This window comes from Chlorogloeopsis fritschii PCC 6912 (genome assembly GCF_000317285.1).
GTDB classification, from domain to species: domain Bacteria; phylum Cyanobacteriota; class Cyanobacteriia; order Cyanobacteriales; family Nostocaceae; genus Chlorogloeopsis; species Chlorogloeopsis fritschii.
Window position 1 is genome coordinate 1 of record NZ_AJLN01000125.1, and the last position, 53,420, is coordinate 53,420.

Below are 53,420 nucleotides of genomic sequence, written 5' to 3' on the forward strand. Positions count from 1 at the left end.
CAGTTGCGATTAACCCAATTGCGAGAAATATTTCCCACAGCAGTTTGCTAAGTTTCCAACTTTGGGAAATTTTAAGGGTGTCTTTTTCTTCCCACAGATAAAGGAAATTGAGTATACAGATGAGGAGGATTGCAAATACTTTTGGCTGAGTCCAGATTTCCCCGCGCATTGTACCGAATGGGTTGATGAGAATGATGCTGAGGGAAAACAAGAGAGTGTAGAGGTGGTTCACTGCTGTTTGTTGGATCTAATTTTCAGCGCTTTTATAAAGCCCCATGCGCCGAGCGTCAAGAGTCCAAATACAGAGGAGGATTCGGGTACAGATTGAGGAGAGCTTTCCTTAGAAATTGGACGCATTTTGAAACTACCTATACGGTCATTAAATGCCAGTTGAATCGGGAAAGCTGTTTCTTCGGTTGAACCAAATAGTGAATCGATGTCAGTTATTTTAAAGTTGGAAATACCATGACCAAATAAGGAAACGAAGTCTAAGCTCTCTCCGGGACTGAATTCACCAACAATAGTATCTCCTACTGAAACGGTAAATCGATTGTCGTCTCCAATCGGGAAGTCAAGAATTTCAGTAAATAGTGTGTCATCTAGTGCTTGGAATTCAAAACCATAGGTAGTGTGTGGGTCGTACCAACGGCAGCCAGGAACGTTGCGAAATACTTGCCAGTTTCCATCTCTTGCATTGGGGAGGATTGGATTGTGTTGAGTTCCTCCTGGCCGTTCTCTGCTGACACCACCACCTCCGCTATTAGCTCCAATCACATATGGAAAATCATTTTCATCTTCAAACACTTGGACAGCAAGCTCGTATTTGCCTCCATCTTTGCCACGAATATGATTGCCGCCACCGCCATATGCACCTACAGTTAGGTTGATAGTTCCATCACTTGAAACGTTACCCGTTAATGCAGAAGCAAAGCCATCTCCTACAGAGCTACTATCATTGTCAGAACGCAAAGTTTCACTGTTATGTCTTGCTTCCAAATATGTATTTGGATTGCATATATTTCCAGATATATCGTTATTTATCTCGGCATGAAATTTTGCTCCTGGGGTAAGTTTTGTCAATTGGAATGTATCTGTTTCTCCACTGGAGTAAAGACTATCGACAAAAGTTTTCTTGGGTGTATATATATTTTCCCAACCCCATCTTACTCCGCTGTAAATTTCTACCTTCCTTTTTACTACCCCTGTTTGAGGATCTTTAGTTCCTCCAGGAACCTCGTTAACTAGATAGGTTTCAGCATAGAAGTAATGGTTTTTACGCGTGAAGGAGCCTGCGACATAGGGTAAGTCAAAGAAGAGAGTTGGATTTGATCCAGATATAGGATATGATTCATCATAGTAAGGGCTTCCTGCGTTAGGAACAATATCAATTTTGTCATTAGGAATCTGGTCATTTATAACCTGTCCATTTTCTATGTCAAAGTTAAGAAGTATCCGCTGAATCCAATGAACTGTACTACCAGTAGGATCGCCTCTCTCAACATCGGGAATATAATTTAATTTGAAATAAGCTCCAACTCCTTGTGGCCCATAGCGTCCATCGATACACGGGAAGTCTGCGTTGCAAGCGTAATAGTTCTGGATATTGAAACTACCTGCTAAATTGCCTTTCGGCACAAACTCCCAGAAGTTTCCAAATCTTTGATTTAGCAAATATAGCAAACCATCAGTTCCACCTGGTCTGATCTCAACCACTTGTCCTTTGTTTAGTTCTCGCCGTGGATCTGGTGGAAAAGGTTTTCCTGGACTGAAATCAGGCCACGCATCTAATCTTGTAACGCCCTGACGAAAGTCGTAATATTCCTCGTATTTATAAGTTCTATCACTGTCCTTGATTGGTTGTGTTTGGTCTGGTGTAATACTGAATGCAAAACTAGATTTCCCAGTGAGCGTGACTAGCACAGCTGTTGTTAAAAAAACCAAAAAGTATTTTTGTGACGGCATTTTTCGTAGGTACCTTAAGATTTAAATTTGAAAAAGCAGAAGGAAACTCCAAGAATAAATTTGAGGGATTCAAGAAGGAAAATTCTTATTTATCTACAAATAAAATTAAGGACTTGTATCCTTTGTCGGAAGGCAGACGAACAGAACCTTCAGATTTGTCTCAATAAAAAAGCTTCTGCTTGTGTCCTCTGTCTTCCAACGAAGTCGATCAAAGAAATAACAGTCCTTGCTTAAAATTGAGACATAAATGACAATTATTAATGCAACGTTACTTCAAGGTTGAACTAGGCAAAATTCCACAAAGGGCGTATGCACCATACCTCTCCAAAAATCTTCAAACGAACCTATATCTAATGGATTTGTTAGCGATCTGTATGTCAACCGAACCTGATAACTACCCAACTCCAAACTATTAAACGACCAATAACCTCTACCTGTACCACGAACTATCAAGCTCAATAGCCCATCAGTTTGTCTCTCAATGTGTGCGCTAACAAAGAACGTCACACTTTTTCCAGGCTCAACCAAATGATAATCAGATTCCCTAGCACCAATCCATCCAGTGCTACCAGCACCTAGATTCTGCCCTAAGATTAAACCATTTGCTCCCATAAGTTCTGGGATCAAGGTGGTAAATGAGCAGAAGCGCTGAGAGATTGAGGTGTTGTTTGTGATGCGAATCCCAATCTGTACAGAGGAACTGGCATCGGATAGCTGAGAGTGTGAAATAGTCCATATTTGCTCTGGCACTACAGTTTCAAAACTAATGCCATCAACTTCTACAGCATTTTTGTTAGATTCCATAGGTTCGAGGAATCGAATATTCACAGGTTGTGTTATCAATGGCTTTACTAAAGAGCATTCGAGTCGAAATTCGTCCCCTGTCGAGACATCCAAGACTGTGAACTCTCCACTAGGGCTATTGTAGATAAATCGAATTTGATACGTTCCCAATTGGAAAGTATCAAAAAACCAGGTATGGACAGGATTACTAGAGATTTGGAAATGGGTAGAGATATTCCATTGAATTTGACATAAGCCATTTTGCCAAGAGAAATAAGCAATTAAATAGCAAAGCAAAGTCTTTTGAGATGGAATAGCAATGCGGTCATATAGACTTGGAGTAATTTGCCTGCTTATGCGTTTTTGTGGATGTAGTACTTGCCCATTAGTGGATAAGAGTTCTAAAGTCAGAATTTCGTAAAAGAAGGGAAAATATGTTGGTGTGTTGTTAGTGATACCAGTGACAATTTGTAAACAGGTATTAGTATTTCTTTGATCGGGAATAGGCAAAACTATGAGGTTTGGCTCCGAAATTTCCATCTGGATACCATCGGCTTCACAAGTGTTGCTGCTATTTGATTCAAAAGATGTCATTTGACTACCCTCTTTATTTACAGGTTTTCATGCATCCTTAAACGTATGAACACATGGTTTAATATCATTGTCCTGAAAAAGAGCGATGAATTGTTTCAGACTTAGGTGTAGATTATTCAAAAAGTTTTTCTAATTCTTTGTTCATCATCGAGGCAACAACATCACTATTCTTTCTAAATACAGGGCAGTCACTCTTTCTAAGAGCTTTACGCAAATTTTATATTCTTTCTGTTGATGGTTCAGAAATACTTTAACTCTATGGCTCGTAGATGCATAAATTAAAGGTTGATTTCATGCAAAACTTTTGGTGCTGTATTTTCATGTTATATTTGATTGCTTCAAAACTATTAAGATAAATCTAGGCTGTTTTTCAATATGTGATAACCCAAGATTTACCGAATTGTTAGAACTAGTATCTACTGTATTAATAAATGAAAATTTATTAGAGCTTTCTAAATTAAATCTAAAGTAAATATTCTTCAAAAAAGAAAGGTTAATTGTTAAAATAATACAAAGATAAAATCAAGAAAAGAGATAGCCAAACATTAAGAATATATAAAACTGAAGCAATATATTTATTTAGGTGATGTAGTTGCTACTGTACTCAAAGAGCGATCGCTCTTATCAATAGCTTGCTGTCAGTCAGTTGAGTACTCGCACAGTCGTTTAAACTACTTTGGATATAGCCGCCAGGTAAAAATGGCGGGCGATCGCTTTTTTAAATCGAGAAAATGATATTATTTATATATAAGTCTTCTTCTCAATTGCACAAGAGGGGATGAGGTGGCGATGGGGAGAAGATTATAGGCAAAAACTGCTTTTAGCAAGTAGAAGCATTATTTGCAGGTGTGGCTGTAGTGCGATCGCTAGCTGAAATCAGTTTGAACTTACCAAAATTGCAGGGCTTTTGAGCAAGCGCTTCCTTTAGGAGTATTTTTGTTTGCTATCAAATCTTTGCCGAGAAAAGTTATTGGTTGTAGAGCCTTTGGTTTTATAGCTTAACTCCCGCTAGGTAAGGCAAAAATTTACATAGCGTGACATCCCTCCCTGAAAAGACTTAGATAGTTCGGTTATCCGGCTACCTCAGGAAACCTCAAGAGGGGTTTTTAGCGTCACTATATATATAGTGAATATTGAGAGGAATTTTAGCTATTTTTTTTGGCCAGTTATCTATTTTGAACTATAATGGAAAGTTTTGTCTAAACTACTTTACTCTTGGTTAAATTTATCGTAATATTAAATAAGTAGAACTCATACTGACTTCGGATTGTCAGCGTCGTAGCCAGCGACTAAGGAAAAAAAAGAATTCTTTAAGACAACGAATGCCTGCCTATAGAGATTCCAAAATCTAGGGAGGGTAGGGGAACCTATCCAAGGAACTAACCGTCGTAACAGGTTCTAAAAACCGAGAAACTCGACCTTTGGTGGTAGTTCCAAAATGACTGATGATATATGCACTACCTTTCCTAATCCGCCATAACTTAAGTATTCTTTGTGTTTGGAGAAGAGGAAAACGCACCAATGCCCACTGTTAACACTGAACTTGAAAATACTAACGCCAAATTCACGGCTGATATGGTGCGAACCTATCTGCGCGAGATTGGTCGTGTACCCCTGCTTACCCGTGAGCAAGAAATTGTCTACGGCAAACAGGTACAACAAATGATGACACTGCTGGAGGCAAAAGAAGCTCTAGCCAAGAAACTGCGCCGCGAACCGAACTTGGAAGAGTGGGCTGCTCACGTGAAAAAGTCTGAGACAGAAGTGAATCAGACTGTGTTGCAGGGTAAGCGGGCAAAGCAGAAGATGATTGAAGCGAATTTGCGCTTAGTAGTTGCGATCGCCAAAAAGTATCAGAAGCGGAACATGGAGTTTCTGGATCTGATTCAAGAAGGAACACTAGGATTAGAGCGTGGTGTCGAAAAATTTGATCCGACACGGGGTTATAAGTTTTCGACTTACGCTTACTGGTGGATTCGCCAAGCGATTACTCGTGCGATCGCCCAACAAGGGCGTACCATTCGCTTACCTATCCACATTACCGAGAAACTGAACAAAATCAAAAAAGTGCAGCGGGAACTTGCTCAAACCTTGGGGCGATCGCCATCTCCCGCGGAAATTGCTAAAGAACTTGAACTAGAGCCAGCACAGATCCGTGAGTATCTGAATATGGCGCGTCAGCCAGTTTCTTTGGATGTTAAGGTTGGCGATAACCAAGATACTGAGTTGCAAGAAATGTTGGAAGATGAAGGCCCATCGCCAGAATCTTACATGACTCAAGAGTTCTTGCGCCAAGATCTTAACAATATGCTTGCAGAACTAACCCCCCAACAGCGAGAAGTATTAGCTCTGCGCTTTGGGTTAGTAGATGGCAATGAAATGTCTCTAGCTAAAGTTGGTGAGCGTTTAAATCTCAGTCGTGAGCGCGTCCGCCAGTTAGAGCATCAAGCCCTGGCGCATCTGCGTCGCCGTCGCGCCAACGTCAAAGAGTACGTTGCTAGCTAGCTATATGCTTATTGCCGTTGGCGGCGCGCCTCCTGAATTCAGGGGGCGATTTTTTTATTCAGCCTACCAACTATTTCAAACAGCAATTTGTCAAAATTTCTAGATAAAATCCGGAATTAAAAGATTTTATTGTGTAGTTTCAGATAGATGTGCAAAAACTTAGGAGTTTTTCTGTCAAACAGCAACAATTCTTCAGAAAAATGCTAACAATCAAGCTAAACAGTTGAAGTTTTAATTTTCTTGACAATCACCCTATTGGATTAGTCACATAGGTGAAAGCTTTATAGCTCAACCAATGGTAGTCTAAAATTATCGTCCATAATCAATCAAGAATTTATTTTTTACAAAGTTTTTTCAGACAAAATCAACCTTTTGATAGAAGCTTTACTCATAAATACATCTGGTTCGATTGAAGTAATAGGCGCAGGATAGTTTATTTTTTAAAAGGAGAAATAGGGTGCTTGATTATATTAATAAGTTGCTTCCCCCTCGTCATTTGAGAATACCCTTAATAGGCTTGCTTCTTGTTCTTGGTGTCGTTGGCGAGAGGGCTACACCTGTGTTAAGTAACCAGATTGCCAGATTGCATATCCCTGCTCCTCAAGAATTTGAAAATGAACTCGCTAATAGGCATACTGAGTTACAGCGTAATTCTATATCAGCATCTCAAGCTGCACAAAAGGAAGCTCGCCTACGCAGGGCGTTAGCCAAGTCGGGTTCTGTTAGCAGTAAAATTACCCAAGATTCTGAGGTAGCATCAGCAAAAGCCCTAGAGAATCAAGCACCCACCTACACTTGGTTACAGCGTCATTCTGAGCTGGAATTTGAATCATCAGAACCTGAATTAGGAGTAGCTCCTACAATCAAAACCCAAAAAAGTGCATCGAAACTGTCTACACAACCAGCACTCAAGGAACAACAAGCAAAGTTTCCGAGGCGAGATGGCGTATACCTTTATGGACAGTCGCCTAAGGCAGGACAATTTGGGTATGGGTATATCGTTTTTGAGAAGCGTCAGAGTAAAGTCATGGGTGCAATGTATATGCCCAGTTCTGAGTTTAGTTGTTTTGAAGGTACGCTAGCATCATCAGGAGATTTGGCGATGACTGTTAAGGGCTACCCTGGTGACATCAGCCCACTACAGGTGGCAACAAAAGATAGACTACCTCGAACAAGTAACGATGAGCCAGTCATCTACGGTCATTCGTTAACACTAGAAGATTATTATCGGTTAAAGTCCGTTAGTGCTAGCGATCGCCAATTTCTGCAAACGTGTAAAGCCAGCTTGCAAAGCTAGTTGATGATTTGGCAAAGTCAAAAACATCACTTATTACTTTTAAAATTCAATCCCTGGCTGTGCTTTCACACTTTGATCGCGTAAAGGATGTTTAACTAGAGCCATTTCTGTCACTAAGTCAGCGCGTTCAATTAAGCCAGGGGGAGCGCCTCTTCCTGTGAGAATAACGTGGCTTTGGGCAGGCTTTTGATTCAAGCCTGCTAAAATTTCTTCGACACGCAAATAGCCAAGCTTAATAGCAATATTGATTTCATCCAATAGTACTAGCTTGAAATCGGGATTGCGAATGTATTCTAATCCCTTTTGCCAAGCCGCTAATGCTTTTTCAATGTCGCGATCGCGATCTTGGGTTTCCCAGGTAAAACCTTCGCCCATAGCATGAAATTCTAACTGGTCTTGCCAAAGGCTGAAAACCCTTTTTTCCGAGGGTTCCCAAGCTCCTTTGATAAATTGGACAATCGCTACTTTATAACCATGACCAAGCGATCGCAATACCATCCCCAATGCCGCAGTGGTTTTTCCCTTGCCATTGCCAGTGTGAACAATGATTAACCCTTTTTCCTGCGCAGCTTGAGCAATTCTTTGGTCTTGTACTTGCTTGCGTCGCTGCATCTTTTTACGATACTGCTCTTCAGTAAGGGATGGAGATGGTGCTTCCTCCATCAAACTTTGTGCTTCTAAGTCTAAGTGAGATTCTGTTGTTTTATTGGTGTTCATCAACTTTTCTGGGAAGGACAGCTATAAAAGAATCTTATAACTTCCTGTGATGAACTAGGGATCGGCGATCGGAGATTGGGTACTGGGTATCAGGGATTGGGGATCGGGGATCGGGAAAAAGAGGACACGGGGAGTATTTTTGATAGATTCTCCGCGTCTTCCCCTCTCCGCGTCTGCTAGTCCCTAGCCCCTAGCCCCTAGTCCCTAATTAATTACTGCCAAACCAACACCTTGGCTTCGTATGGCCCAATATCAATCATGATGCCATCATCGCCAGCTTCTACATCATAATCTCCTGTCCATTCGTGCCATGTGCCAGCACTAGGGAAATTAGGAACGTGATAACCAGCCAAGAAGTTTTCAGAAAAATTAACTACAACCACTACACGCGAACCTTCATCGTTCCAGCGACTGTAAGCTAGCACTTTAGCTTCTGGATTTTCGTGGATGAAGTCAATATTTTCTGTGTAGAGAGCATGATTTTGCTTGCGCAAGTTTATCAAGCCTTTGTAGTGTTCAAATAAACTGCGATTCAAATCATTACCTAAAAGCTGCCAGTCAATTTTAGCTGACTCTGGAGTTTTTGGTTTGTACTCGCCAAACTCTTCACCCATCCAAACTAACGGCACGCCAACGGCTGTCATCAAAATCGCTACGCCTAACTTTGCTCGCTTAAAAGCTTCTTCATCAAGAATACTGCGGTTTCCTAATTCCACCATTAAGCGATCGTGATCGTGATTTGTTAAGTAATTCACGACATTTGTTGCACCTAAAAAGCCTTGACGCTTGCAATCAATGACATCTTTGAGGCGTTCTATATCAAATGTGTCACCACAGATATGTTCTATGACGCAGTGATAGAAACTATCATGCCAGCAACCATCCATAGGCCCGTCTACGTTGGTGATGCTGGGAGTTTCAGGAATATGTTCGGCAATGTTATAAAAAGGTTTAGATCCGGCAGTGTTTTTTGCCTCTTGTACAATCCAATGCATGAAGTCGTAATTGGCAATTTGCCGTGCCGCATCGTAGCGAATACCATCGAGATGATATTCTTGAATCCAAAAACGAACTGTATCACCAATAAATCGACGAGCAGGATAAGTCTCTAGATTCTCGTCATAGTGTTCGTAATTAAATTCTGGCCCCCAGTTATTATCTGGATCGCGAGGTGAATGATGATACCAATAATCGTGGTCAATTTGTGTTAGAGGACTAGATGCTTCTGAGTGATTGTAAATACCATCAAGAATGACGCGAATTCCTCTAGCATGGCACTCATCAATTAAGTTTTTCAATTCAGCTGTAGAGCCATAACTTGATTCAGTCGCAAAAAAATAGCGAGGATTGTAACCCCAGCTATAATCGCCTGGATATTCTTTAACTGGCATCAATTCAATGGCATTAATTCCTAGTTCACATAAATAGTCTAACTTTTCAATAACGTGCTTGTATTTTCCTCGCGCATAAGGGTCATCTTCACCACCAGAAAAATCACCGACGTGCAGTTCATAAATTACTAATTCATGGTCAGCAGGCAAAGGTTTGTCGTCATGCTTCCAAACATAAGTATCGACTATTCTTTGCCCATCTTTGATTCTTGCTATACCGTTATCTTTTCCTCCATATTCATCTATATCAGTAGCATAGGGATCTGTAACTTCAACCCATTGATCTGGTTCAAAAAACCACGATTTTGACTGGACGCGAAATTTATATTGATATTCTCCGTCTTCTAATTCAACTGTTGTCCGAAAATAACCATCTTCACCTTTTTCCATTGGTATTTCTTTCCAATCAGAAAAAGAACCAATTAAAGCTGCTCCTTCGTTATAGGGAGCAAATAATTTAAATTCAATGGGCTTTGGCATAGCAATATTTTGATAGTAAATAGTGGCATAAGTATTTTCTTATTTTCAAAAAAAATAGCCAATCATTCCGTAGAAATAAATATTTGATAATTTCGTCTATCTACTGGTACATTTTTTGATATATTTTTGTAGAAAAGATAAAAATTAAATATTTTCAGGTAGAGCGATCGCCTTCTACAAAATTCACTCGTGAGTTACAAAAGCTAGTTTTATCATCTTGGCAAAACCTAAATAGTCAAAACACGCTTTTCCTGAATCCATCGGCTGCATATATGGATGGATTAGATTGGAAAAGCAATAGCGATCGCTATTATTTATATCGTGAGAGGTTAAATTCAGATAAACAAAAGGTTTTCAACAGGTTGTGGAATACAAAATTGCTTTGTTTAACACTGATTGCAATATCAAAATATTGCTGCTACGATTTTTGGCAACACCATTAATTCTGTAAAAACACTTACACTCCCCTTAACCGCTCAAGGGGAGATTTTATATTCAAAAGGTAAATGCTTGCGGCGATCGCTACATAGAATCAAAATTGCTAGTATTTTTTTGCATATAACTTAATAGCCAATTAGCTGCCGTTGCCCTACGAGTTTGCCGAGGGCCAAATTCTCCTATTTTGTAACCTTTAAATCCTAGCTTTTCTTTGAGTAGTTGCTTGTTCTCTGGAGGGATGGAACGAGTCAGCTTAACTGTAGCGGGACGACTTTCAATAAAGTCTGGTGGTTGTGGATACTCATCTCGCCAATCAGCCGACACCTGTTGATTCTCCCAATTTTCGGTTGTAGAGTCGTAGCGATAGCCTAAGCAGTGCCACACCAATTGGTTCACTGTGGCATCATCTATTTCTTCTTTGAGAATTGCCCAAATAGTCTCTGTATTGAGTTGTGGCAAATTGGACATAAAGAGAATAGGGGACAGGGGACAGGGGACAGGGGACAGGGGACAGGGAACAGGAAACAGGGGACAGGGGACAGGGGACAGGGGACAGGGAACAGGGGATAGGGAACAGGGGCTAGGAGCTAGGGACTAGGAAAGAAGTACCAGGAGCACCAGGAGCTTCAGGAGCAGTACCCAATCACCAATCCCCGTACTCTACGAGAAGCCGCTTGCGCGTCTACGCGTAGCGTCTCCGTCAGGAGAATCCCCAATACCCAGAGAGACTTGCAGTTAAACTAACTTGATACTGAATTAGCTGCCTCGGATGCTGTTGCAGCTGGTGCTGCACCACCCATGCGAATTTCAGAAGTAAAAGAAGCCATGCTAAAACCGCCAAAGCGCTTCAAAACGCTAACCCGCATCCGTAAATTGGGGCTAGCAAACCACAAGCGCTCTTCAGACCACATAGTTTCATATTCTGTAGTGAGTGTCAAAGCACCGTCGCTGCCCATTTTATAGCTGCCGGCAACTGGCATTTTCTCGGCATAGCCCATTTCTCGCAGCAACTTACCCTCATGGGGGTTATCTTCATCAGGCACTGTTACTAAGACTGTGGAACCAACGTGCTTTTGTTCATCCCATTCCATTGTGCCGTTCCAACTGACCCTAGCACCACAGGAAGCCCGATTAGGATCGATTGCATACTGTTCGCAGAGTTTGATCACTTCTGGATGATCTGCTGCCAACATTTCAATTGTGATGTCTGACTTACCGGATTCGGATTGTTTAAAAGCTAAATGGTGACTGGTACGATGGGAAAACCATTTACCAGCACTCAACTGAAAAAACTCTTCAACATTATTCATGAATTAAATTACCTTGCATCAAAATCTTTACGATCCCACTTATTACAAGGTAGCAGGAGGAGTTGCTTTATAAATGGGTGGGTTAAGAGCTAATGGCTGTTAACTATTAGCTATTAACTATTAGCTATTAACTATTAAACATTAGTCATTCCTGCTTCTTCAAGCCTCTTGAGAGAAACCCTTGCTGCCTCAGCAACGTGGGGATGTCCGTCTTTTTCCAGATATTTTAGAGCTGACAAACTTTTGGGTGTAGGAAGATGTCCCAAAGCTTCTGCTAGACGTTGGCGTACCAGCCAATCCTCTGCTTGGGCAAAGCGCAGTATCCGATCTACTGCATTGATATCTTTAATTTCTCCCAATGCCGCGATCGCTGCTTGTTGGATGACAACTTCTTCACTTTCTAATGCTTTGTAGAGTATTTCACGGGCACGAGAGTCTTTAATATTACCTAATGATACAGCAGCACTAAAGCGTACCAGCCAATCTGTATCTTCGTAAAAAGCTCGCGATAGCGCTTCAAAAGCCCTAGTGTCACCCAAGTAACCTAAAGCACCAGCCGCATCAGCGCGAATGCCATAATCTGGGTCAGTTTCCAGAATTTTGACTAGAATAGGATAGCACTCTGGAGTTGGTTTAACTCCCAAGGCAAATATTGCCATTGACCGTAATTGGAGAGAATCATCATCCAAAACCTTTTTAATCAAAGGTACGGCGTCTTCTGCTGGTACATCCCGCAAAGAAGCGAGGGCAACCATGCGATCGCGCAAATTCGGACTTTCTAATTGAGTGGAAATTTCCTCTATGCTTGGAGTTGGCATCTGGTTTAATGCACTATTGCTACTTACATCCATACAAGTATCATTACCGATCCAGCTATAGATTACTAGGAGGATAACCGCTCAAAAATTTCACATTCGGCAGAAGGAATGGGAGACACCCAGACGCAGGGATGCGGAGAAAGATTTCCCCCCCCCTCCTCCCCCTCCCCCCTTCCTCTTCCTAATCCCTAGCCCCTAGTCTCTAGTCCCTATTACCTGTAACCTTTTAAAAAGCGATATATTTACGGTTATTACTAATTCTAATTTTTATTAATTAAATTTATGGCTTCCGAAAAGGGTAAATCTTCAGGCGATCGCTTTGTCTACCAAGAATTTGGGCAAGACAACCCAGCAGCCTTGGAAAGAGCTATTCAAGAACTAACCCCCCAGAAACAAAACTTGCGCGTACAAGCTACTCGTGCTGGGCGTAAGGGTAAAACTGTAACTGTGATTAGCGGTTTTCAAACCAAACCAGAAACCTTACAAGCCTTATTAAAGCAGTTAAAAACCCAGTGCGGTACAGGTGGTACTGTCAAAGACAATGAAATAGAAATTCAGGGCGATCACAAGCAGAAAATACTGGAAATTTTAACCAAACTTGGTTACAAAGCCAAAATCAGTGGTGGTTAAAGAGGGCAAGGGGAGGCACTTGCGCGAGCAGGTTCCCCGCGTTGTAGCGACTGGGGTGCAGTGCCTTGGGAGCGCCCTGGAGATGGGGAGAGCAACTAACCACTAACTACTAACCACTAACTACTAACTATTTTTGAATGCGAAGAGCAGGAGCGGCGGCAGCGTTCAGTCGTTGAAGAATCATAGTCTATCGAGGGATATGGTGGGCTGCTTGCCCACCATGGTGTTAGCTAAAGTACGTTAGCGTGGTTTTTGCTGTGGTTGTTGTGGTTGCTGACGCTGCAAATTATTCTGGTATTCTTGTATTTTTTTCTTTTGATCGGGAGTTAGCACAGCTTCCATACGTTGTTGTGAAGACATCATGATTTTCCGCAATTCAGTTTGCTGCTGCGGGGTAAATTTTAGAGCAGCAAAAGCCTGTTGGGGAGGAGTACCTTGATTCATCGCAGTTTGAATCTGACTGCGTTGCTCTTTTGTGAGAACATTCTCAATTTGTTTACGGACATCAGCACGAATTTTTTTAATTTGATCTTGTTGTTGAGCCGATAGTTGTAAACGCAGTGGTTGCTGCTGCTGTTGTTGTATCTGTTGCTGTGGTTGTTGGTTTGTTTGTGCTTGAGTTGAGCGTAGGGGGACTGCTGTTAAACTCAGGGCGATAGCTCCGGCTATCAGTGTCAGATTTTTGAGCTTCATTTATTGCCTCGCGGATTTCTCCCGTTTAATTTCACCATTATAGAAACTGATTACCCAATACCACGACTGGGGAATTTACGAATGTACCTATTTAGTACTGTAGTAAGGTTTTTGCTACCTATCCCGCTTGATTGAGCCTATCTATATGCTTGGCTTGCGATTTAAATCAAGGTTTGCTCAGATGCTAAACAAATAACCGCTGTACAACTCCCCTGATTTCTCTAAGTTCAGAATTACAAATCATTGTGAATATTAGTGTTAATATTTCTAATACTACACATATTACTGAGCCATATCATTTTTACGTGGAAGTAGTCTCAAAAATCATCCATTACTTTCAGCGAGGAAAAGGTTAAAGGTTAAAGGGGAAGGAATTTAACCAAAATGTACTCTCTTACCCTTTATCCTTTACCTATTTTCTGCAAGAAGCTTTAGGATTTGGAACGGATATTATTCAATACAGATATCTATTCCAATTACATTGTTTCATTAATTTTAGAAACCCTTGGCGTGAAGCGATTAGGGATTAGAATTATTCATTTGTTGGCGGCGCGATCGCACATTTTGTCTATTTTGCCGGAATTCCTCTAATCTTTGCCTTTGCTCAGAAGTTAGAATAGCTTCCATCTTCGATTTTTGTGTCTGCATGATCTGCCGCATTTGGTTTCTCTGTGCGTCGGTGAGATTTAGCTCTCGCCATACTTGACGCTTGCCTTGACGGTTTTGTCTAGCAGTTTGTAGCTGTTCTCGCTGTTGTGGGGTGAGAATTGCTTCCATTTGAGCCTTAGTCTCGCGGCGAATTTCTGACATTTGAGCTTTTTGTGCATCTGTTAGCCCCAAGCGATTAAATTTACCCTCACCTTTTCGTGGAGCTTGTGTTGGGGTTTGTGCTAATTGGATGGGTGAGGAAGAAATTGTTTCTGCTTTGACTGCAAAAGGCATGGCAGTTAAACTCAAGGCAAAAGCACCAGCAATTAGTGATAATTTTTGAAGTTGCATTTAGGTTCCCCTGTGTTTTTAATTCTTTTCTCTCCATCCTAGAGATAGATGCATACCACGCACATGAGTATAAAGTCATGTCTGCATCTATGACTGAAGTCATGGTTTCAATATGAGGCTTGTAAACTTTTTTAAGCTAATTTAAATTTGGAATTATAACAGTGAAAAAATTTGATAATCAGTGTAATTTTAAGATATCAATAAGTTAATAATTAGGTACATTTCTGTGAGTCGTCCTATTTCAATCCACAATCATCCCTTTCGTTTTCTGCTTTATTTGGAGTGGATATTACTGAGTTTTGCTGCTTTGAGTGCCATAATACCACCTCCTTTCCCGCGTTCATCTATCAGATTTACAGAACTCACAATTTGTACTCTAGTTATTTTTGGTTTAATGGGTTTAAGGTTGCCTCAAAACAATCAATTTATTAAAGTAATTTACACAGCAACAGAAATATTTTTAATTGTTATTACTAGATTTTTTGGTGGAATTACATACAGAATATTTCCATTTCTATACTTAATTTTAGTGACTCGGAGTTGTCTAATTTTCCAAATGCAAGGTCGTTTGGTAATTACTGTCTTATCTTTTATTTTCTTTTTACTAACATTAAAACGAAGATTTGACCGCATTCCCATATCGCCAGCCGAACAAGAACGCTTTTTATTTTTCAGTTTTAATTTCGCCGTCATGTTCGGATTAGCTTTAATATTTGTATTGCTATTAATGAATACTGTCTTGTCTGAACGAAAAAGCCGAGAAGAACTAGCAATTGCTAATGAAAAACTGCGTCAGTATGCTTTGCGAATTGAAAGTCAGGCTACTTTAGAAGAACGTAATCGCATTGCTCGTGAAATTCATGACTCCTTGGGGCATTCTCTCACAGCTTTAAATCTGCAATTAGAAACGGCTTTAAAACTTTGGCAATCCCAACCACAAAAAGCTCAAACTTTCCTGACAAGAGCAAAAGAACTCGCTTCCAAGTCACTACAAGATGTGCGGCAGTCTGTTTCTGCTATGCGTTCTCATCCTTTGCAAGAACAATCTTTAGAACAGGCAACAGTAGGGCTTGCAGAAAATATGCAGCGTGCGATTGGAGTTTCTCCAATTTGTAAAATTGACTTAGCTGATCCCATTTCCTCTGAGATTACTACTTCTATTTACCGAATTATTCAAGAGTCTTTTACAAATATTTGTAAGCATTCCCAAGCAACAGAAGTTACACTGGAATTAACAACAACAGACACACATTTACATTTGATAATTAAAGATAATGGGAGAGGTTTTGAATTAGGACAAAATACAACTGGTTTTGGACTGAAAAGTATGCGCGATCGCACGTTAGCATTAGGAGGAAAATTTAATATCAATAGTACTCCTGAAAATGGTTGCCAAATTATAGTTGAGATTCCTTTAATGAGCAGAAGCAATGATAAAAGTACTGCTAGTAGATGATCAACATTTAATTCGTCAGGGATTAAAAACTTTACTGGAACTTGAAGCAGATTTAGAAATTGTTGGGGAAGCAGAAAATGGTGAAAGTGCTTTGAAGTTAATCGCAGAATTACATCCAGATGTAGTCTTGATGGATATTAGAATGCCTGTTATGGATGGAGTGGCAACAACACGGGAAATTCACAGGCTTTTTTCTGGTATCAAAGTTTTAGTGTTAACTACTTTTGATGATGATGAATATGTAACAGCAGCCTTACAAAATGGAGCAATGGGCTATTTGCTTAAAGATACTCCTTCAGAAGAGTTAGCTTTTGCAATCCGTGCTGTCTATAAAGGATATACTCAATTAGGGCCAGGAATAGTAAAAAAGCTTTTGACTCACTTTTCACCACATGGAGCGAATAACTCACCACCTCCACCTAGTTTGAGCGAACTCACTCCCAGGGAAAAGGAAGTTTTACGGTTAATTGCTATCGGTGCTACTAATAAAGAAATAGCTCAACAACTTTATATTTCTGAAGGAACCGTCAAAAATCACGTCACGAATATTTTAAATCGTTTAAATTTACGCGATCGCACCCAGGCAGCTATTTTTGCTAATTCGTTTTTATCCTATTTAGAAAACAGCAATTAAACTAACTATTGACTAATTTTGCCTCAATGCTGACATAACTTGTAGAGTTACATCCTTACCACCTCTGAAATTGACAAAAATAGACTGAATTGTGTAGATAATACCCCAAGGTATTCCCCACCAACCCAGAAATAATGAAATTAATGTATATTTAATACCTTTTGTCAAAGCTACTTCACCAGATTTAATAAAGTAAATACTAGAACTTCGTTTAAAAGTTAAAATTACTATAGAAAAGCAATACAGGAAAACAACAAATTTAGCACCTTTAAATAGCTCTTGATAAACCTCTTCGACGCTCATTTCGTCTAAACCAATTATTTTTGCCATTTTCCTCTCGCTTTTTTTACACCTAAGTAAATAACTTCAAGCAATCTTCTCTCAAAACTCCTTTGACAACCCTAATTTTTTTAAAGGATTTAGCAATCACCTCGTCGCAAGATATAGCAATCTGAGACTGATTAACAGAAATTAAATCTTCAATGGAAGCACCATAAACTATTTCTGATATATCTGCCCAAATACAAGCAGTCGCACACATCGGACATGGTTCGCCTGTTGTATATATTGTGTAACCTTCTAAATTGGGAGTTTTCAGTATACCTGTCAGGCTTCTAATTGCGTTGATTTCTGCATGAGCTGATGGATCGCTGTCTCGATTGACTGTATTATATGCTACCGCTACTATTTCGTCATCTTTAGCAATCACTGCACCATAAGGAGCATCTCCTTTTTTGGCTTCTTCTACAGCTAGGCGCATAAAATCTTCTGGAGTCATAATATAAAAAGATTGAAAGTGTACAAGTATTAAGATTATTGTATTTTAAATCTAATCTCTGCGAATAAATAGGTTTTAAATATGCTACTTCTCAGGGAAAAAACAGCATTTTATTTAAAAGATTTGGACACACCAGTAGGTAAAGCCATTAATTTAGCCATTGCTGGGCTAGTTTTACTGTCATCAATAATTTTTGTAGCCGAAACATATCATATTCCCGATACTGTTAGGCTTAACTTAAATGCATTAGATACGATAATTTTGATTATTTTTGCAGTAGAATATCTCCTGCGCTTGTGGAGTTCAGACAACAAAATCCAGTACATATTTAGTTTTTATGCATTAATAGACTTAATGGCGATAGTGCCATATTTTATTGGAATAATTGATATTAGTTTTATTCGCTTATTACGTTGGTTTAGAATATTACGCTTGATTAGGTTTATAGATAAGAAATTTTTGTTTGGAATCAGCAGCGAAGATGGAGTAATTTTTGCCAGGATACTATTTACTTTATTTGCAATTATCTTTGTATATTCTGGCTTGATTTATCAAGTTGAACATCCAGCTAATCCAAAAGTTTTTGTTACTTTTTTGGATGCTTTTTATTTTTCAGTTGTAACGATGACAACAGTAGGATTTGGCGATGTTACTCCTGTCTCAGAATTAGGACGTTTACTAACAGTTTTAATGATTTTGACAGGTATTGCTTTAATTCCTTGGCAAGTAGGTGATTTGATTAAGCGCTTAGTCAAGACTGCTAATCAGGTAGAAACTGTCTGCCTTGGATGCGGTTTGGCTTTCCACGATGTAGACGCCAAATTTTGCAAGATTTGCGGGACAAAGTTGAATTAGAAATGGACTGAGTGACAAAAATACCATTTTTTGGTAATGATCCTTTATGACTTTAGTGAGAGATACTGTTTGCTGATTGAGTATATGTTGGATAAGAAAAGCCAGAATTCATCTACCCGTAAAATGCACTCACTCCGTTTTCTTCTCTGTTTACTGGCTATTACCTTTATAAGTGTTAGTTGTAATTTTATACTCCGTGCAACGGCAAAGTCAGAAGATAACTTACCAAATGTTCAACCATCTACAACAGAGGTTCAGGAATTTAAGGCTTCAGAATTCGTTACTCCTAGCGTTAAATTTCCTGAGAACACATTTCCTCAAGTTAAGTTTTCAGAGATTGGATGTGAGCAAATTTACGTCCAAGAAAATAAATATTTAACAATCATCACCCTGCCAGCAGATCTTGTGTTTGACTCTGGTGAAGATAAGATTCGTCCAGAAGCAGAAAAAGCACTGCGTCAAGTTAATCAAGCAATAACTAATCGCTATCCAGACACTTGGTTACAAATTTTAGGACACACTGACTCTGTAGGCAATAAAATCGATAATCTCAAGTTGTCAGAACAGCGTGTCACAACATTACAACGGTGGCTAAGTGAAAAAGGCGGTGTCAAAATTTCTTTAATAACTAAGGAAGGTTACGGCGAAACCCAGCCGATCGCACCCAATACCAACTCTGATGGTTCCGATAACCCAAAAGGAAGGCAAAAGAACCGTCGGATAGAAATTGTGGTTCAGAAGCAAGCAAATCAGGTTTAACTGCAACAAGAGAATAGGAGCTAGAGGCTAGAGGCTAGAAAACAGAGACTTTCACAGATCCGTTATGAAATGAATGATACGGGCGTGTGTTTTTGCTACTAAAACGACGGAAAAAGCTAAATAGCAGAAATTTTTCACTAATTTAAGGAATCCTTCGCTAGTAAATAGGAGTGTTAGCGGTAGGATGTCTATGTCTTTTTTGGCAGTATAAATATGCCTGACACTATTTACGTTAATCCCGAAGTTGGCAATGATACCGCTAATGGTAGCCAACAAGCACCTTTAAAAACTATTACGCAAGCTCTTAAAAAAGCTACATCTGGTACGCAGATTCAACTAGCAGATGGTACTTACAATGCTGCTAACGGTGAAGCATTTCCTTTATCAGTTCCCAGTGGAGTCTCTATCATCGGTAATGAAGTAAACAAAGGTAGCAGTATATTAATTGAAGGTAGCGGCGAATACCTCAGCCGTACTTTCGCCCGGCAAAATGTGATATTTGTGCTTGCCAATGGTGCCCAACTCCGGGGAGTGACTGTAACAAATTCTGCTATCCGTGGTAGTGGCGTCTGGATAGAATCAACTAGTCCTACAGTTGCAAATTGTACTTTTAGGCAGTGCAAGCGAGAAGGAGTTTTTGTGACTGGTGAAGCCAATCCAGTTATCCGTGATAATCAGTTTACGGAAAACGTTGCCAATGGCATGGCGATCGCCAAAAATGCCCAAGGTGATATTAGAGGTAATACTTGCTTCAACACAGGTTTTGGTATTGCTATTAGTGATAGTGCTTCCCCGAAACTTACAGACAACAAAATTTACGAAAACCGTTCTGGAATTGTCATTTCTGGTGATGCTCGCCCGGTATTGCGAAATAATTTATGCGAAAAAAATATTCAAGACGGTTTGACAGTAATTGTAAATGCATTACCAGATATTGGTAGTACTAATAACCCAGGAGGTAATATCTTCCGTAATAACGGTCAATTTGATATTCAAAATGCTACTTCAAATAAGCTGGTTTCTGTTGGAAATCAAATAGATCCTGCCAAAGCTAAGGGTAGTATTGAATTTACTGAGAATCAGGTTCCTACTCCCATCCTCACTCCTTCACCAAATCCTACACCGACGCCGACACCAGAACCTGAACCAATACCAGAACCGATCCTAACTCCTATACCCACACCTACACCAATACCCAGCGTTAGCGATCTAACTGATATTAAAGGTCATTGGGCTGCTACTTTTATTCAGGAACTAGTCAAATTAGATATTATTAAAGGTTTTCCCGATCGCACATTTAAACCCGATGCAACGATGACACGGGCACAATATGCGGCATTACTCGTAAAAGCTTTCAATCCATCAGCTAAAAGGCAAGTCATCAAATTCAAGGATGTAGCGGAGAATTTCTGGGCATATAAGGTAATTGAGCAAGCATATCAAGGACAATTTCTTTCTGGTTATCCTGATAGCACTTTTCACCCCAACGAAAACATTCAACGCGTGCAAGTCATTGTTTCTCTAGTAAATGGATTGGGGCTAACTACTAGTGCTAACAAAGCCGTAAAACCTTACGACGATCAGGCAAAAATTCCTAACTATGCCAAGGATGAAGTAGTTACTGCCACTCAAAAACAGATAATTGTCAACTATCCGAAACTTAACCTACTCAACCCCACCCGCGAAGCTACACGCGCAGAGGTGGCAGCGATGGTGTATCAAGCATTAGTTGACGCTGGTCGTGTAGCGACGATAGATTTACCCTACATTGTGGCTGCTTAGTATTTAATTTTTGTTTAATTTTTGCTGGGTGGGCATCTTGCCTGCCCTATATGCGATCGCAAAGCAGAATAACATCAGCTACCTGTGTCGATAATCTCAACAAGTTGCTATTTAAAATAAAGCAAAAAGAAGCATCCCTCCTAAGATAGATAATTTTTTGGGGCAAATCCTTAAGTTAACTACGAAGTTTTAAATCCTAAATTCACCAACTGTTTTATCACCAACATAATTTTTATAAATATCAAAAGCTCTAGTATAAAACAGCAAATAATCATATAATGAAGTGTTAGTTGCTGGTCGTAGTAATTGTTACTTCATTGGCTGAGATTCACGGTTGTTTAAGTGAGGTAGATTAAAAAGTTTAAGCTTGTCCTTTAACTTTTCGGTTTACCTTGTCAAAGAAACTTGGCAAACTATTAGGTATCAAAGAATAATGTTTAAACGTCGCACAATACTAGCTGGTCTAACTGTGCTTGGCTTAACATTGGCCGTTAGTACACAAGTCTACGGACAATCCACTAGCGGGCCAGAAGCTTGGGAGAATGTCTATAACGAGGCGGTTGCTGGGGCAACAACGACAATTACAGCTTCGATTTTAAACATAGTATTTAACCTGCTAACATTCCTTAACTTGGCAGGTTTTTGGGGCGGTTAACCCTCTATCTCATACTCAAACAGAGAAAGAGTCTAAATAGGACTTTTGCAATTTGATTTTTTGATAATTCCTGCGCCTGCGATCGCGATCGCTTGACTATATCTCTAACTTCAATGGCGCAGATTATCCCATAGCCAAATATTCCATAACCCGTGAGGAGTTTTCTTTCTATGTTCAAACCTCGCACAATTTTTAGTGCCTTAGCTGCAATTATCCTAGCGCTTGTCATAGGTACACAGATATATAAACAACCCGCCGTTGCTTCTGGAGGGGTGTGTAATCCAACTGTGGCTAACCTTCCTATATGTCCAAGTACAGCTCCGTCAGAGACAGCTAGTTTCATCGATCCAACTGCAACAATCACCAATCCAACAAATATTAGCTTGGGCGAAAAAGTCTATGTTGCACCATTTGCCGAGTTAAACGCTAATACTGCCCCCATTAGCATCGCAGCAGATTCTAACGTCCAAGAGCAAGTCAAAATTACAGCTTCGGGAACGGGAGTGGAGATTGGCCCGCGAGTGATTATGGCACACATGGCTACCATCAAAGGTGCAGCCAAAATCGGTACTCAAGGCTCAACCGGGCCTTTTACCGACCCAATTACCAATACTCAATTCAACAACGATATTCCAGAGACTTTTCTTGCCTTCAACTGTGAAGTAGACGGTGCAACTATAGAAAGAAACACGGTAGTCAACTTTCTCTCGCGGGTTGGCCCTGGCGTTACCTTACCTGCTGGTAAAGTTGTCCTGCCAGGTAAAAACGTCACAACTAACTTAGAAGCTACTAGCGGTACTTTGGGAAAGGTGGTAAACCTGACACAAGCCGACGTTGCATTGATGGAAGGCGTCATTGAAGTCAATCAGGCATTTGCCAAAGGTTACACAGAATTGGCCAGAGCAGACTTGTCAAACGTACAAGGGATAAATTACGCTCCAGTCACATCTTTTAACTCCGGAGGTTTGCCGCAGATAGGTGGGAATGTCACTCGCGATCCAAACTTTCGTAACCGCATCATCGGCAATATCATTCTGCAAGATTCTTTAGCAACGCTCTCCAACAAAATAGGTAATAGAATTTCGCTACGTGCTGATGAGGGTCAACCTTTTAATGTCGGGACAATTGCTGGTATGGCAAATGATGTTGTCTTTCACGCTTTAGCAACAACTAGCTTGACTCTTGGTAATAATATTGGCTATGGGCCTCGTGTTCTAATTCATGGTGGTAGACAAGTTGTCAATGGTGTTGCTAATGGCCCTGAGACCAGGATAGATGATTCCGTAGGGCTAGGGCCGAACTCTGTCATATTCCGCTCAGTCCTTGGCACCAGATCGGCAGTTGGGCGAAAAAGCGCAGTCTTCAATTCCACACTGGCTCCCAGAACGGCGATCGGTTCTCGAACAATATATGCCGACAACGGCAACATCATTTTACCTGTGGAGTGGTAAGCAATTAACTTTTGCATAAATTATGAATCTGAAAATCTTGTCGCTAGTGCAATTACAATGCCTACGATTGGTTCTGCTGTTCACTTTGATATTCGTACTGATACTAAGTGTTGATGGCGGTTCATCTATAGCCGCACAGAAGGTTGGGCAACCAGGATTTATAGACCCCGTCAATACTGACATCACCTCCAATCAGCCTCAGGTAGTACAACCTTCAGTCACCGGACTTGTTTCTACATTGTCGGATGAGGTCGAGGAATTACCAGCACAGTTAATTCGCTGGTCAACCTACTGGCAACTTTGCTGGCAACCATATCCCGAAGCTAAAGAATACGAACTGCAAGCAGTGCTTATGCAAGGCAAGTCTCCTAAGTTGCAACGTCAAAGCGATCGCTGCTTTCGTATACAAGCTGCATCTAATGAAAACCAAAAATCACAAGGATTACTCAACCGTGAACTAATCTTGTTGATGCATAAGATTCAGCTTGGTTATCGAGTGCGAGCTGTCTTAGATCACAACCGCGTCAGTGAATGGTCTCAGGTAATGGCAGTCGGTGCAACTACTGTTTCTGAATCGAATGGTACTAAGATAAGTGCAAATCCCTGATATTACTGACTTTAGAATGTAGGGTTTAGGAAATTAAAAACAAGACAGTTCTGTTTCTTTTGTCACAAGTTGAGGCTCTTTGGCAGTGATTGTCAAAGAGCTTTTATAATAAGCTTGAAAGCAGCCGATAGGCGACGCACCACCCGCTATGAATGTGGAGTTTGGAGGGCGTTTGAAGAGCGATCGCCTGGCGAAAGCTTATCCATAATCAAGGAATTTTAAGAATCAGCTTGCAACCAATTCTCTACACTAATACCATCAACTCTCTGCATATCAGAATCATTGGAAACAAGAATCAAGCCGCGTGTAATTGCCGTTGCTGCTATCAAAATATCTGCATCTTCTAAAGATATACCTCTCTTTTTTAAAGAAACTTGAATTTCACACGCTTTCTCTATCATTTCTATATCATCTAAAAATAAAACTCCATATTTTCTGATAAACTGGTTAAATTCAGCTAGCTGTCTCGTTGCATTTAAAGCTAATAATCCTCGTTTAACTTCATAATACGTGATACAACTGATAAATACTTCTTCGCCCCGAACGTTAGCCTCCCGTAATTTGTTATCTACTGTGATATTTCGCTTCAAAATATAACTAACTATATTAGTATCTAGAAGATAAGTCACACTCTCTATTTCCCTTCTACCGCAGCATCAAAGATTGCTAACTGTTCGGGCGATAAATCATTTAACGTTCCCGAAACAGCCTCTAATACAAGAATCTTATCAATTCTGCGTGTTAATTGATTCTCAGGAATCGCCCTGATTTCTTCAGGAGAAAACTTACCAAACAGGTTTACCAACATTTCTATCATTTCCTGTTTGTCTAATTTCACCTGGTACAGACTATTAGTTTGAAACAACTTTTCTACAATTGGCGATATACGGTTAATAAGTTCTTGATTGTAACTAGTAACTTCTTGCATAACTTTTCCTCAGCTTTTAATATATTGCCCCAATTATAAATAATTTCCTAAACCCTTTACGTTAATCTCAACACTTGTCTGCGTTGACAAAACTATTTTCGCGTTAGCTTTATAAGCTTCTGTAGATAAGAGCGCAATTTATATTGACTTGAGCGAGGCTTCTTGTTTGCTCATTATTAGGTTAAGATTTAGTTAATTCTGTTAAAAATAGGTAATTTTAATCTTAAGCGTCAATTAATTTTACTAAAATTAGGTGAATTTGATCTCACCTTCAAGCCATGTTGCAGAAAAGCATTCACGCGATTGGGCGCTACATTCCCATTCTGCAATGGTTGTCCAACTATCGACTGTCTTGGCTGCGTCAAGATTTTATGGCTGGGTTAACAGTCTGGGCGGTGATGGTTCCCACTGCACTTGCCTATACAGGAATTGCTGGCGTTCCCGCTGCTGTCGGGTTGTACACTGTGCCGCTGAGTCTCCTAGCTTATGCCTTTTTTGGCACCTCTGGTGTCTTAATTGTCGGCCCGGATTCAGCAACCGCCTTGCTGTCGGCACATACGGTGATGATGTTTGCTACTCCAGACTCGTCAGAGTACCTTGCCCTAACATCTGTACTTGCCTTTTTGGTAAGTCTACTTTTGATTGGATTCGGGCTGCTACGTATGGGATGGGTAGCCAATTTCATTTCCCAGCCAGTGATGCAGGGGTTTGTCCAAGGGTTAGCAATTGTGACGTTAATGACGCAATTACCCAAGCTGTTCGGAGTGAAACAAGTTGACGGCAACTTTTTTGAGAGATTGGGGGCACTGTTGTCAGAGTTGCCTCATACCCACTTCACAACCTTAGTAATGGGGTTGGCTAGCTTGTTACTTTTGTTTGCTTTCAGTCAGTGGTTCCCTCGATTGCCAGCGGCTTTCCTTACGATTTTAATAGCTGTCTTAGCGGTTTCCCTGTTCGGTTTGCAACACAGTGGTATTGCCCTTGTTGGCAACATCAAAGCAGGATTGCCTCCCATCGGACTGCCAAAGATGGATTGGCAACACCTCAGCTTGCTTTTGCAAGGAGCCTTAGCGATCGCGCTCTTAGATTATACGGAGTCTCTGGCGGCGGCTGAGACGGCTGCTCAAAGAACAGGCGGGCATATCGATCACAACCAAGAAGCGATCGCTTTAGGAATGGCTAATTTAGGATCGAGTGTGAGTTCTGGCTTTGTGGTAGCTGGCAGCCTTTCGCAATCAGCAGTGAGTATGGTGGCTGGTGGCAAGACTCAGATGGCATCAATTTTTCAAGCCGCTTTGGTGCTGCTGACTTTATTATTTTTGATGCCCTTATTTAGTAACCTTCCTTTGGCTGTACTGGGTGCGATCGTGGTTAAAGCAATGCTGACTATGCTTAATCCGATTTACTTCAAGCAACTATGGAGGATTGATCGTACAGAATGTTGTTTAGCACTAGCCGCCTGCATGGGCGAACTTGCTTTCGGAATCTTAGCAGGTATCGGTTTGGGAGTACTCCTGTCACTCATCGTGCTAATTTATCACACCAGCCATCCAGAGACAGCAGTTCTCGGCAAGCTTTCAAATGAATCGAGAACTTATCGAGATATTGTCCTGCACCCGGAAGCCATAACTGTACCGGGACTGTTGATCTATCGTTTTGATGCAATATTGTTCTTTGCCAATGCCAGCTTTTTCGCCCAAGATCTTAAACGCCGAATCAAGAACTCCAAACAGCCAGTACAGGAAGTACTGGTAGACGCAGAGACTATTAACTCAGTCGATATAACGGCAGCACAGATGTTAGTTAAATTACACGCTCAATTACAAGCACAGAATATCTCTCTGTCTTTAGCTGGTGTGAAAGATCCTGTATGGGACATGATGCGTTGGACAGGAGTGGAAAAAGCGATCGGTCGAGAACACTTTTTTGAGTCCATTTCTGAGGGAGTAAATGCCTTTCTCAAGCAACAGACAATAACCGAAAAGTCCAGTGAAAAAGCTTAGAAGCAGTTTTTACCATTTCGCGTGGAATATACATGATGGCAAGAGGGCTGTCTTGTGCGGCAGCTTTGGTGTTTTGGTAACTGCCATTTTATTTCGGCGCTTAGGCTGGGAAATAGCCAGTATTCTTGGTTGGATATGCTGGGTAGGCAGCTATCTATTGCTACTTGGCATTGTTATTGTCAGTGCCGACGGATCGAGAACTCAACAACGGGTTTCCAGAGATAACCCAAATACGTTGATGTTACTTATTTTACTGAGTGTAACTACCTTTATAAGTAACATTTTTGTGGGCATTATTCTCACATCTGTAGGTAACCGCACTCACGGACACACCCAAGTTTTGATTGTACTTAGCGCGATCGCTATACTTTTGTCTTGGTGTTTGTTGCACACTTCTTTTGGACAGCAATATGCGCGGATTTACTATGACGTAGTAGATGATAGCGGGCGGACATCTGCCAGCAAGCTGCGTAGGGGATTAGCTTTTCCAGGAACAGATCAGCCAGCCTATCTAGATTTTCTTTACGTATCCTTTACAATTGCCCTGACTTATGCAACCAGCGATGTCGATATTGAATCTGAATATCTACGGCGAATAGTTCTCGTCCACAGCTTGGTATCTTTCTTCTTCTACTCAATTATTCTAGGAAGTGTTCTTAACGCTATTGTCACTTCTTAAGACAAGTAAATATTTGCAATAAAAAGTTAAAATTGTCCATTGGGATGACACTTCTGCAAGATTGGCTTAACCAAATCTGTCAGCAATATGCTTTGAGAATTTTCTTGCAAATGTTTCACGAATTTCTTGTCAGGTTCTTCTAGCTACGTATGATCTGGTAGATCTGATTCAACACCTAATGGTGATTGTGTTGAGGTGGTGGGAACCTCGCAAGATTGGGGGAGCTTATTCAGTAACATGGCATTTGTTATACTTGATTGCGACCTTATCAATGCAATTATACTGAATATATGTTAAAAATAATACATTTTTATACTTGCAACTCAAGCTAATCCAGCTAAATGAAGTCAAATATTTTTGGAGGTAGGACAAATGGCAGCTAACGATAGCATAGTTCTCGATACTATTCTTGAACAAAAAAAGAGTCAGATTGCTGATTCTCTACCCGATGATGTTTATTTTGAAATATTCACGTTTGAGCAGATTTTGAAAAAATATGACCTTTCATATGAAGAGTTGATATCTGGAAAAATTGGAGGAGGTGATGATGGAGGCATTGATGGGTTCTTTACCTTTATTAACGGAGAAATTCTTGATAAAGATACCAATTTAAATGAATTTAAAAGATATCCAACAATTGAATTATTTTTAATTCAATCCAAGCGTTCACCTTCATTTTCAGAAACTGCTGTTGAACACGTAATTAGATCAGGAATGAATATCTTTAATTTACAAAAGGATATCTCTATTCTTCAAAAGAACTATAACGCAGAACTTATTGACAAAATTTCATCTTTTAGAGAAGCTTATCTTCAATTAATCTCAATTCATCCTAGTTTAAAAATTAATTATATCTATGCCAGTAAGGGTGATACAACAAATATTCACAGGAAAGTATATAACAGTGCAGAGAACCTTAAAGAAACAGTTCAGAGTTATTTTAGAGGAGCCATCGTCAATACACAATTTATTGGCGCACGTGAATTAATAGATGCTTCTCGGCTAGAAAAGAATTATAACTTAAAGCTTAAATTTATAGAAAATTATATTTCAAGAAGCGAAGATAATTATATTGTACTAGCCACATTAAAAGATTACTATAATTTTGTGACAGATGAAAATAACGAATTGAGACAATATATATTTACTTTTAATGTGCGAGACTACCAGGGGAATGTAGAAGTAAATAAAGATATTCAAAAGACACTTGAATCAGATAATGCTCTAGACTTTTGGTGGCTTAATAATGGTATAACTATCCTGTCATCTAAAGCCACTGTTGCTGGGAAAATTATTAGCCTTGATGATGTACAAGTTGTTAATGGGTTACAAACAACTAATACAATTTATAACTATATAAAACATAGATCTGAGGATAATGATAAAGATAAAAATAGGTCGATTTTGATCAGAATTGTAGCCACAAATGATACAGAATCTATAAATCGTATCATCAAAGCAACCAATTTTCAGACTCCCATACCACCCGCCTCACTAAAAGCGACTGATCCAATTCAATCAGATATAGAAAATTATTTTTTAAGTAAAGGATGGTACTATGACCGCCGCAAAAACTACTATAAGAATATGGGCAAGCCCATAGACAGAATTATTAGCATTTCCTATTTAGCTCAAGCAGTAATGGCAATTGTTCTTCGTGAACCCAATATTTCTAGGTCTAGACCATCTTCGATTATAAAAACAGATAGTGACTATAAACGTGTGTTCAAGGAAAAGTCTAACCTTCAGGTGTATATGTTTTGTGTGGAAGTGATGAAGCAGGTAGAATCATTTATACGCAGCACAGTTTCTGAGAAATCAAAACAAGAAAATGATACTTTCTGGAGGCATACTTCGCCACTTCGCATTCTCAGTTTTCATTTAGCAATGCTTCTTGTGGTTAAATTGCTTTGCAAAAATGACTACAATCCTACAGATGTAGAGAAGTTATTAAAAGTGGAGTTAAAAAATGAAATTATTAGTCAAACATTATTTGAACTAATTGAGTTAACAGATAGATACGTAAATTCTCGACCTTCATTATCAATCAATACAGTTGTTAAACAAAAAGATTTCGTTACATATTTGCTAGACAACGTCAATTTATCTACTATTGGGTAATTAACAAACTTCCCATTACTCTTGAATTTCCTAGAGTGAACGCTCTCTCCTTAACCCAAGTTCGATAATTAATATATTGGTAACTAGGAGATAGCCTAGCTCATTTCTCCTTATGTCCTTTCTACAGCTGCATCAAACATCTCCATTTGCTCTGGTGTTAAATTGTTTAATGTCCCAGAAACTGCCTCTATGACCAAAATACATTTCTGATATGCGTACCACTGCCGCATCTCTTCCGCTAGAAACTTCTTGCATATTCCCTTGCCTCCACCCATAACTTTAATTTGCCTAACCACTTATAACTCTAACAACTCCTCATCTTTGCGTCCTTCGCGTCTTTGCGGTTCATTTCATAAAAAAAGGGCAGGCTAATTACCCACCCTCAAAATAATTATTCTGTTGCTATTAACCCAACAATTTCTTAGCCTTAGCTAACACATTATCTACGCTAAAGCCGAATTTCTCCATACAGACACCGCCAGGAGCCGAAGCACCAAAGCGATCATCAATACTAACAGTATCGCCTTCGGTACCTATGTACTTGTGCCAGCCAAAGCTAGTGCCAGCTTCTACAGCTAAACGCTTGGTGACAGCTTTGGGCAGAACAGACTCTCTATAAGCCGCATCTTGGGCTTCAAACAAATCCCAAGAAGGTAGCGAAACAACACGGACTTTATTGCCTTGGGCCGTAAGTTTCTCAGCTGCGGTTATACAGAGGTTTAATTCTGAACCAGTACCAATCAGGATCAAATCTGGCGTACCTTGACAATCCACTACAATGTATCCACCCTTTGTTACGCCCTCAATCGACGTACCTGCCAGGTTGGGGACATTTTGACGGGTGAACGCCAATAAAGTGGGAAAGTCTTGCTTTGCTCTTTCAATTGCCACTTTGTAAGCGCCAGAGGTTTCGTTGCCGTCTGCCGGGCGAATTACTGTTAGCTTAGGAATAGCTCGCAGGGAAGCTAGAGTTTCAATCGGTTGGTGCGTCGGCCCATCTTCACCTTGTCCAATCGAGTCGTGAGTCATTACCCAAATCACGCCAGCGTTGGACAGGGCAGATAAGCGGATGGCAGCACGCATATAGTCTGTGAAGATCAGGAAGGTTGCGCCGTAGGGAATTAATCCCGAACCGTGCAGCGCTATGCCGTTGCAGATTGCGCCCATACCATGTTCCCGCACACCAAAGTGGATGTTGGGATTTTGGTATTGCCCTTTCTGAAAGTCGCCCTTACCCTTGAGTTCAGTGAGGTTTGAGTGGGTTAAGTCAGCCGAACCACCAATTAATTCAGGTAAAACTGTTGCCAGTTTGTTGAGGCAGGTTTCTGAGTGTTTGCGGGTGGCTACTCCTTTGTCTTCGGGGGTATAGGTAGGTAGTACCTTATCCCAACCGTCCAGAAGTTTGCCACTAATATAGCGCTCAAATTCAGCCGCTTCTTCGGCATATTTGGCTCTATAAGCATCAAAGGCTTTATTCCATTCAGCTTCGTAGCCTGCACCGCGCTCAACTGCTTTACGCGTGTGGTTGAGAGCATCTTCTGGGACTACGAAAGGTTCATATGTCCACTCCAGGTTATTGCGGGTAGCAGTCACTTCATCTGTTCCCAGAGCAGCACCGTGAACACCAGCTGTATTTGCTTTGTTGGGAGAACCATAACCGATGGTGGTTGTCACCTTAATCATCGAAGGTCTATCAGTGACTGCTTTTGCGGCTTCAATTGCTTTCGCTATCCCTTCTAAGTCGGTATTGCCATCTTTGACATGCAGGACATGCCAACCATAGGATTCAAACCGCTTGGAAACATCTTCGGTGAAAGCAATATCTGTAGAACCGTCGATGGAAATGTGGTTGTCGTCGTATAGGGCAATTAGCTTACCCAATCCCAAGTGTCCTGCCAGGGAACAGGCTTCACCGGATACGCCTTCCATGTTGCAACCATCACCCAAAATTACGTAGGTGTAGTGGTCAACAATTTTGGCATCGGGTTTGTTGAACTTTGCAGCTAGATGTGCTTCAGCAATTGCCAAACCGACCCCATTAGCAATTCCTTGCCCTAAGGGGCCTGTAGTAACTTCTACACCAGGGGTCATAAAGTTTTCTGGGTGTCCGGGGGTTTTAGATTCCCACTGACGGAATTGCTTAATCTCCTCAATGGTTACGCTGTCGTAACCAAACAGGTAGAGCAGGGCATACTGCAACATTGAGCCGTGCCCGGCAGACAGGACAAAGCGATCGCGGTTAAACCACTTAGGATTCTTGGGGTTAAACCGTAAAAACCGATCCCAGAGTACAAATGCCATTGGTGCTGCGCCCATCGGCAGTCCTGGGTGACCAGACTTTGCCTTTTCTACGGCATCAATTGCCAAGAAGCGAATAGAGTTAATACAAAGTTCTTCAAGGGTTTGGGTTGCAACAGCCATAATAAGATTGTTGTTAACGACGGGTTAGCACTCTTTGAGCTTCTCCACTGTTGGGGATATTTTGTTTCCCCAAAACAGTATCTTTATCATCCCATTGGTGCTTGTTGACAAACAAGCCGTACTATCGAGGATTTTTGATTTGGGATTTTAGATTATTCTATGAAAGATCGCCCTAAATATCAGTTGCCAAAGGGACTTACTTATGCAGTTAAGCTGTCCCCAACGCTACTTTTTATGCCGTTTACGATTTTCATAGTTTGAGCATCAAATCTAAAATTACCAATTTCAAACCCTAGACGTACTTCTTAAAGACTAGCGTGACATTGTGACCGCCAAAACCAAAAGAATTGGATAATGCCACATCTAGACGTGCAGCCCGACTGACGTGAGGCACATAATCTAAATCGCACTCAGGATCGGGGTTTTCTAAGTTGATTGTTGGTGGAATGCGATCATTGGCGATCGCCATTACTGTTGCCACTGCTTCAATGCCACCAGAACCGCCTAACAAGTGACCAGTCATGGATTTTGTGGAACTGATCGCCACTTTGTAGGCATGGTCGCCCAAGGCTTTTTTCATGGCAGCAGTTTCTGTGGTATCATTAGCCGGAGTGCTGGTGCCGTGAGCGTTGATGTAGTTTACTTGCTCTGGGGTTATGCCTGCATCTTTGAGTGCCAACCGTATAGCTCTAGTTGCTCCCTCTCCACCAGGTACAGGGGAAGTAATATGGTAAGCGTCACAGGTCATCGCGTAGCCGATAATTTCTGCATAAATTCTCGCGCCACGACTCTTTGCGTGTTCTAGTTCTTCGAGAATGAGAATGCCCGCGCCTTCACCCATAATAAATCCGTCGCGATCTTTATCAAATGGACGGCAGGCACGAGTGGGGTCATCATTGCGAAAAGAAAGGGCTTTACACGCTGCAAATCCAGCCACAGACAAAGGTGTGATCGCCGCCTCGGTGCCTCCGCAAATCATCGCTTGGGCATAACCGCCTTGAATCAAGCGAAAAGCGTCTCCGATCGCATTGGAACCAGCAGCACAGGCTGTCACAGCGCAAGAATTAGGGCCTTTCGCACCAGTATGAATTGCAGTTAACCCCGCTGCCATATTAGCAATCATCATGGGAATCATGAAAGGGCTACAGCGATCCGGGCCACGATTTAGATAAATAGTTTGCTGGTCTTCCATTACCTTAATGCCACCAACGCCCGAACCGATCATGACACCCACTTGTTCTGCATTCAGGTCATTGATAACTAATCGTGCATCTGCTAAAGCTTGCTTTGCAGCCGAAACAGCAAATTGCGTAAATCGATCCATGCGCTTGGCTTCTTTACGTTCCAAGTAATCGTGTGGATCGTAGTTTTTAACTTCACCAGCAATGCGGCAATCATGGCGAGAAGCATCAAATAAGGTAATTTCGCCAATGCCATTACGCCCGCTTACCAATCCTTCCCAATACTCGGCTGGTGTATTACCAATTGGTGTAATCGCGCCAACACCAGTTACAACAACGCGCTTACGTATAAAATCAGTCATTTCTCAGTTACAGGTGGCTCTTCCTTGATGCAGGCAGGACAAAACAGGGACTAGGGACTAGGGACTAGGGATTAGGGACTAGGGACTAGGGGCTAGAAATTTTAGATTTTAGATTTTGGATTTTAGATTAAGTTCCAATCCAAAATCGCTTTCTCCAAAATCCAAAATTGAATTACCCAATCACCAATACCCAGTACCCATTCCCAATACTAGGCGGATGCGGCAACTTTGTCGTTGATGTAATCAACTGCCTCTTGAACTGTAGTAATTTTTTCTGCGGCTTCATCAGGAATTTCGATATCAAATTCTTCTTCCAAAGCCATTACCAGTTCTACAGTATCCAAAGAATCGGCTCCCAAGTCGTTGGCAAAGCTAGCTTGTGGGATGACTTTGTCGGCCTCAACACTTAGCTGTTCGGAGACGATTTTCTTGACCTTTTCAAAAATTTCCGCTTGGCTCATAGAGTAAATTCCTCAACCAGTTGCTAAATCCGCTCTTTATGGGGGACATGATTTTGAGCATATTTATCTTATCGGAAAGCGCGATCGCCCGTATACTACTAAGGGATTTTCTTTGAGAAAATCTTTCCTCTGTTTCTGTTAGAAACAAAGCTACTGCTCAAGCGCTTGGGTATCAGAGCGCGCTACAAGTCGCAAACACGGTTTAAACAGTTCTGTTTTGCAATTCTTACTAAATTTTTTTAAGAATATACACTCTACAATCCACTGTCTTGCGATCGCCACTAACAAGTGATGATAAAAAAGTTATCGTATAAGTCTATGACCTCATAATCTTATCAATTTCTATGCTATCCCATACGTTAAAGTACGCTTACTACCCTGGCTGTGTTGCTCAAGGAGCTTGCCGGGAACTTCATCAGTCAACTATTGCCCTCACCAAAGCATTGGGGATTGAACTGATTGAACTCAAAAAAGCAGCTTGCTGTGGTTCTGGCACTTTTAAAGAAGATTCGCAATTATTAGAAGATACTGTCAATGCTCGAAATATTGCTTTAGCAGAACAATTAAATTTACCTTTACTAACTCATTGCAGTACTTGTCAAGGTGTGATTGGTCATGTCGATGAACACTTAAAAGGCTGCCAAAAAACAAACCCTGCTTATGTAGAACAGGTTAATAACTTGCTTCAAAAAGAAGGTTGTTTGCCTTATCGAGGAACAGCTGAAGTTAAACATATCCTTTATGCTTTAATTAAAGATTATGGCTTAGAAGAAATTCAACAACGAGTTACCCATAAATTAACAGGGTTAAAGTGTGCTGCTTTTTATGGCTGTTACCTTCTCCGTGCTCAAAAATCCATGCCATATGAAGATCCTTTTCAACCAGAAGGGATGGAAAATGTATTTCGAGCATTGGGAGCAACACCAATTTATTACAGAGGTCGTACACAATGTTGTGGTTGGCCTCTTTCTAGCTACGCTACCACCCAATCTTTTAAAATGGCAGGAATGCATATCCAAGAAGCCTTGGCAGCTGGTGCTGATTGCATGATAACACCCTGTCCTCTATGTCACCTAAACTTGGATTCTCGCCAACCAGAGGTAGAAAAAGTAATTGGGCATAAACTTGGTTTACCAGTCTTGCACTTACCCCAATTGATTGCCTTAGCATTGGGTATTAGTCCAAAAGAACTTGGCTTAGAAAGGCATATTGTTTCTACTAAGCCTGTGTTGGAGAAGTTGGGAATTTTGGTTAGTAGATAGTAGATAGTAGATAGTAGGGGGGGTTTTGTTGATTAACTTTGGGTTAAAACCGATAATTTATCTTCTAAACCCGCCTGTACAGTTAGTAGACCACAAATTGTAGGGTGGGCATTGCCCGTCAAAGCCTATTTAGTAAACCTTTTAAATATTGAAGCAATGCCCACCTTACAGAAAACCGCTGTAAAAGAGCAACTATCGATTTAAGTAGAGACATCATTGATAAAACCTAGATAAAATTCAGTCGTACAGTAGTTAGTAGGTATGACTTTTACACCTCCCCACCAAACATTGACCACTATCCACTAACCTTTCACTGTTGATTGAACGGTTCTTCTATTGTTGTTACCGTCACATTGGGAGCCGGAGATTTAGTTTCGGTTTTTGGTGTTGGGGGTTGATTGAATAGCTCTTCTATTGGCACCGTCACATTTGGATTAGGGGATTTAATTTCCGCTTTTGGTGTTGCCGTTGATGTTGGTGGCGGTGTGATCATTGATGAAGATGGAACTTCTGAACTCGACGGTTCGGGTGTTGGTGTAAAAGTTGGTATTGGTAAGCTTTCTGGGGTTGGAGACTCAAACAGCGGAGGAGATATTGGTGTTGGAGTAGGTGTGGTTTCTACTGATGGCGTTGGTATAGAAGTAGGTGTAGCTTCTGCTGTTGGTGCAGGTGTAGGTGTAGGTGAAGATGTTGGCGGTGATATAGGTGTTACTTTAGTTTTAGGTTGTTGGCTTCTGTCAGTAATTGGTTTAGGGAACGTCAGTACCGGATCTATGATTGGTGTGGTTTCTGGTAAGGATGGTGGCGTTACAGTTGGCACAGAAGTGGGTTGGGGAATGGCTGATGGTGTCTGAGTTGCCTTAGGATTAGGTTTAGTTATAGGTGCTGGTTTGATAGTAGCTTTTGGCTCGCTGGTGGATGGTTTTGTTGGTGGAGATGTGAAACGATGCCAGTTAAACCAAACCAATAAACCGCCTGCAGTTAAAATTCCTATAGCAATGATTTTTTTAGGTGAGAGCAAAAAAGTTGGATTGTAAGGCTTATATAAAGGTGAAGGATTTTTCGTTACTATAGACATTCGAGTTAATGTTGGCGGCAAAGTGGGTAACTGGGAATTGGTATCCTTTCCAAGCTGTTGATTGCAATCTAAGTTAATATCTGCGCTACTACTTTGAAAATTTTGAGGTGGCAAAGTAGATGCATTTTGAGAAAGAACATTGAAATTGTGGCGAGTTGCTGCCACTGCTGACTTGTTGTTCAAAGATAATTGTAGTTCTAGTGCTTTAGTAAGATAGTCAGTTGCGGTCTTATTTTCATCCAAACAAAGAGCACGAGTGCCTAGCTGATGAAGTATCCAAGCTTGAGATGCTCGATCTCCTCTAGCTTGAGATGCTTGCAATCCTCTTTGCAGCATTTGCTCCCATAAACTCCATTGTCTATTTAAAACGAGCGAGCTTTCTACTGCTTTGACTAAATGCAATACATCCTGCCAATGACTGGCTTTAACCGCCACTTCTATGACTTGTACGATCGCATTAATTTCTGTAGCTAATATTGTTGGTTGCTGATGATACTGTTTTGCCCAATTTGTAAAGTAGGTAATGGCACTTTCTAAGGCTGCTCTTAGCTTCCATGCTGGTGGTAAAACTTCTGCAACTGTCTGATTTAGGATGTAGCGATTTTCTTTTTGTTGAAGAAGATGAAGCCGACGTAAATTCTCCAAAATATTAGGAGTTTTAGGCTGTTTTGTGATATCTACAATTTCTTCGGCTGACAATCCTGCATCACCGATTACAGCTAACAAATCCAAAATGCTTCTTTGCCTTCCTGACAGCGACTCTAATATTTGTTGGATGAGATATTTTTCTGGTTCGTTAGTTGGTAGTTGGCTGACAATATCGGCAAGCGATCGCCCCTCTTCCAGCATATAAGCGATCGCAAAGCGCAGATATGTTGGGTGCCCCTGCAAAATTTTACACAAAGTTATTGCTGCAGGTCTTTCCTCAATCGTCAGTGAGCTTTGGAGTTCCTCTTCCAATAAAACCAGAGCATCCTGAATAGAGAGTCCAGAAAGCGTGATAGAACATCCTTGTTTGTGAAGACGCTGTTTTGAAGAAGCGAAAACAAAAGTACATTTACCTAAAGCATTTCTTAATTCCGTTACTTTGTCTGTCGTGAGTTTATCCTCATTTAATACAACTAGCGCTTGTTTATTCTGAATTTGTTGTCGAATTTGTATATTAGTAGGTTTATAAAGAATATCGCTCTGATAAAAAACTTCCCAGATAGATTGAAGTAAATCATCTACATAAGGGTGAATTGAAGATAAATATATAACACCATCAGCAAAACTTGAGCTAGCTTGCAATTCGTGCGCCAAGCAACGTAATAAATCTGTCTGATCCAAACCCGTAGGATTCCAAAATTCTACTGTTTGTCCAGATTGTAAAGCTGCGATCGCTTCTTTAAATACTTCCTGATACTCTATTTGCTGCTTGCATGGAGGGTGACGTATTAATGTTGGTGTAGAATTTTGTTGCAAAGTAGGCTGTTCTCGTGCTGTTGCCAAATTTGCGATCGCACCTTGACTTGAACCAACCTGGATCGTGTAATTGCCAACTGTTAGCTTACCAATCATTTCTATCTGTATTTTTTCTGTAAAATTGCCATGTGGTATAGATTTTTCTCTAGTCATGCAGTTAGTTTTTCCTTGATTTACCACAATTGTTTTACGATTATTGATATAGATTTTACATTTATTTTTTATTTAGTAAACCTTTTCAGTATTATTACCCAAATTCTTATTTAATCAGTAAAAAATAGTAATTGCTAAAAATGTCAAAAAATAGACACAAAAAAGAGTGGATATTATCCACTCTCTCAATATTCTTTAAGTTAGTAGATTAATTTGTTACATCTCACCTAATCAAGTGGTGTAACTTATCATCAATTTTCTTTGTCCATTTAAACCACTTGAACATTCTCTGAACTAGGAAGTGACGATTTGCCATCTTCTAAATTAATTTTCACCACCCTCTTTTTAGCTTCTTCTGCCTTTGGTAGCGTTAAGATTAAAATACCATTCTTGAACTCGGCTTGGACTTGGTCATTCTTGATGGGAGTAGGCAAAGGAATTGTGCGTTGGAATTTACCATAGCGGAACTCGGAGCGGAAATATCCACGCTCTTCAGTTTTACTTTCATGGCGAGTTTCACCAGCAATAGATACAGATTCTCTTGCTACTTGAACATCCAAATCTTTACCTTCTACACCTGGAATTTCAGCCCGCAAAATCAAATTATCTTCTGTATCTTCTAACTCAATTGCAGGTGCCCAAGTTGTCATGTACTCACGGTTAACTCCAGTCAATTCATCAAACATTCGATCCATTTGACGACGGATAGTTTCCATTTCTTGGAACGGTTGCCAACGTATGAGTGCCATAACTTATTTAACCTCCTTTGCAACAGTATTACAACTGAATTCAAGGTTACTTAAAAAATATTTACCAGTACTCTAACGAGTTCTCAAGTTTAGTTTTTTCTGGGCATTCCTTTAGTTGCCTTTGTCTTTATATTGGCTGAAAACAGAAATTAAATTAGTGAGGAAAACCCTACCTATTTTAGTCGTACTTTCCAGATAAATCTTCAAAAATAAAAGTCAATAGCCAATAGTTAGTGGTTAGCACAGAAAACTAATGACTAATGACCAATAACTAATTCCTTACTTTTGTCCGATTTGTCTTTGTAATTGTTTCAAAGATTGATAAATATCTGGTAAGCGGCTTAAAATAGCAGACACCTTCAGATATTGTTTGTGAGGTACGGCAGGAGTTCCAGAAACAATTTCTCTAGGTGGAACATCATTGTGAATACCAGCTTTAGCAGATGCGATCGCACCATCACCAATCTTCACCTGATTGGCAATTCCTACTTGCCCAGCTAAAATCACGCGATTTCCAACTTTGACGCCTCCTGCCATGCCAGATTGCCCTGCCAATGCACAACCAGCGCCAATTTGACAACCATGACCAATTTGCACCAAATTATCAATAATTGTATAGCGACCTATCCGTGTTTCTCCTACAGCAGGACGGTCAACAGCGCTATTACAGCCAATCACAACTCCATCTTCTAAGACAGTGTAACCCGATTGTTCCATTTTCAGCCAACCAGTAGGAGTAGGCACAAAACCAAATCCTTCAGCACCAATGACTGCGCCGCTATGAATTTCGCAGTCTGCGCCGATGAGAGTACGCTCGTGAATAGTACAGTTGGCGTGTAAGGTAGTGCGATCGCCAATCCTCGCATCAGGATAAATTACAACGTTAGCGTGAATGCAGGCTCCATTGCCAATTTCTACTCCTTGATGAATCACCACATGAGGCCCAATGTAAACTTCACTGCCAATCTTTGCTGTAGAATGAATTACCGCAGTAGGATGAATTTCTGGAGCAGGACGCCAGGGTTGATAGAACAATTTGAGTACTCTAGCAAACAATAGTTTTGGCTCAGGAGTAGTGATCCAGGCAATATCACGTTCTTGTGCTTGTGTCTGCAGTGTTTCATCTTGAGGCAAAATTAAAGCACTGGCACTTGTCTTTCCCACCATCGCAGAAAATTTTGGCCCTTCAATGTAGCTAAGAGTACCGCTTGTCGCCTCGTCAACCGCTGCTAGTGCTCTTATTTCTGGATCATACTCTTTTTTGATACTAAGACTATTAGCGGCGGCTGCATCTCCAAGTTTTTCTAAAATCTCACTGAATTTCATTGTGATTGGGAAATCCTTTGTATTAGTTAGATGGTTTTTGCTCTCGTTCAGGATGATGTTATCAGAGGTATTGTATAAATCTTCTCTACATCAATCTATTTCTCTAAAGAAAAATTACTACTAAACGCCCATTCCCCAAATCACGACTACAAATGATTCTCCTTTGCTCCTCTAGCCACATAATAGTATGATGCTATCTTTTATAACTAAGTAATACTCAATAGTTTTAAAGTCCCTCTAAAGATAAGGGACAGGCTATTCCTGTGGTAGAAGTTTGAAAAAAATACGCTAGTTACCTTTTCATCAGAAGCAACTGAAGCTTGATTTGCTTGAGTGTCTATCAGGGCGTTGCTGAATAGAAGTATGAAATTAAAAATTCAGTATCTTGAAACTCTTACTCTCCGCGCCTTTGCTCCTCTGCGTGAGGTAGATTCATCCCCGGATTCAGCAACGCCTCTATCAAACTCAATTCCGAGAACATTGGTTGTTCAGAATTGTCTGCAACCGTGTTTGAGATTCATAACTACAATCATTTTGTTTTTAAAGATTTAAACGGATAGGCATCAATGAATATTGTTTGTGACGTGAGGGCGATTAAAAAGTTAGTTGGCAGCTTTATGGGAGTTGCTGGTGTAAGTGCCTTTATTAGTTTTCCTGCATTAGCACAAGCTAACTTAAATTCCGCTAATTCCAACAGTTCTAGTCAATTTATTCTTGCCCAGAGTACGCAAAGAAACGCACCCGCTCCTGTTGGTTCACCAGGAACTATAAGTCCATCTCCTGGTACTACGCCTGCACCTGGTACCACTAATTCGGGTACTTCATTAAGCGCTCTAGATCGAGAATTTATGACTAGGGCTGCACAAAGCGATCTAACTGAAATTCAGACAAGTCAGCTGGCACTCCAACGTTCTAAAAACAAAGCTGTAAGAGATTATGCCCAGCGCATGATTCAAGAGCATACAAACTCTAGCAGACAATTGACGCAAATAGCGAAGAACAGAAATGTAACGTTGCCTAAAGATATCGGCCCAGAAAACAAAGCTTTGTTGACTAAGCTGAGAAATGTTACTGGCAATAATTTTGATCGTGCCTATATGCAAGGACAGGTGCAAGCTCATAAAAAAACTCTGGCTGAGTATCAAAATTACTTGAAAAAAGGACAAAATCAAGAGTTAAGAGCGTTTGCAAGTAAAAATGCACCTCTTGTTGCCGATCACTTGGAGATGGCTCAGAAAATGGTAGCAGGGCGATAACTATAGCAGTCTTAAATGTGGTTGAACACGGATATTCATGGGGCGAAGTATAAAACTTTACGCCCCTACTGTATCAAGACAACAAATTTTATTCCTTCAACAATAAATAATATAAACTTCCACTACTGCCTGTGATGCCAGCGCGATCGCCTGCTAAATCACCAGTTCCCATAAAATAATCTACCCGCCCTGGCCCTTTTATAGCACTGCCAGTATCTTGATCTAAGACAAAGCGACTGACTCGACGTAAAGCCAGCTTGCCACGACTGGCAGGATAGGGGAATGTAGCGTTAATGATCGCTAGTGCTCCCGGTGGCATGAGAGATTTATCTGTGGCAATAGAACGATCTGGTGTCACGGGTACGCCAATACTACCAGTCGCTGCACTACCACCAGTTTCTTTGAAAAAGACAAAGCGTTCCCAACGCGGTAGATAATTATTTAACTCCTTGGGATGTTGGCGGAAGTACTGAATTACTTTAGGTAGCGTCAAACCGTCTAAAGCTACTTTGCCATCTTTAGCCAATTCTCTGCCAACACTAGTCCAAGGGTAATCAGTGCCTCCCGCATAACCGACAGAGGTTTTGGTACCGTCAGTTAATCTCAGTTGAGCAGAACCTTGAATATGTACTAGATACGCATCCAAGCGATTGCGGAACCAAACCAATTCTAAACCGCGTAACGGACTTTTCTCACCGAGTAAACCATCTTTTCCTTCTAAATCTAATCGTTTGGGGTGTGGTTTAGCCCATTGCTCGAAGTCCACTGGGAGTCGATAAAGAGGATATTTGTATACTGAAGTGCGAACGCGACTGGCAGGATAAATAGGCTCGTAATAAGCAGTGAATTTTACAGTACCGTTGCCATCGTTGCCGACTGATTTGTAAAAGACGAACTCTCGACGCACGGCTGCTTGTAGTTGTGCTGGTGACTTAGAGCTAACTACTAACTGGCGAAAACGTTGCAAACTGCGACGAACACGATCTAGAGAAATTTCTGGAATTGGATAATTTTGGTACGCTGCGATCGCCCCCTTTGTGTTTAGGAAACGCAAGCTATGATCTATAGCTGCCAATAGAGCTTGGCGATCGCCCTGTTTGCCCTTTCCACCCCAAATTTGCTCATCCCATCCCAAGCAGTGGTGAATAGGGGCACAACCAGTTCCAAGAGCGATCGCCTTGAGTGGCGGTGTTACCTCTGGGATGATTGGAACTTGCAGGGGAACTTGCTCAGGATTTTTGGGTAATGGTAGGCTAGGAACTTGAGCCAAAGCAGAGTAAACAGGGTTGACAAAGGAAATTCCCAGGCTCAAAGAAAGCAAAGCAAGCGTTTTTCTCATCATTGATTATGTAAATCTTTCCACACTAGAGCTAAATATCGGTTCTACCCGGATTGCTACAATCCGAGAAGGACGCACCACCATATATTCACCCTGAATATTTTTAATGGGCACGTTAATAAAGTCGTTGGAATCAGACTTTGGTGTCAGTGCGCCGCTATACCACTTCTGAAAATCTTGAAATGTTGGAAAACGTACTTCTTCCCGGTGCCCACTTTCCATTAACAGATAAACTGCGTATTCATTCGGGGTTCTAGACATATTATTTGCATCATTTGAAACACATCCCACCCATTTTGCACTAATAACTGCCTGAATGGAAAGAGGAGCAGACAAGTGTCGAGAGTCTTTGTGACGTGTTGAATTAATCACCCATCGCTACTTTTTTACTCCTATATATTTATTTCGCCAATGACGTTTGTTTTCCTAACCAGAGTTCCCATCTCCAGCAAGAGCAATAGATATATGAACTTCAGAGATGGGAGTGTTAACTTCACTCTACTAGTAAATAGTTTCAAAACTTAATAATTAATGAAGTAAAACTATATTGATGCTTTTGGATTTTACATGGTGATTTTTAGCTGTAATTAGAGCTATAACTAAAATATAATTGCTATTTAATCAAGTTAATTAATTGGGAAAAGTAAAGTTTAGTTTCAAAGAAATTTATTTCCAGATCAAAGGTGCTAACTTAATAATTGAAGCTAAAAAGCTTCCCTGGCAGATCGAACAGCTAATTGAAAATAAAAAAGAGGTAAAACGCTGTTGAAAATACATCTGTCTCGTCAGAAAATAGCAACACCCAACTCAAAAGTTGATATTTCCTCATAGTGGAAAGAAGGGGGCGCTGTAACTGATAGCATCACTGATTATCAAGGTGATTAGCCCAGTACATCCCTGGCTAGGATTAACAAACAGAGGAAATCACTCATCTTTTAGCAGCTTGGGTGTTGTTGTTTTATTTACAACAAACTTAGGTGTAAGCTAATACTAAGTGAAATAGCACGAGACAGTAAAAACAGCACCTTATGTCAATAATTGCTCTGAGAGCATGGTATCTTGAAAATTACGAGCCGATACCAGAGCTGGAAAAACGCCCGCCAGATATTCGTTTGAGTAAAAAAAGTCTGCTGAAATCAGGATTGAGAGCGGACTTTTTGGAAGATAGCGAGGAAATTAAACAATCAATCTGGTTTGAGCGCTATCTAGAAGGAGAAAATATTGAATTTTACATAGAAGGCAGTGGAGGCTACTGCGTAGCCAATATTGACTTAATTAGTCATGAAATTTATTTCACTAAACAGTCGGTGTTGGCGCAGTTAGAGCCGACAATTTTTTTATGCTCTCAAACAGAATATGCACAAGCAAGTGATGCTCTGCGCGAGGCACTGCTGAGTGGTTTGGAAAAGTTGAATGTGCGATCGCGTCTGCCTCTGAAATTAGTAGAATCCTATCGCTCCAAAGATTCACCAATCAGAATAGGTAGCGCAATGATGCGAAAGATCCGTAGGAGTTTGTTGTTTATTGCTGATACCACACCCATTACAAGTATTGAGGGTAAAGAAACTGCCCAACAAATTCCCAGTCCAACTGTCTGTGTCGAAATTGGCTATGCTATCCAAAGTAAGCGAACTGAGCAAATCTTATTAGCACAAATGCAACGCCCCGATTTACCGGGGCAGTTTCCCTTTGACTTGCCGCCAACCCAAATTCTGCAATTTCAAGACGCTAAACAGCTAAATAAAATTTTGCCACGAACAATAGAAACACAGCTGATGCGATTTAAATTGTTTGTTTAGGTTGTTTATCCATACAGCAGTTGGTAGCTAGTTGGTAACACTAACCATCTACCATTCATGGTGATTTTAAAAATGATTACGCCAGTAGAAAGCAATTTTCAATGCAAAATCTAAATCTTAAAATAATATAATTTCTCTCTCAACCAAAAAATATGCATAAAGGTAGATTTGAAAATTACTAGTTTGTAAAATAAAATACGTTGGTGACTAAATCGTGGTTATAAATCAATTTTGAAATTTACCGCGCTAGACAGATGCGGTTACATAACCTTCAATGATGTACGTCAACCGCTTGCGCCAGCAAAGTTTAAATCAGATATTTTCACATCCTTTACTGATTGGAAAATTTGGAAGTGTGTTCGCCATTGTAGTTGGCTGCCTTGTCATGTTTGGCTGGTGGTTCAACTTAGAGGTTTTGAAGAACTGCTTCAATCTCAGTAAAGTAACCATGAAAGGAAATACAGCATTATGCTTTATTTTGTTAGGCATATCGCTGTGGCTATCAATCAAAAGCAGGGAAGACAGCAATACAGGAATAATTTCAGCACAAGTGCGCAAGTACTCCCATAGTGTTCTCCTGGCAAGGGCGTGTGCATTTACTGTTTTCCTAATTGGTACGCTGACATTAATCCAATATCTATTTGGCTGGAATTTTGGTATCGATCAACTGCTATTTCTAGAAGAACCAAACCCCAGGTTGACATCCCAGCCAGGTCGAATGGGGTTGAATACAGCAGTAAACTTTATATTGCTGGGTAAAGCTTTAGAGCTTTTGGGGAAACCAAAAACCGATCGCAGCATTTGGTATGCACAGATTTTCACTTTAGGTGCAGCTGTGATTTCCTTGCTAGCTTTGATTGGTTATGCTTACCAAGTGCAAGTTCTTTACGGCATACTTCCCCATGTCACATCAATGGCACTACACACAGCATTAACATTTACAGCGCTTTGTGTGGGGATTTTGTGGACACAACCAGAGCAGGGGTTAATGCAGATCGTAACTAGTCAAACCTATGGTGGATTGCTAGCACGTCGTTTATTGCTGGCGACTTTTGCAGTACCTTTAACTACAGGATGGTTAATTCTGCAAGGACAACGGTCAAAACATTACGATACAGCCTTTGCATTAGCATTGTTTGCGATTATTTTAATTGTCATTTTCGCGATTTTGATTTGGGAAACAGCTTCCTCTGTTCAACGTTTAACTAACCAGCGCGATCGCGTTAAGCAGGCACTAAAGACAAATTCTGAAAAACTGAGAAGTTTTGTAGAGGCTAACGTTATTGGCATTTTGTATGGGGATATCTACGGTGGTATCGAGCAGGCAAATGACAAATTTCTGCAAATGATTGGGTATACTCGCAAAGATTTAAAAGCAGGCAAAATTAGCTGGAAAGAAATTACGCCACCAGAGTATTTGGATTTGGATGCACAAAAAATAGCCGAAGCTCAAATTAATGGTGCTTGTACGCCCTACGAGAAAGAATATATTCGTCGTGATGGCAGCCGGATTCCGGTTTTGGTGGGTTATACGCTAGTGGGAAATAAACGAGAAGAGTCAGTTGCGTTTATCCTAGATTTAAGTGCACACAAACAAGCACAAGCAGCGTTAATCCAAAGCGAAGAGCGATTTCGGTTGGCGGTTGATCACATGCCAGATGTTTTTGCCATTTATGATGCCCAACGGCGATTTCAGTTTGTCAATGCTGCGGCTTTACAATTATTTGGAAAGCTTAAGGAAGATATTATTGGACGAACAGATGAAGAAATTTTCCCTGCTGAGGTAACAGAACCTTATCTTGCAACTTTGATTCAGGCAGTCGAAACACGTACTATTCAAACAACAGAAGCCAGAATTATTTCCCCCGATCGCGGTGTACTTACCACATTAATTAAGTATGTGCCGATTTTAGATGATCAGGGAAAGATTTATCAAATTTTGGCTTTTGCTGAGGATATCACAATCCGCAAACAGGCAGAGGAAGTTCAGAAAAATCAACAAAAATGGCTTGAGGATGTACTTAACCTGATGCCGACACCACTACTTTTGATCGAACCTGGAACGGCACAGGTAACTTTTGCCAACAAAGCAGCTAACGAAGTTGCTGGAGGCAAATTTCCGATGGCAGATTCAGCTACAGACTATCATACTCTCTACTACTCAACAGACGCTGAGGGCAATCCAATACCCGATGCTCAAGCACCAGGAATACGGGTGGCACGTGGTGAACGCTTGGATGGCGTAGAGTTAGACTGGCATTCACCAGCAGGCATCCGCTCTTTGCTGATATATGCTGATACTTTGCCAGCTATGCACGGGCATTCGGCTACTTGTGTCTTAACATTTCAGGATATTACCAATCTCAAGCAAGTCGAAAAAGCTTTATCATTGGGCTATAAACGGCTCCATTTATTATTTAGTACAGCTAGCGATTTACTATCGAGCCAAGAACCACTAAAGCTAATTGAAAGTTTATTCCGAAAGCTCTCAGAGCAGATTGGGTTAGATGTTTACTTTAACTACTTAGTTGATGAAAACTCTCAACTGATGCACCTAACTTCTTGGTGCGGCATAGATGAAGAAAGTGCCAAAAAAATCGAATGCTTAAGAGTTGGTATGGGGATGTGCGGTACTGTCGCCCAACAGCACCTTCCGATTGCAGTAGAGAATGTACAACAATCAACCGACTCACAATCAGAATTCTTACGTGCTATTGGTGCTACGGCTTATTATGGTTACCCGTTGATGGCACAAGGGCGCTTATTGGGTACTTTGTGCTTTATCAGCCGCACTCGCTTGAAGTTTACCCAAAATGAGATGGGAATGATGCAAGCAGTTTGCGATCAGATCGCGATCGCTATGGAACGTGCCAGTTTGATTTCTTCTTTACAGGAGCAAACTGAGCAGCTGCAACAAGCAAACCGCATGAAAGATGAATTCTTAGCGATATTGTCCCACGAATTGCGATCGCCTCTCAATGCCATCCTTGGTTGGTCTCAAATTTTGCGTTCCCGCAACCTCAACGACACTCAGATTCACAAAGCACTGGAAACCATTGAGCGAAATGCCAGAGCGCAAGCACAGTTAGTGGATGATTTACTTGATATTTCGCGGATAATTAGAGGTAAGTTGCGTCTGAATGTTCGTACTTGTGATTTGATTAACATTATTGAAACTGCCTTAGATACTGTAAATTTAGCCGCTCAAACTAAAAATATTCAAATTCAGACAATTCTCGATCCGACAGTAGCAGTCGTTTCCGGTGATGCAGAACGGTTGCAGCAGGTAGTTTGGAATTTATTATCCAATGCGATCAAATTCACACCCCCAGGTGGACGAGTGGAGGTACGATTGTCAGGGGCTAACGATGGGGGAGTAGAGACTAGAAAAGACACTAATCAATGTCAACTAGACTCTTGCCAGTACCCAATCACCAGTACCCAGTCTCCAATATCCAATGCTCAAATTACCGTTAAAGACACAGGTGTCGGTATCAGCCCTGACTTTCTCCCTTACGTATTTGATCGCTTTCGTCAAGCAGATAGTTCAATTACCAGATCCTATGGTGGGCTTGGATTGGGGTTAGCGATCGTGCGTCATTTAGTAGAACTGCATGGCGGTACAGTTCATGTAGAAAGTCTCGGAAAGCAACAAGGCACCACGTTTATAGTTAATCTACCACTTATAAAGACTGAACCACCAAAAATCCATACTCAAGAGTCAATAGTTAATAGCCCTTCCTTCTCCCTCACTCCTTTCCTTACTCCCTGCCTTAGCGGTGTACGCGTGCTAGTAGTAGATGACGAAGCTGATACTCGTGACTTTATCACTACAGTACTTCAGGAATCTCAAGCCGAAGTTCAAGCGGTGTCATCCGTGCGAGAAGCACTAGCAGCTATCGAATGCTACAAACCGGATGTATTGGTAAGCGATATTGGGATGCCAGAGGAAGATGGTTACTCTTTAATCCGCCACCTGCGATCGCAACCGCCAGAAAAAGGAGGAAAAATTCCAGCGGCAGCTTTAACAGCATATGCTAGGGCGGAAGATCGCCGTCAGGCAATACAAGCAGGATTTCAACTGCATATGCCTAAACCCGTCGATCCATCTGAGTTAGTTACAGTAGTAGCCAGCCTAGTTGAACGCAATACTTAAAAATAAGTAAATCACCAGGTGTAGGAACTCACCTATGCTGTTGAAATAGGTATTTTCAACTTAAATGCGGTTAATGTCTAATCAATCGCACTTGTTCACGGGCAATCCCACCGCTCTGGTGATTTTTTAGCGGAAAACTCCACTAAAAGTAAAAAAGTAAAGGGTTTGGACATATTATCTCAATTCTTATTTTTGTACCGTATAAACACGCACTATTTTGCCCCACATATGGGCATCTTTCTCGTATTTCATACCATTCTTCATCGCTACCTTTTGAGATGCTATATTTGCGGGATCAATCAGTGAGATCAGGCGGTGAAAACCAAGTTGCTCAAAACCATAATTACGACAAGCAATAGCTGCTTCTGTTGCCAAACCTTGCCCCCAATATTCTTTAGCGAGTAAATAACCTATTTCCACTTCTTGTTGCCCATCTACCAACTGAGATATCAATCCACAACGTCCGATCAACTTGCGATCGCCTTTGTGAATAGTTGCCCACAGGCTCCAACCACCTTGTTGATAGGTATTGATGATTCTCTCTACCTGCTGTTGTGTTTGTTCATATGTATATGGGCTAGGATAGAACTTCATGACAACAGGATCGCCGTAAATACGAGCTAATTCATCCACATCATCTAGGGTGAGATGTTGCAAAATGAGACGTGGTGTTTCAATAATAATCATCCAATTGAGATTTGAACTTGCTTGAAGAGTTTTTAGTCTAAGCAAAACCGTTATTTACTATCCTCAATCAAAATCTGAGATGCCTACAAAATACCTCATTTCAGCAATCTCAATCCACTCAGTGTCACCAATACTGTAGAACCTTCATGCCCAACCACACCTAGTGGTAAATTAACATTTCCCAAAAAATTACCAACTAAAAGCAAGACTATAAACGAAAGAGCAATAACTATATTTTGTTTTACAATCACCTGCGCCCTTTTACCCAAGCCCATAGCCACTGCAATTTTCTCTAGTTTATCTGCCATTAAGACAATATCTGCCGTTTCCAAAGCTACATCGCTCCCCGCTTTCCCCATTGCAATACCCACAGAAGCCTGAGCTAGCGCCGGTGCATCATTAATACCATCACCTACCATTGCTACTGTCTCATATTCTTTTTGAAGATGGCGGATCACACGCAGCTTGTCTTCTGGTAGCAACTCTGCATATACTTGGTCTATGCCAATTGCTTGAGCAACACTGTTGGCAGTTTGCTGGTTATCCCCAGTTAACATGACAATTTGTTCAACTCCTAGCTTCCGTAAATGTGCGATCGCTTTTGCTGCTTCCGGTCTAATTTTATCGGCAAGGGCAACTAAACCCACTATATTGAATGATGTAGAAAGAGAAACTATATCCTTATCCTCTTCTCCCCGTGCCACCCAAACAACTGTTTTACCTTCTTGCTGTAAAGTATGAGCCGCATCCTGCAATTTTACTGATAAATTAGTTACATATTGCTGCACAAACTCAGCATTCCCAACAATGACTTGCTGCTGTTTCACCAAACCAACAATTCCCTGTCCTGGTATAGCTTGTACCTCCACTGCACTCTTATATTCCAAATCACTAGCTGCTTGTACAATTGCTTTACCAATCGGATGCTCGGAACGAGATTCTAAAGCAGCCGCAGCTTTTAATACGTCTGCTTGCGTATATTCACTACTAGCAATTACTTGACATACTTCTACTTGCCCTGTGGTAAGAGTACCTGTTTTGTCAAAAGCGATCGCTCGCACTTTCCCCACTCTTTCCAATTGAGCACCATTTTTAAACAGAATTCCTTGTTTTGCACCATTGGCAATACCCGAAAGCAAGGTTGGCATAATTGCTGCCATCAGCGCACAAGGAGAAGCCACTACTAAAAAAGTTAAGGCACGATAAATTGTAGTTTCCCATTCCCAATTCCAAATAAAAGGTGGCAAAATAGCCAGAAAGATTCCAACTACAACAATTACCTGTGCATACCTTCGTTCAAATTGCTCAATAAATTCTTGGGAAGGCGGCGCTTCTGTTTGTGCTTGCTTTACCAAACGAATTACGCGCTGAATTAAACTACTTTCCGGTGGTTGATGCAACTTCAGCTTTAATGCCCCATACCCGTTCAGCGTACCTGCAAAAACTTCCTCACCCACTTTCCTCTCTACAGGTAAAGACTCACCAGTAATTGCAGCTTGATTTAGAGAACTGTAACCTTCCAAAATTATTGCATCTGTGGGAATTAACTCCCCTGGCTTGACAATAATTTCATCCCCTAGTTGCAACTGGTTGATGAGAACTATCTCTTCTCGTCCCTGACGCACAACCCTGGCTGTATCTTGAGTTAAACTCATTAAACTGCGGATGCTCCGTTCCGTTCTTTGCATCGCATAACCTTCCAATGCACCACTAATTGCAAAGATGAGAATCAAAACAGCCCCATCGATAATTAGATAATATTCTTTTCGCCACAAGCCCAAACCAGCAGCACCTAATGCTGCCACAATCATCAACAAATCTACATCTAGTTCCCTTTCTTTAACAAGAGTAGTGAATCCCTCACGAGCACTTTCGTAGCCACCAATGATATACGCTGCAGGTAGGAGTAGTAGCGCCCATCCCAAAAAACCAAGGTGCAAAGCTATCCATCCGAGAAACAACAGCAATCCACAAAAGATAGCTGCTACAGCATCCATATGTTCTTTGGTAAATTGATGTAAGCGTCCTGGGTAAAGCATGAGAGCCAAATTAATACTACTGACTCCCTTAAGCTAAACCTTGACATTAATGTTAATGTCAAGCTTGTGTGAGTAAATAGGGGACTAGGATTGGTTATTGGTTAGTAGGGGTGGGTTTATTTAGATATATTCGTAATCATCAGAGAAATTGCGGTTAAAACCCGCCCGTACACTAGTTAGTGGTTTATTACTCCCCTTTTCCCCGTGTCTCCTTGTCCTCTTGTCCCCTTGTCCTTTTGCGTTCCTCCAACCCTATTCTTAGCAACTCTTAATTAGCTTCTCAGCCGGATGTAAAAGTCACGATGAATAATTAACCGATAATTAGAACAGTGCTCCCCAAAAGATAGGCAGTGATATGTGCATTGAATTTGGCAGGGAAATTTGTGGTATCCTCGATTCAGCAGAATCACGTGAGTGGTTAGTAACTAATGGTATAGGTGGATATGCTTCAGGTACTATAGCAGGATTACTGACTCGACGTTATCACGGCTTGCTGATGGCAGCCCTAAAACCACCTCTAGGTCGCACCTTACTGTTAGCGAAGGTGGATGAAAATGTTTTGTATGGTGATAAAATTTACCCTTTGTGCACCAACCGTTGGACTGATGGAATTGTTAGTCCTAATGGTTACCAGCACATAGAACGTTTCTCGTTGGAGGGCACTATTCCTGTGTGGCGTTTTGCCTGTGCCGATGCCCTGTTAGAAAAACGAATTTGGATGCAGCAGGGAGCCAACACTACTTACGTCCACTATCTTCTGCGCCGTGCCTCTCAACCTTTACAGCTAACCCTCAAAGCAATGGTAAACTACCGCGATTATCACGGCAGCACCCAAAGTAATGGGTGGAAAATGAGCGTTGAGTTAGTGGAGCGAGGAATTTGCGTGACTGCCTACGAGAGTGCGGTACCACTTTACCTACTCAGCGATCGCGCTAGTGCTGTTCCTGCCCACAATTGGTATTACGGATTTGATTTGGTAGCAGAACGTTACCGAGGATTAAGCGATCGTGAAGATCATTTGCACGCTGCTACTTTTCAAATAATTATTAATCCTGGAGAATCTCTAACTTTTGTTGCCAGTACAGAGAAAGAGCCTAACTTAAATGGTGAAACAGCTCTTAAACTCCGCCGCACCCAAGAGCAAAAGTTAATTACACTTTGGAAATCCAGCCGTTCTTCTCACGCGAAAGAAACTCCTGCTTGGGTAAATCATTTGGTTTTGGCAGCCGATCAATTTATTGTGGATCGTCCCAGACACGATGACATTCATGGCAAAACCATTATTGCTGGTTATCACTGGTTTAGCGACTGGGGAAGAGATACAATGATCAGTCTACCGGGAGTAACTCTTTCTACTGGGCGTTCAGAAATAGCTCGCTCAATTCTCCGCACCTATGCTAAATACGTAGACAAGGGAATGTTACCAAATCGCTTTCCGGATGCAGGTGAGACACCAGAATATAATACTGTCGATGCTACTCTTTGGTATTTTGAAGCCCTTCATGCTTACTACCGTTTTACCGAAGATGATGACTTGCTAGAAGAACTTTTTCCCATATTAGTAGATATTATTGATTGGCACAGTCGCGGTACTCGTTATAACATCCATCTTGATGCGGCAGATGGATTACTTTACGCCGGAGAAGCCGGAACACAACTGACTTGGATGGATGCCAAAATCGGTGATTGGGTAGTTACACCACGCATTGGCAAACCGATAGAAGTGAATGCTCTCTGGTATAATGCGCTGCGGATAATGGCAAATCTTGCCCGTCATATTGGCAAACCCCATCAAGAGTATGACGCAATGGCTGAACGCACCTTAGTTCGATTCTCGCGTTTTTGGAATCAGGAGGCAGGTTACTGCTATGATGTGCTGGATGGCCCCGATGGTAACGATCCATCCCTACGTCCCAACCAAATTTTTGCTGTATCTCTATCCGAAAGCCCTCTTACCCCTAATCAGCAAAAAGCTGTAGTAGATGCCTGTGCGCGGATGCTTTTGACTTCACACGCTTTGCGATCGCTTTCCCCCGATCATCCCCAGTATCAAGGACAATACGGTGGCGATCAACATCAACGAGATAGTGCTTATCACCAAGGTACAACTTGGGGATGGCTAATCGGCCCCTTTGTCTTGGCGTATCTGCGAGTTTACAAAAATCCAGCACAAGCCCGCCAGTTTCTCGAACCAATGGCTAATCACCTTCACGCTCATGGTATTGGTAGCCTCAGCGAAATATTTGATGGTGATGCTCCCATAACGCCACGAGGTTGTATCGCTCAAGCTTGGACTGTAGCAGAAGTGCTACGAGCCTGGTTAGTAACCGAGCAGTTAATTGCTCCTTTATAAAACAAAAAA

The 53,420-nt window shown here is 41.1% G+C and carries 43 protein-coding genes and 1 pseudogene; 19 read left to right on the top strand and 25 right to left on the bottom strand.

Annotated features, from left to right (window positions below; all coding sequences use genetic code 11):
* From UYC_RS39645 to UYC_RS0129015, 3 genes and pseudogenes are all read right to left on the bottom strand, one after another.
* Positions 1-232, bottom strand: a pseudogene (locus UYC_RS39645) (O-antigen ligase family protein); the annotation flags it as partial.
* The gene (locus UYC_RS0129010; protein WP_016878998.1) at positions 229-1,962 is read right to left on the bottom strand and encodes a hypothetical protein; all 1,734 of its coding nucleotides are present in this window, start codon (positions 1,960-1,962) and stop codon (positions 229-231) included. The pseudogene UYC_RS39645 and the gene UYC_RS0129010, both read right to left, overlap by 4 nt.
* Before the next feature lie 273 nt (positions 1,963-2,235).
* A complete protein-coding gene (locus tag UYC_RS0129015) occupies positions 2,236-3,339 on the bottom strand; it encodes a hypothetical protein (RefSeq protein WP_016878997.1) in 1,104 nt (367 codons plus the stop codon).
* Positions 3,340-4,860: 1,521 nt separating this feature from the next.
* On the opposite strand from UYC_RS0129015, the gene UYC_RS0129020 reads away from it, so the two are divergent.
* Positions 4,861-5,844, top strand: coding sequence for an RNA polymerase sigma factor, RpoD/SigA family (locus UYC_RS0129020; protein WP_016878995.1), 984 nt, complete (start codon positions 4,861-4,863; stop codon positions 5,842-5,844).
* Between the two features lie 457 nt (positions 5,845-6,301).
* Positions 6,302-7,141: a hypothetical protein gene (locus UYC_RS0129025; RefSeq protein ID WP_016878994.1), complete on the top strand. Its 840-nt coding sequence runs from the start codon at positions 6,302-6,304 to the stop codon at positions 7,139-7,141.
* A gap of 39 nt (positions 7,142-7,180) precedes the next feature.
* Here UYC_RS0129025 and cobO read toward each other — a convergent pair whose 3' ends face one another.
* The 5 genes from cobO to UYC_RS0129050 all read right to left on the bottom strand — a co-directional run bounded on the left by cobO (position 7,181) and on the right by UYC_RS0129050 (position 12,295).
* Entirely contained in the window at positions 7,181-7,804 is a 624-nt protein-coding gene (gene cobO / locus UYC_RS0129030; RefSeq protein ID WP_392408661.1) for a cob(I)yrinic acid a,c-diamide adenosyltransferase, read from the bottom strand.
* Positions 7,805-8,070: 266 nt separating this feature from the next.
* A complete protein-coding gene (locus UYC_RS0129035; protein WP_016878991.1) occupies positions 8,071-9,729 on the bottom strand; it encodes an alpha-amylase family glycosyl hydrolase in 1,659 nt (552 codons plus the stop codon).
* Positions 9,730-10,251: 522 nt separating this feature from the next.
* A complete protein-coding gene (locus UYC_RS0129040) occupies positions 10,252-10,635 on the bottom strand; it encodes a DUF1823 family protein (protein WP_016878990.1) in 384 nt (127 codons plus the stop codon).
* A gap of 272 nt (positions 10,636-10,907) precedes the next feature.
* The gene (locus UYC_RS0129045) at positions 10,908-11,477 is read right to left on the bottom strand and encodes a phycobiliprotein lyase (RefSeq protein WP_016878987.1); all 570 of its coding nucleotides are present in this window, start codon (positions 11,475-11,477) and stop codon (positions 10,908-10,910) included.
* Positions 11,478-11,611: 134 nt separating this feature from the next.
* Positions 11,612-12,295 (bottom strand): HEAT repeat domain-containing protein, encoded by a 684-nt coding sequence (locus tag UYC_RS0129050; RefSeq protein ID WP_026087754.1) that lies wholly within the window; start codon positions 12,293-12,295, stop codon positions 11,612-11,614.
* Positions 12,296-12,577: 282 nt separating this feature from the next.
* On the opposite strand from UYC_RS0129050, the gene UYC_RS0129055 reads away from it, so the two are divergent.
* A complete protein-coding gene (locus UYC_RS0129055; RefSeq protein ID WP_016878982.1) occupies positions 12,578-12,925 on the top strand; it encodes a translation initiation factor in 348 nt (115 codons plus the stop codon).
* 240 nt (positions 12,926-13,165) lie between these two features.
* On the opposite strand, the gene UYC_RS0129060 is transcribed toward UYC_RS0129055, so the two are convergent.
* Positions 13,166-13,618: a hypothetical protein gene (locus tag UYC_RS0129060; RefSeq protein ID WP_016878978.1), complete on the bottom strand. Its 453-nt coding sequence runs from the start codon at positions 13,616-13,618 to the stop codon at positions 13,166-13,168.
* A gap of 519 nt (positions 13,619-14,137) precedes the next feature.
* Positions 14,138-14,617 (bottom strand): Spy/CpxP family protein refolding chaperone, encoded by a 480-nt coding sequence (locus UYC_RS0129065; protein WP_016878976.1) that lies wholly within the window; start codon positions 14,615-14,617, stop codon positions 14,138-14,140.
* A 226-nt stretch (positions 14,618-14,843) separates the two neighbouring features.
* Between UYC_RS0129065 and UYC_RS0129070 the strand changes: the two genes are divergently transcribed.
* Both UYC_RS0129070 and UYC_RS0129075 read left to right on the top strand, forming a co-directional pair.
* Positions 14,844-16,073 (top strand): sensor histidine kinase, encoded by a 1,230-nt coding sequence (locus UYC_RS0129070; RefSeq protein WP_016878974.1) that lies wholly within the window; start codon positions 14,844-14,846, stop codon positions 16,071-16,073.
* Positions 16,048-16,707: a response regulator gene (locus UYC_RS0129075; RefSeq protein WP_016878972.1), complete on the top strand. Its 660-nt coding sequence runs from the start codon at positions 16,048-16,050 to the stop codon at positions 16,705-16,707. The genes UYC_RS0129070 and UYC_RS0129075 overlap by 26 nt, the downstream gene beginning before the upstream one ends.
* 12 nt (positions 16,708-16,719) lie before the next feature.
* On the opposite strand, the gene UYC_RS0129080 is transcribed toward UYC_RS0129075, so the two are convergent.
* Both UYC_RS0129080 and UYC_RS0129085 read right to left on the bottom strand, forming a co-directional pair.
* Entirely contained in the window at positions 16,720-17,037 is a 318-nt protein-coding gene (locus tag UYC_RS0129080; protein ID WP_016878970.1) for a hypothetical protein, read from the bottom strand.
* Between the two features lie 22 nt (positions 17,038-17,059).
* A complete protein-coding gene (locus UYC_RS0129085) occupies positions 17,060-17,485 on the bottom strand; it encodes a nucleoside deaminase (protein WP_016878969.1) in 426 nt (141 codons plus the stop codon).
* A gap of 81 nt (positions 17,486-17,566) precedes the next feature.
* On the opposite strand from UYC_RS0129085, the gene UYC_RS0129090 reads away from it, so the two are divergent.
* From UYC_RS0129090 to UYC_RS0129115, 6 genes are all read left to right on the top strand, one after another.
* Positions 17,567-18,340, top strand: coding sequence for an ion transporter (locus UYC_RS0129090; RefSeq protein WP_016878967.1), 774 nt, complete (start codon positions 17,567-17,569; stop codon positions 18,338-18,340).
* A gap of 69 nt (positions 18,341-18,409) precedes the next feature.
* A complete protein-coding gene (locus UYC_RS0129095; protein WP_235181635.1) occupies positions 18,410-19,099 on the top strand; it encodes an OmpA family protein in 690 nt (229 codons plus the stop codon).
* Between the two features lie 213 nt (positions 19,100-19,312).
* A complete protein-coding gene (locus UYC_RS0129100; RefSeq protein WP_016878965.1) occupies positions 19,313-20,881 on the top strand; it encodes a DUF1565 domain-containing protein in 1,569 nt (522 codons plus the stop codon).
* A 433-nt stretch (positions 20,882-21,314) separates the two neighbouring features.
* Positions 21,315-21,536 (top strand): hypothetical protein, encoded by a 222-nt coding sequence (locus UYC_RS0129105; RefSeq protein ID WP_016878964.1) that lies wholly within the window; start codon positions 21,315-21,317, stop codon positions 21,534-21,536.
* A gap of 170 nt (positions 21,537-21,706) precedes the next feature.
* Entirely contained in the window at positions 21,707-22,987 is a 1,281-nt protein-coding gene (locus UYC_RS0129110) for an LbetaH domain-containing protein (protein WP_016878962.1), read from the top strand.
* 22 nt (positions 22,988-23,009) lie between these two features.
* Positions 23,010-23,594, top strand: coding sequence for a hypothetical protein (locus tag UYC_RS0129115; RefSeq protein ID WP_016878961.1), 585 nt, complete (start codon positions 23,010-23,012; stop codon positions 23,592-23,594).
* A 218-nt stretch (positions 23,595-23,812) separates the two neighbouring features.
* On the opposite strand, the gene UYC_RS0129120 is transcribed toward UYC_RS0129115, so the two are convergent.
* Together UYC_RS0129120 and UYC_RS0129125 are read right to left on the bottom strand one after the other, a co-directional pair.
* Entirely contained in the window at positions 23,813-24,223 is a 411-nt protein-coding gene (locus tag UYC_RS0129120; protein WP_016878959.1) for a type II toxin-antitoxin system VapC family toxin, read from the bottom strand.
* Positions 24,224-24,228: 5 nt separating this feature from the next.
* Positions 24,229-24,522: a hypothetical protein gene (locus UYC_RS0129125; RefSeq protein ID WP_016878958.1), complete on the bottom strand. Its 294-nt coding sequence runs from the start codon at positions 24,520-24,522 to the stop codon at positions 24,229-24,231.
* A gap of 278 nt (positions 24,523-24,800) precedes the next feature.
* Here UYC_RS0129125 and UYC_RS0129130 point away from each other — a divergent pair, with 278 nt between their 5' ends.
* The 3 genes from UYC_RS0129130 (at position 24,801) to UYC_RS0129140 (ending at position 29,325) form a co-directional block, all read left to right on the top strand.
* Positions 24,801-26,525, top strand: a complete 1,725-nt coding sequence (locus tag UYC_RS0129130) for a SulP family inorganic anion transporter (RefSeq protein WP_016878956.1) — start codon at positions 24,801-24,803, stop codon at positions 26,523-26,525.
* On the top strand, positions 26,512-27,204 hold the full coding sequence (locus UYC_RS0129135) for a DUF1345 domain-containing protein (RefSeq protein WP_235083187.1): 693 nt from the start codon (positions 26,512-26,514) through the stop codon (positions 27,202-27,204). The genes UYC_RS0129130 and UYC_RS0129135 overlap by 14 nt, the downstream gene beginning before the upstream one ends.
* Before the next feature lie 372 nt (positions 27,205-27,576).
* Positions 27,577-29,325: an AIPR family protein gene (locus UYC_RS0129140; RefSeq protein ID WP_016878953.1), complete on the top strand. Its 1,749-nt coding sequence runs from the start codon at positions 27,577-27,579 to the stop codon at positions 29,323-29,325.
* A gap of 132 nt (positions 29,326-29,457) precedes the next feature.
* Here the strand turns inward: UYC_RS0129140 and UYC_RS40050 are convergent, their stop codons facing one another.
* From UYC_RS40050 to acpP, 4 genes are all read right to left on the bottom strand, one after another.
* Positions 29,458-29,580 (bottom strand): hypothetical protein, encoded by a 123-nt coding sequence (locus tag UYC_RS40050; RefSeq protein ID WP_268744037.1) that lies wholly within the window; start codon positions 29,578-29,580, stop codon positions 29,458-29,460.
* Between the two features lie 150 nt (positions 29,581-29,730).
* On the bottom strand, positions 29,731-31,746 hold the full coding sequence (gene tkt, locus UYC_RS0129150; RefSeq protein ID WP_016878951.1) for a transketolase: 2,016 nt from the start codon (positions 31,744-31,746) through the stop codon (positions 29,731-29,733).
* A gap of 292 nt (positions 31,747-32,038) precedes the next feature.
* The gene (fabF, locus tag UYC_RS0129155) at positions 32,039-33,289 is read right to left on the bottom strand and encodes a beta-ketoacyl-ACP synthase II (RefSeq protein ID WP_016878950.1); all 1,251 of its coding nucleotides are present in this window, start codon (positions 33,287-33,289) and stop codon (positions 32,039-32,041) included.
* Positions 33,290-33,498: 209 nt separating this feature from the next.
* Complete coding sequence (gene acpP, locus UYC_RS0129160; protein WP_016878949.1) at positions 33,499-33,750, bottom strand: acyl carrier protein; 252 nt, start codon at positions 33,748-33,750, stop codon at positions 33,499-33,501.
* 344 nt (positions 33,751-34,094) lie between these two features.
* Here acpP and UYC_RS0129165 point away from each other — a divergent pair, with 344 nt between their 5' ends.
* On the top strand, positions 34,095-35,012 hold the full coding sequence (locus tag UYC_RS0129165; protein ID WP_016878948.1) for a CoB--CoM heterodisulfide reductase iron-sulfur subunit B family protein: 918 nt from the start codon (positions 34,095-34,097) through the stop codon (positions 35,010-35,012).
* A 310-nt stretch (positions 35,013-35,322) separates the two neighbouring features.
* Here UYC_RS0129165 and UYC_RS0129170 read toward each other — a convergent pair whose 3' ends face one another.
* From UYC_RS0129170 to lpxD, 3 genes are all read right to left on the bottom strand, one after another.
* A complete protein-coding gene (locus tag UYC_RS0129170; protein WP_016878947.1) occupies positions 35,323-37,707 on the bottom strand; it encodes a hypothetical protein in 2,385 nt (794 codons plus the stop codon).
* Between the two features lie 269 nt (positions 37,708-37,976).
* Complete coding sequence (locus UYC_RS0129175) at positions 37,977-38,456, bottom strand: Hsp20/alpha crystallin family protein (RefSeq protein ID WP_016878946.1); 480 nt, start codon at positions 38,454-38,456, stop codon at positions 37,977-37,979.
* A gap of 279 nt (positions 38,457-38,735) precedes the next feature.
* Positions 38,736-39,782, bottom strand: a complete 1,047-nt coding sequence (gene lpxD / locus UYC_RS0129180; protein ID WP_016878945.1) for a UDP-3-O-(3-hydroxymyristoyl)glucosamine N-acyltransferase — start codon at positions 39,780-39,782, stop codon at positions 38,736-38,738.
* A 566-nt stretch (positions 39,783-40,348) separates the two neighbouring features.
* On the opposite strand from lpxD, the gene UYC_RS0129185 reads away from it, so the two are divergent.
* Complete coding sequence (locus tag UYC_RS0129185; RefSeq protein WP_235083186.1) at positions 40,349-41,038, top strand: DUF4142 domain-containing protein; 690 nt, start codon at positions 40,349-40,351, stop codon at positions 41,036-41,038.
* A gap of 88 nt (positions 41,039-41,126) precedes the next feature.
* Here the strand turns inward: UYC_RS0129185 and mltA are convergent, their stop codons facing one another.
* Both mltA and UYC_RS0129195 read right to left on the bottom strand, forming a co-directional pair.
* A complete protein-coding gene (mltA, locus tag UYC_RS0129190) occupies positions 41,127-42,377 on the bottom strand; it encodes a murein transglycosylase A (RefSeq protein WP_016878943.1) in 1,251 nt (416 codons plus the stop codon).
* 6 nt (positions 42,378-42,383) lie between these two features.
* Entirely contained in the window at positions 42,384-42,638 is a 255-nt protein-coding gene (locus UYC_RS0129195; RefSeq protein ID WP_016878941.1) for a hypothetical protein, read from the bottom strand.
* Positions 42,639-43,405: 767 nt separating this feature from the next.
* Here UYC_RS0129195 and UYC_RS0129205 point away from each other — a divergent pair.
* Both UYC_RS0129205 and UYC_RS0129210 read left to right on the top strand, forming a co-directional pair.
* Entirely contained in the window at positions 43,406-44,176 is a 771-nt protein-coding gene (locus UYC_RS0129205) for a hypothetical protein (RefSeq protein ID WP_016878938.1), read from the top strand.
* A gap of 274 nt (positions 44,177-44,450) precedes the next feature.
* Positions 44,451-48,332, top strand: coding sequence for a hybrid sensor histidine kinase/response regulator (locus tag UYC_RS0129210; RefSeq protein ID WP_026087753.1), 3,882 nt, complete (start codon positions 44,451-44,453; stop codon positions 48,330-48,332).
* Positions 48,333-48,518: 186 nt separating this feature from the next.
* Here the strand turns inward: UYC_RS0129210 and UYC_RS0129215 are convergent, their stop codons facing one another.
* Together UYC_RS0129215 and UYC_RS0129220 are read right to left on the bottom strand one after the other, a co-directional pair.
* Positions 48,519-49,019, bottom strand: coding sequence for a GNAT family N-acetyltransferase (locus UYC_RS0129215; RefSeq protein ID WP_016878936.1), 501 nt, complete (start codon positions 49,017-49,019; stop codon positions 48,519-48,521).
* 95 nt (positions 49,020-49,114) lie between these two features.
* Positions 49,115-51,058 (bottom strand): heavy metal translocating P-type ATPase, encoded by a 1,944-nt coding sequence (locus tag UYC_RS0129220; RefSeq protein WP_016878934.1) that lies wholly within the window; start codon positions 51,056-51,058, stop codon positions 49,115-49,117.
* 355 nt (positions 51,059-51,413) lie between these two features.
* On the opposite strand from UYC_RS0129220, the gene UYC_RS0129225 reads away from it, so the two are divergent.
* Positions 51,414-53,411, top strand: a complete 1,998-nt coding sequence (locus tag UYC_RS0129225; RefSeq protein ID WP_016879764.1) for an amylo-alpha-1,6-glucosidase — start codon at positions 51,414-51,416, stop codon at positions 53,409-53,411.
* Positions 53,412-53,420 lie beyond the last annotated feature (9 nt).

Coding starts and splice junctions, on each gene's coding strand:
- UYC_RS0129205 (WP_016878938.1), top strand. CDS start 43,406: ATGTCAATAATTGCTCTGAGAGCATGGTATCTTGAAAATTACGAGCCG.
- UYC_RS0129130 (WP_016878956.1), top strand. CDS start 24,801: ATGTTGCAGAAAAGCATTCACGCGATTGGGCGCTACATTCCCATTCTG.
- UYC_RS0129010 (WP_016878998.1), bottom strand. CDS start 1,962: ATGCCGTCACAAAAATACTTTTTGGTTTTTTTAACAACAGCTGTGCTA.
- UYC_RS0129050 (WP_026087754.1), bottom strand. CDS start 12,295: ATGCCAACTCCAAGCATAGAGGAAATTTCCACTCAATTAGAAAGTCCG.
- UYC_RS0129060 (WP_016878978.1), bottom strand. CDS start 13,618: ATGAAGCTCAAAAATCTGACACTGATAGCCGGAGCTATCGCCCTGAGT.
- UYC_RS0129225 (WP_016879764.1), top strand. CDS start 51,414: ATGTGCATTGAATTTGGCAGGGAAATTTGTGGTATCCTCGATTCAGCA.
- UYC_RS0129115 (WP_016878961.1), top strand. CDS start 23,010: ATGAATCTGAAAATCTTGTCGCTAGTGCAATTACAATGCCTACGATTG.
- UYC_RS0129165 (WP_016878948.1), top strand. CDS start 34,095: ATGCTATCCCATACGTTAAAGTACGCTTACTACCCTGGCTGTGTTGCT.
- UYC_RS0129015 (WP_016878997.1), bottom strand. CDS start 3,339: ATGACATCTTTTGAATCAAATAGCAGCAACACTTGTGAAGCCGATGGT.
- UYC_RS0129185 (WP_235083186.1), top strand. CDS start 40,349: ATGAATATTGTTTGTGACGTGAGGGCGATTAAAAAGTTAGTTGGCAGC.
- UYC_RS0129105 (WP_016878964.1), top strand. CDS start 21,315: ATGTTTAAACGTCGCACAATACTAGCTGGTCTAACTGTGCTTGGCTTA.
- UYC_RS0129215 (WP_016878936.1), bottom strand. CDS start 49,019: ATGATTATTATTGAAACACCACGTCTCATTTTGCAACATCTCACCCTA.
- UYC_RS0129100 (WP_016878965.1), top strand. CDS start 19,313: ATGCCTGACACTATTTACGTTAATCCCGAAGTTGGCAATGATACCGCT.
- UYC_RS0129210 (WP_026087753.1), top strand. CDS start 44,451: ATGATGTACGTCAACCGCTTGCGCCAGCAAAGTTTAAATCAGATATTT.
- lpxD (WP_016878945.1), bottom strand. CDS start 39,782: ATGAAATTCAGTGAGATTTTAGAAAAACTTGGAGATGCAGCCGCCGCT.
- UYC_RS0129055 (WP_016878982.1), top strand. CDS start 12,578: ATGGCTTCCGAAAAGGGTAAATCTTCAGGCGATCGCTTTGTCTACCAA.
- UYC_RS0129140 (WP_016878953.1), top strand. CDS start 27,577: ATGGCAGCTAACGATAGCATAGTTCTCGATACTATTCTTGAACAAAAA.
- tkt (WP_016878951.1), bottom strand. CDS start 31,746: ATGGCTGTTGCAACCCAAACCCTTGAAGAACTTTGTATTAACTCTATT.
- UYC_RS0129065 (WP_016878976.1), bottom strand. CDS start 14,617: ATGCAACTTCAAAAATTATCACTAATTGCTGGTGCTTTTGCCTTGAGT.
- UYC_RS0129085 (WP_016878969.1), bottom strand. CDS start 17,485: ATGACTCCAGAAGATTTTATGCGCCTAGCTGTAGAAGAAGCCAAAAAA.
- mltA (WP_016878943.1), bottom strand. CDS start 42,377: ATGAGAAAAACGCTTGCTTTGCTTTCTTTGAGCCTGGGAATTTCCTTT.
- UYC_RS0129040 (WP_016878990.1), bottom strand. CDS start 10,635: ATGTCCAATTTGCCACAACTCAATACAGAGACTATTTGGGCAATTCTC.
- UYC_RS40050 (WP_268744037.1), bottom strand. CDS start 29,580: ATGCAAGAAGTTTCTAGCGGAAGAGATGCGGCAGTGGTACGCATATCA.
- UYC_RS0129175 (WP_016878946.1), bottom strand. CDS start 38,456: ATGGCACTCATACGTTGGCAACCGTTCCAAGAAATGGAAACTATCCGT.
- UYC_RS0129220 (WP_016878934.1), bottom strand. CDS start 51,058: ATGCTTTACCCAGGACGCTTACATCAATTTACCAAAGAACATATGGAT.
- acpP (WP_016878949.1), bottom strand. CDS start 33,750: ATGAGCCAAGCGGAAATTTTTGAAAAGGTCAAGAAAATCGTCTCCGAA.
- UYC_RS0129080 (WP_016878970.1), bottom strand. CDS start 17,037: ATGGCAAAAATAATTGGTTTAGACGAAATGAGCGTCGAAGAGGTTTAT.
- UYC_RS0129045 (WP_016878987.1), bottom strand. CDS start 11,477: ATGAATAATGTTGAAGAGTTTTTTCAGTTGAGTGCTGGTAAATGGTTT.
- cobO (WP_392408661.1), bottom strand. CDS start 7,804: ATGGAGGAAGCACCATCTCCATCCCTTACTGAAGAGCAGTATCGTAAA.
- UYC_RS0129125 (WP_016878958.1), bottom strand. CDS start 24,522: ATGCAAGAAGTTACTAGTTACAATCAAGAACTTATTAACCGTATATCG.
- UYC_RS0129170 (WP_016878947.1), bottom strand. CDS start 37,707: ATGACTAGAGAAAAATCTATACCACATGGCAATTTTACAGAAAAAATA.
- UYC_RS0129195 (WP_016878941.1), bottom strand. CDS start 42,638: ATGTCTAGAACCCCGAATGAATACGCAGTTTATCTGTTAATGGAAAGT.
- UYC_RS0129035 (WP_016878991.1), bottom strand. CDS start 9,729: ATGCCAAAGCCCATTGAATTTAAATTATTTGCTCCCTATAACGAAGGA.
- fabF (WP_016878950.1), bottom strand. CDS start 33,289: ATGACTGATTTTATACGTAAGCGCGTTGTTGTAACTGGTGTTGGCGCG.
- UYC_RS0129090 (WP_016878967.1), top strand. CDS start 17,567: ATGCTACTTCTCAGGGAAAAAACAGCATTTTATTTAAAAGATTTGGAC.
- UYC_RS0129075 (WP_016878972.1), top strand. CDS start 16,048: ATGATAAAAGTACTGCTAGTAGATGATCAACATTTAATTCGTCAGGGA.
- UYC_RS0129020 (WP_016878995.1), top strand. CDS start 4,861: ATGCCCACTGTTAACACTGAACTTGAAAATACTAACGCCAAATTCACG.
- UYC_RS0129110 (WP_016878962.1), top strand. CDS start 21,707: ATGTTCAAACCTCGCACAATTTTTAGTGCCTTAGCTGCAATTATCCTA.